Annotated in this window: 50 protein-coding genes, 2 tRNA genes and 4 rRNA genes (2 of these 56 cut by a window edge); 34 read left to right on the top strand and 22 right to left on the bottom strand. The window is 58.1% G+C overall.

Annotated elements, in window-relative coordinates:
• The 3 genes in view from ACZZ0G_RS12445 to ACZZ0G_RS12435 are tightly spaced (at most 22 nt apart) and all read left to right on the top strand, a layout consistent with a single transcriptional unit that may run on beyond the window.
• On the top strand, window positions 1-247 hold the 3' end of the coding sequence (locus ACZZ0G_RS12445) for a diiron oxygenase (protein WP_463556318.1). Its footprint begins 683 nt before the window's first position; only the last 247 of its 930 coding nucleotides appear in the window; its start codon lies off the left edge, out of view; it ends in the stop codon at window positions 245-247.
• A gap of 13 nt (window positions 248-260) precedes the next feature.
• Window positions 261-3,653, top strand: coding sequence for an amino acid adenylation domain-containing protein (locus ACZZ0G_RS12440; RefSeq protein ID WP_463556317.1), 3,393 nt, complete (start codon window positions 261-263; stop codon window positions 3,651-3,653).
• A 22-nt stretch (window positions 3,654-3,675) separates the two neighbouring features.
• On the top strand, window positions 3,676-4,143 hold the full coding sequence (locus tag ACZZ0G_RS12435; RefSeq protein ID WP_463556316.1) for an SRPBCC family protein: 468 nt from the start codon (window positions 3,676-3,678) through the stop codon (window positions 4,141-4,143).
• A gap of 111 nt (window positions 4,144-4,254) precedes the next feature.
• Here the strand turns inward: ACZZ0G_RS12435 and ACZZ0G_RS12430 are convergent, their stop codons facing one another.
• On the bottom strand, window positions 4,255-6,135 hold the full coding sequence (locus ACZZ0G_RS12430) for a methyl-accepting chemotaxis protein (RefSeq protein ID WP_463398157.1): 1,881 nt from the start codon (window positions 6,133-6,135) through the stop codon (window positions 4,255-4,257).
• A 304-nt stretch (window positions 6,136-6,439) separates the two neighbouring features.
• On the opposite strand from ACZZ0G_RS12430, the gene ACZZ0G_RS12425 reads away from it, so the two are divergent.
• From ACZZ0G_RS12425 to ACZZ0G_RS12410, 4 genes are all read left to right on the top strand, one after another.
• Entirely contained in the window at window positions 6,440-6,940 is a 501-nt protein-coding gene (locus ACZZ0G_RS12425) for a sigma-70 family RNA polymerase sigma factor (protein WP_463556315.1), read from the top strand.
• On the top strand, window positions 6,940-7,941 hold the full coding sequence (locus ACZZ0G_RS12420; RefSeq protein ID WP_463556314.1) for a FecR domain-containing protein: 1,002 nt from the start codon (window positions 6,940-6,942) through the stop codon (window positions 7,939-7,941). The genes ACZZ0G_RS12425 and ACZZ0G_RS12420 overlap by 1 nt, the downstream gene beginning before the upstream one ends.
• An 87-nt stretch (window positions 7,942-8,028) precedes the next feature.
• Window positions 8,029-10,533: a TonB-dependent siderophore receptor gene (locus ACZZ0G_RS12415; RefSeq protein WP_463556313.1), complete on the top strand. Its 2,505-nt coding sequence runs from the start codon at window positions 8,029-8,031 to the stop codon at window positions 10,531-10,533.
• A gap of 79 nt (window positions 10,534-10,612) precedes the next feature.
• Window positions 10,613-11,791: a PepSY-associated TM helix domain-containing protein gene (locus tag ACZZ0G_RS12410; protein WP_463558849.1), complete on the top strand. Its 1,179-nt coding sequence runs from the start codon at window positions 10,613-10,615 to the stop codon at window positions 11,789-11,791.
• 71 nt (window positions 11,792-11,862) lie between these two features.
• Here ACZZ0G_RS12410 and rrf (ACZZ0G_RS12405) read toward each other — a convergent pair.
• The 8 genes from rrf (ACZZ0G_RS12405) to ACZZ0G_RS12370 all read right to left on the bottom strand — a co-directional run bounded on the left by rrf (ACZZ0G_RS12405) (window position 11,863) and on the right by ACZZ0G_RS12370 (window position 20,287).
• Window positions 11,863-11,978, bottom strand: a 5S ribosomal RNA gene (rrf, locus tag ACZZ0G_RS12405).
• Window positions 11,979-12,085: 107 nt separating this feature from the next.
• Window positions 12,086-12,201 (bottom strand): 5S ribosomal RNA (gene rrf / locus ACZZ0G_RS12400).
• A 152-nt stretch (window positions 12,202-12,353) separates the two neighbouring features.
• A 23S ribosomal RNA gene (locus tag ACZZ0G_RS12395) occupies window positions 12,354-15,247 on the bottom strand.
• A gap of 246 nt (window positions 15,248-15,493) precedes the next feature.
• Window positions 15,494-15,569, bottom strand: a tRNA-Ala gene (locus ACZZ0G_RS12390).
• A gap of 30 nt (window positions 15,570-15,599) precedes the next feature.
• A tRNA-Ile gene (locus ACZZ0G_RS12385) sits at window positions 15,600-15,676 on the bottom strand.
• An 81-nt stretch (window positions 15,677-15,757) separates the two neighbouring features.
• Window positions 15,758-17,294, bottom strand: a 16S ribosomal RNA gene (locus tag ACZZ0G_RS12380).
• Together the 16S, 23S and 5S rRNA genes with 2 tRNA genes alongside form the textbook arrangement of a ribosomal RNA operon.
• A gap of 577 nt (window positions 17,295-17,871) precedes the next feature.
• On the bottom strand, window positions 17,872-19,092 hold the full coding sequence (locus ACZZ0G_RS12375; protein WP_463556312.1) for a CaiB/BaiF CoA transferase family protein: 1,221 nt from the start codon (window positions 19,090-19,092) through the stop codon (window positions 17,872-17,874).
• 13 nt (window positions 19,093-19,105) lie between these two features.
• Window positions 19,106-20,287 (bottom strand): acyl-CoA dehydrogenase, encoded by a 1,182-nt coding sequence (locus tag ACZZ0G_RS12370; protein WP_463556311.1) that lies wholly within the window; start codon window positions 20,285-20,287, stop codon window positions 19,106-19,108.
• A 158-nt stretch (window positions 20,288-20,445) separates the two neighbouring features.
• Here ACZZ0G_RS12370 and ACZZ0G_RS12365 point away from each other — a divergent pair, with 158 nt between their 5' ends.
• The 11 genes from ACZZ0G_RS12365 to ACZZ0G_RS12315 all read left to right on the top strand — a co-directional run bounded on the left by ACZZ0G_RS12365 (window position 20,446) and on the right by ACZZ0G_RS12315 (window position 30,581).
• On the top strand, window positions 20,446-21,345 hold the full coding sequence (locus ACZZ0G_RS12365; protein ID WP_463556310.1) for a LysR family transcriptional regulator: 900 nt from the start codon (window positions 20,446-20,448) through the stop codon (window positions 21,343-21,345).
• Between the two features lie 434 nt (window positions 21,346-21,779).
• On the top strand, window positions 21,780-22,901 hold the full coding sequence (locus tag ACZZ0G_RS12360; protein ID WP_463556309.1) for a Re/Si-specific NAD(P)(+) transhydrogenase subunit alpha: 1,122 nt from the start codon (window positions 21,780-21,782) through the stop codon (window positions 22,899-22,901).
• 15 nt (window positions 22,902-22,916) lie between these two features.
• On the top strand, window positions 22,917-23,237 hold the full coding sequence (locus tag ACZZ0G_RS12355) for an NAD(P) transhydrogenase subunit alpha part 2 (RefSeq protein ID WP_285678283.1): 321 nt from the start codon (window positions 22,917-22,919) through the stop codon (window positions 23,235-23,237).
• Window positions 23,237-24,670 carry an NAD(P)(+) transhydrogenase (Re/Si-specific) subunit beta gene (locus ACZZ0G_RS12350; RefSeq protein WP_008081130.1) on the top strand — a complete coding sequence of 478 codons (1,434 nt, stop codon included), beginning with the start codon at window positions 23,237-23,239 and terminating at the stop codon, window positions 24,668-24,670. The genes ACZZ0G_RS12355 and ACZZ0G_RS12350 overlap by 1 nt, the downstream gene beginning before the upstream one ends.
• A gap of 214 nt (window positions 24,671-24,884) precedes the next feature.
• Window positions 24,885-26,378, top strand: coding sequence for an acetyl-CoA hydrolase/transferase family protein (locus ACZZ0G_RS12345; RefSeq protein ID WP_008081132.1), 1,494 nt, complete (start codon window positions 24,885-24,887; stop codon window positions 26,376-26,378).
• A gap of 321 nt (window positions 26,379-26,699) precedes the next feature.
• Entirely contained in the window at window positions 26,700-26,915 is a 216-nt protein-coding gene (locus tag ACZZ0G_RS12340; RefSeq protein WP_007911656.1) for a DUF1127 domain-containing protein, read from the top strand.
• Window positions 26,916-27,171: 256 nt separating this feature from the next.
• Window positions 27,172-27,381, top strand: a complete 210-nt coding sequence (locus tag ACZZ0G_RS12335; protein WP_463556308.1) for a DUF1127 domain-containing protein — start codon at window positions 27,172-27,174, stop codon at window positions 27,379-27,381.
• Window positions 27,382-27,516: 135 nt separating this feature from the next.
• On the top strand, window positions 27,517-27,834 hold the full coding sequence (locus ACZZ0G_RS12330; RefSeq protein ID WP_007911658.1) for a DUF2388 domain-containing protein: 318 nt from the start codon (window positions 27,517-27,519) through the stop codon (window positions 27,832-27,834).
• 107 nt (window positions 27,835-27,941) lie between these two features.
• Entirely contained in the window at window positions 27,942-28,259 is a 318-nt protein-coding gene (locus tag ACZZ0G_RS12325) for a DUF2388 domain-containing protein (RefSeq protein WP_463556307.1), read from the top strand.
• A 43-nt stretch (window positions 28,260-28,302) separates the two neighbouring features.
• On the top strand, window positions 28,303-28,623 hold the full coding sequence (locus tag ACZZ0G_RS12320; RefSeq protein ID WP_007911662.1) for a DUF2388 domain-containing protein: 321 nt from the start codon (window positions 28,303-28,305) through the stop codon (window positions 28,621-28,623).
• The gene (locus ACZZ0G_RS12315; RefSeq protein WP_463556306.1) at window positions 28,620-30,581 is read left to right on the top strand and encodes a DUF7844 domain-containing protein; all 1,962 of its coding nucleotides are present in this window, start codon (window positions 28,620-28,622) and stop codon (window positions 30,579-30,581) included. The genes ACZZ0G_RS12320 and ACZZ0G_RS12315 overlap by 4 nt, the downstream gene beginning before the upstream one ends.
• A gap of 46 nt (window positions 30,582-30,627) precedes the next feature.
• Here the strand turns inward: ACZZ0G_RS12315 and ACZZ0G_RS12310 are convergent, their stop codons facing one another.
• From ACZZ0G_RS12310 to trpB, 3 genes are all read right to left on the bottom strand, one after another.
• Window positions 30,628-31,083, bottom strand: a complete 456-nt coding sequence (locus ACZZ0G_RS12310) for an anti-virulence regulator CigR family protein (protein WP_463556305.1) — start codon at window positions 31,081-31,083, stop codon at window positions 30,628-30,630.
• Window positions 31,084-31,205: 122 nt separating this feature from the next.
• Complete coding sequence (gene trpA, locus ACZZ0G_RS12305; RefSeq protein WP_463556304.1) at window positions 31,206-32,018, bottom strand: tryptophan synthase subunit alpha; 813 nt, start codon at window positions 32,016-32,018, stop codon at window positions 31,206-31,208.
• Window positions 32,018-33,250 carry a tryptophan synthase subunit beta gene (gene trpB / locus ACZZ0G_RS12300; RefSeq protein ID WP_038365117.1) on the bottom strand — a complete coding sequence of 411 codons (1,233 nt, stop codon included), beginning with the start codon at window positions 33,248-33,250 and terminating at the stop codon, window positions 32,018-32,020. The genes trpA and trpB overlap by 1 nt, the downstream gene beginning before the upstream one ends.
• A 114-nt stretch (window positions 33,251-33,364) precedes the next feature.
• On the opposite strand from trpB, the gene ACZZ0G_RS12295 reads away from it, so the two are divergent.
• Complete coding sequence (locus ACZZ0G_RS12295; protein WP_463556303.1) at window positions 33,365-34,282, top strand: LysR family transcriptional regulator; 918 nt, start codon at window positions 33,365-33,367, stop codon at window positions 34,280-34,282.
• On the opposite strand, the gene ACZZ0G_RS12290 is transcribed toward ACZZ0G_RS12295, so the two are convergent.
• On the bottom strand, window positions 34,255-34,581 hold the full coding sequence (locus ACZZ0G_RS12290) for an ElaB/YgaM/YqjD family protein (RefSeq protein WP_095190284.1): 327 nt from the start codon (window positions 34,579-34,581) through the stop codon (window positions 34,255-34,257). The genes ACZZ0G_RS12295 and ACZZ0G_RS12290 overlap by 28 nt on opposite strands.
• Window positions 34,582-34,738: 157 nt before the next feature.
• Here ACZZ0G_RS12290 and ACZZ0G_RS12285 point away from each other — a divergent pair, with 157 nt between their 5' ends.
• Together ACZZ0G_RS12285 and ACZZ0G_RS12280 are read left to right on the top strand one after the other, a co-directional pair.
• On the top strand, window positions 34,739-34,954 hold the full coding sequence (locus tag ACZZ0G_RS12285; protein WP_016985551.1) for a dodecin: 216 nt from the start codon (window positions 34,739-34,741) through the stop codon (window positions 34,952-34,954).
• Window positions 34,955-35,081: 127 nt separating this feature from the next.
• Window positions 35,082-35,306: a DUF1161 domain-containing protein gene (locus ACZZ0G_RS12280; protein WP_463556302.1), complete on the top strand. Its 225-nt coding sequence runs from the start codon at window positions 35,082-35,084 to the stop codon at window positions 35,304-35,306.
• 248 nt (window positions 35,307-35,554) lie between these two features.
• Here the strand turns inward: ACZZ0G_RS12280 and ACZZ0G_RS12275 are convergent, their stop codons facing one another.
• On the bottom strand, window positions 35,555-36,556 hold the full coding sequence (locus tag ACZZ0G_RS12275) for an LLM class flavin-dependent oxidoreductase (protein WP_034152274.1): 1,002 nt from the start codon (window positions 36,554-36,556) through the stop codon (window positions 35,555-35,557).
• A 242-nt stretch (window positions 36,557-36,798) separates the two neighbouring features.
• On the opposite strand from ACZZ0G_RS12275, the gene ACZZ0G_RS12270 reads away from it, so the two are divergent.
• Both ACZZ0G_RS12270 and ACZZ0G_RS12265 read left to right on the top strand, forming a co-directional pair.
• Window positions 36,799-37,230 (top strand): OsmC family protein, encoded by a 432-nt coding sequence (locus ACZZ0G_RS12270; RefSeq protein WP_463556301.1) that lies wholly within the window; start codon window positions 36,799-36,801, stop codon window positions 37,228-37,230.
• Window positions 37,231-37,471: 241 nt separating this feature from the next.
• Window positions 37,472-37,720, top strand: coding sequence for a DUF1161 domain-containing protein (locus ACZZ0G_RS12265; RefSeq protein WP_463556300.1), 249 nt, complete (start codon window positions 37,472-37,474; stop codon window positions 37,718-37,720).
• A gap of 6 nt (window positions 37,721-37,726) precedes the next feature.
• Here ACZZ0G_RS12265 and ACZZ0G_RS12260 read toward each other — a convergent pair whose 3' ends face one another.
• Both ACZZ0G_RS12260 and ACZZ0G_RS12255 read right to left on the bottom strand, forming a co-directional pair.
• Entirely contained in the window at window positions 37,727-38,146 is a 420-nt protein-coding gene (locus ACZZ0G_RS12260) for a PA0061/PA0062 family lipoprotein (RefSeq protein ID WP_463556299.1), read from the bottom strand.
• Window positions 38,147-38,186: 40 nt separating this feature from the next.
• Window positions 38,187-38,609 carry a PA0061/PA0062 family lipoprotein gene (locus ACZZ0G_RS12255; RefSeq protein WP_463556298.1) on the bottom strand — a complete coding sequence of 141 codons (423 nt, stop codon included), beginning with the start codon at window positions 38,607-38,609 and terminating at the stop codon, window positions 38,187-38,189.
• Between the two features lie 59 nt (window positions 38,610-38,668).
• Between ACZZ0G_RS12255 and ACZZ0G_RS12250 the strand changes: the two genes are divergently transcribed.
• A complete protein-coding gene (locus tag ACZZ0G_RS12250; protein ID WP_463556297.1) occupies window positions 38,669-39,745 on the top strand; it encodes an aminopeptidase in 1,077 nt (358 codons plus the stop codon).
• A 99-nt stretch (window positions 39,746-39,844) separates the two neighbouring features.
• Here the strand turns inward: ACZZ0G_RS12250 and ACZZ0G_RS12245 are convergent, their stop codons facing one another.
• Together ACZZ0G_RS12245 and ACZZ0G_RS12240 are read right to left on the bottom strand one after the other, a co-directional pair.
• Window positions 39,845-40,495, bottom strand: a complete 651-nt coding sequence (locus tag ACZZ0G_RS12245) for an HAD family hydrolase (RefSeq protein ID WP_463556296.1) — start codon at window positions 40,493-40,495, stop codon at window positions 39,845-39,847.
• Between the two features lie 29 nt (window positions 40,496-40,524).
• Entirely contained in the window at window positions 40,525-41,070 is a 546-nt protein-coding gene (locus tag ACZZ0G_RS12240; protein WP_463398178.1) for a gamma carbonic anhydrase family protein, read from the bottom strand.
• 88 nt (window positions 41,071-41,158) lie between these two features.
• Between ACZZ0G_RS12240 and prlC the strand changes: the two genes are divergently transcribed.
• Window positions 41,159-43,210: an oligopeptidase A gene (gene prlC, locus ACZZ0G_RS12235; RefSeq protein ID WP_463556295.1), complete on the top strand. Its 2,052-nt coding sequence runs from the start codon at window positions 41,159-41,161 to the stop codon at window positions 43,208-43,210.
• On the top strand, window positions 43,207-43,494 hold the full coding sequence (locus tag ACZZ0G_RS12230; RefSeq protein ID WP_077575217.1) for a YheV family putative zinc ribbon protein: 288 nt from the start codon (window positions 43,207-43,209) through the stop codon (window positions 43,492-43,494). The genes prlC and ACZZ0G_RS12230 overlap by 4 nt, the downstream gene beginning before the upstream one ends.
• A gap of 47 nt (window positions 43,495-43,541) precedes the next feature.
• Here ACZZ0G_RS12230 and ACZZ0G_RS12225 read toward each other — a convergent pair whose 3' ends face one another.
• The gene (locus ACZZ0G_RS12225; protein ID WP_463556294.1) at window positions 43,542-44,186 is read right to left on the bottom strand and encodes a phosphatase domain-containing protein; all 645 of its coding nucleotides are present in this window, start codon (window positions 44,184-44,186) and stop codon (window positions 43,542-43,544) included.
• Window positions 44,187-44,489: 303 nt separating this feature from the next.
• On the opposite strand from ACZZ0G_RS12225, the gene ACZZ0G_RS12220 reads away from it, so the two are divergent.
• From ACZZ0G_RS12220 to ACZZ0G_RS12210, 3 genes are read left to right on the top strand one after another with little or no spacing between them, the layout of a single operon-like run.
• Window positions 44,490-45,236: a gluconate 2-dehydrogenase subunit 3 family protein gene (locus tag ACZZ0G_RS12220; RefSeq protein WP_463556293.1), complete on the top strand. Its 747-nt coding sequence runs from the start codon at window positions 44,490-44,492 to the stop codon at window positions 45,234-45,236.
• A 2-nt stretch (window positions 45,237-45,238) separates the two neighbouring features.
• Entirely contained in the window at window positions 45,239-47,023 is a 1,785-nt protein-coding gene (locus ACZZ0G_RS12215) for a GMC family oxidoreductase (protein WP_463556292.1), read from the top strand.
• Window positions 47,024-47,035: 12 nt separating this feature from the next.
• On the top strand, window positions 47,036-48,337 hold the full coding sequence (locus ACZZ0G_RS12210; protein ID WP_463556291.1) for a c-type cytochrome: 1,302 nt from the start codon (window positions 47,036-47,038) through the stop codon (window positions 48,335-48,337).
• 59 nt (window positions 48,338-48,396) lie between these two features.
• Here ACZZ0G_RS12210 and ACZZ0G_RS12205 read toward each other — a convergent pair whose 3' ends face one another.
• Complete coding sequence (locus tag ACZZ0G_RS12205) at window positions 48,397-48,672, bottom strand: hypothetical protein (RefSeq protein WP_463556290.1); 276 nt, start codon at window positions 48,670-48,672, stop codon at window positions 48,397-48,399.
• A gap of 207 nt (window positions 48,673-48,879) precedes the next feature.
• A complete protein-coding gene (locus ACZZ0G_RS12200) occupies window positions 48,880-49,182 on the bottom strand; it encodes a hypothetical protein (protein ID WP_463556289.1) in 303 nt (100 codons plus the stop codon).
• 225 nt (window positions 49,183-49,407) lie between these two features.
• On the opposite strand from ACZZ0G_RS12200, the gene ACZZ0G_RS12195 reads away from it, so the two are divergent.
• From ACZZ0G_RS12195 to ACZZ0G_RS12185, 3 genes are all read left to right on the top strand, one after another.
• Complete coding sequence (locus ACZZ0G_RS12195) at window positions 49,408-50,466, top strand: PA0069 family radical SAM protein (protein WP_463556288.1); 1,059 nt, start codon at window positions 49,408-49,410, stop codon at window positions 50,464-50,466.
• A gap of 239 nt (window positions 50,467-50,705) precedes the next feature.
• Window positions 50,706-51,434 (top strand): carbonic anhydrase, encoded by a 729-nt coding sequence (locus ACZZ0G_RS12190; protein WP_064116616.1) that lies wholly within the window; start codon window positions 50,706-50,708, stop codon window positions 51,432-51,434.
• Between the two features lie 90 nt (window positions 51,435-51,524).
• Window positions 51,525-53,051, top strand: a complete 1,527-nt coding sequence (locus ACZZ0G_RS12185; protein WP_463556287.1) for a SulP family inorganic anion transporter — start codon at window positions 51,525-51,527, stop codon at window positions 53,049-53,051.
• Window positions 53,052-53,181: 130 nt separating this feature from the next.
• On the opposite strand, the gene ACZZ0G_RS12180 is transcribed toward ACZZ0G_RS12185, so the two are convergent.
• Window positions 53,182-53,832, bottom strand: coding sequence for a hypothetical protein (locus ACZZ0G_RS12180; protein ID WP_463556286.1), 651 nt, complete (start codon window positions 53,830-53,832; stop codon window positions 53,182-53,184).
• A 369-nt stretch (window positions 53,833-54,201) separates the two neighbouring features.
• Here ACZZ0G_RS12180 and coxB point away from each other — a divergent pair, with 369 nt between their 5' ends.
• Window positions 54,202-55,329 carry a cytochrome c oxidase subunit II gene (coxB, locus tag ACZZ0G_RS12175; protein WP_463556285.1) on the top strand — a complete coding sequence of 376 codons (1,128 nt, stop codon included), beginning with the start codon at window positions 54,202-54,204 and terminating at the stop codon, window positions 55,327-55,329.
• Between the two features lie 82 nt (window positions 55,330-55,411).
• Window positions 55,412-56,636, top strand: the 5' portion of a protein-coding gene (ctaD, locus tag ACZZ0G_RS12170; RefSeq protein WP_463556284.1) for a cytochrome c oxidase subunit I. It continues 362 nt past the right edge of the window; only the first 1,225 of its 1,587 coding nucleotides appear in the window; its start codon is at window positions 55,412-55,414; its stop codon lies beyond the right edge, outside the window.

The following is a 56,636-nucleotide window of genomic DNA, read 5'->3' as shown; positions in this document are numbered from 1 at the left end:
GATTCTGCCGGTGTTCATCGGCCATTACCTGACCAACGACATCCAGAAATCCTTCGACCTGCGCCTGATCGACGCACTGCCTGTCAGCGAGGCTACACGGCGCTCGCTCAGGGACGAGATGGCAGGACTGGCGTTCCCGATCAATCGCCATCACCCGCTGGTGGGCAACATCGTCAAGTTCTTCCACAACAGCTCGCTGCTCGACACGCCCTGCGTGCAGCACGCCTTGCGTGACTACCTGGTTTGATGAGGAGGGCGACATGAAACGTCTCGACATTTTGCTGATTGGCGCCAGCCAGGCCATGACTGACCTGGCGCAGGAACTGGAACAACACGGGCACTCATTGCAGCGCAGCGCTGCGGGTGTATCGACGGTGGATCTGATCATCGACGATGGCTTCCTCGGCGCCGGTGATCGTTGCGCCATCCCGCACTTGCATTTGCGTCTGGGCGTCGGCGCGCAAAGCGCTGCGGGTTTGCCGACGCTCGATCTGTTGTGTTTCCTCGGCTCTTCACTGATCAGCCGCGTGCCGATTGCCGACGAGCCGTCCGGCAACGGTCAGGCCCTGCGGCAAAGGGTACTGATGCAAGTGGTAGACGAAGTGGCGTTGCTGGTCAGCCGCTTCTCTCGTGACCCTGAATATCTTCAGCAGGCCGGATCTGTGCGTGCGCCGGATTTCGAGCGGATGGAAAACCTGCTGTTTCTCGACAGCCTGGCGTACGTCCATCAGCGCAACGACACCGCGAACGCGGCGCTGCTGAAACAGGCGCAAGTTCCGGTCATCGAGCGCTTGCAACAGAGCTTGATCCGCCACGCCGAACGACCGGCGCTGCACCTTGCCGAACAGTCGCTCAGCTATCGGCAGTTGCACGCCCACAGTCGCGCGATTCAACAGCGATTGCTGCCTTTGCTCAAGCAACATCCGCAACCGTGGGTGGTCGGTATCTGCCTGCCGAAATGCCCGGCGTTGTTTGCCTCGATTCTGGCCATTCTTGGCAGCGGCGCGGTGTACCTGCCGCTGGAGCCGAGCCATCCGTTACAGCGCCAGCAATACATTCTGCAAAACGCTGGTGGATTGCTGTTGCTGCACGACGGCGAGCATCCACTCAGCCAAACCATGGCAGGACTGAACGTCAGCGACATCGACAGCGCTGATGCCGATCTCGGTCAACCGCTGATGCATCGACGTCCCGAGCTGGAAGCGCCGTGCATGGCGCTCTACACCTCGGGCACCACCGGGCATCCGAAGGGCGTGTTGCTCAGCCAGGCCAACCTCGCGCATTTCACCGCGTGGTATGCCGATTACGTGCAGTTGCAGGCCGAGAGTCGGGTCTTGCAGTTCTCATCGTTGAGCTTCGATTCGTCGCTGATCGACATCTTTCCGACCCTGCTCGAAGGCGCGGAACTGGTGGTGCCCGACGACACGCAACGGCGTGATCCGCTGCAACTGGTCGCGTTGATCCGCCGCCGGCAACTGACCCATGCGTTCCTGCCGCCGGCGCTGTTGAGCATCTTGCCACTGGAACAACTGGAAGGCGTGCAAGTGATGACCGGCGGCGATGTCTGCGAACCGTTCGTCATCGAGCAACTGACCCGTCAGGGCACGCTGCACAACCTTTACGGCCCGACCGAAGCCACGGTGTTGATCACCGCGCGGCAACTCAAGCCCGGTGACAGCAATCGCAGCCTCGGGGCGCCGATTGCCAACAGTCAGGTGCTGATTCTCGATGACGATTTGCAACCGGTGCCGGAAAACACCGTTGGCGAATTGTTCATCGTCGGCCCCGGCGTCTGCCTCGGTTATCTGAATAACCCACAGCAGACTGCCGAGCGTTATCTGACCTTGAATCTGCCGGACGGGCAGACGTTGCGCGCCTACCGCAGCGGCGACATGGCCAAGTGGGGCGAACATGGCATCGAGCTGTGCGGACGGCGCGACAATCAGGTGAAGATCCGTGGCTTCCGGGTCGAACCGGAAGAGATCGAACGCTGCCTGCGCGAGAGCCAGTTGTACCGGCAAATCGCAGTGGTGATCGACAGTCAGCGACGGATTCTGGCGTTCCTCGCCCAAGCGCAATCGGACACCGCACGCGAAACGCTGAAGGCCCACGCCCGGCAGTTTTTGCCGGACTACATGCAACCCGTAGCGTGGACTGAGCTGCCGAGCATGCCGTTCGCCAGCAACGGCAAGGTCGACCGCAAAGCGCTGCTGGCACTGCCGGTGAGCGTGCAGGATAGCGGCCCGAAATGTTTGCCGGCGAATGCCGACGAAGCCCTGCTGCTGGAGATTTGGGCCGAGTTGCTGGAGCTGCCGAACAGCGATATTTCCACCGACGAAAGCTTCTTCAATCTCGGTGGCCACTCGATCCTGCTGTCGCGCATGTTGCTGCGTTTGCGTGAGGAGTTCGGCCGCAGCATTTCGATCAATCGCTTCATCGAACTGCCGACCATCATCAAACTGGCGACGCTGGTGCGCGGCACCGATGACAGCGCGGTACTCAGCGCCCAGGCCATGGCCGACGCCGAACGTGCGCTGGAAATCGACCCGCTGCCGATCAATCGCATGGGCGATGTGCATAAGGTCATCGTCACCGGCGCCAACAGTTTTGTCGGCGTACACATCGTCGAGGCGTTGCTTGGTTGGGGCGCCAGCGAAGTGGCGTGTCTGGTGCGTGATGGCGGCGGGAAAACGGCGGCGCAGCGCTTTGCCGAGTCGCTGCGGGAAAACCGTCTGGAACATCTGGATCTGCGTCGTGTGCGGGTTTACGCGGCAGACATTACGCGTCCGCAACTGGGCCTGAACGATGAAGATTATCAGCGCCTCGATCGCGAGTTCGGCGCGTTGGTACACAACGCCGCCAACGTCAATCACGTGCTCGATTACGAGTCGCTGGCGGCGGACAACGTTGAGCCGATTTTCGCGCTGCTGCGCTTATGCGAAGGGCAGAGCAAAAAGGTCTTCAATTTTGTCTCGACGCTGTCCGCTTCAAGCACGGTCGACGACGCGGGGCGAGTGTTGGAACTGCCCGCCGCGACGACGCCACCGATCTACATTCGCAACGGCTACAACCTGTCGAAATGGGTTGGCGAACGCATCCTCGAACGGGCGCGCGAACGCGGCGTTCGGGTCAATCTGTATCGCCCCGGCAACATCAGTTTCAACAGCTTGAGCGGCGTTTGTCAGCCACACAAAAACCGCTTGATGCTGATGCTCAAAGGCTCGATCCAGCTCGGTCAGGTGCCGGCCTTCGCGCTGAACTTCGACCTGATGCCGGTGGACTTTCTCGCCCGTTTCATCGCCTTCCACGCCAGCCGTTATTCACCCGAGCGGGCGGTGTTCAACCTGCACAACCCCGAGCCGCTGAGCTGGGACGCCTACGTCGCTTCGTTCCGCGAAACCGGCAGCGAATTCGCGCTGGTCAGCGTCGCAGACTGGCAGCAGCAACTGAGCCGGGTCGACGCCGACAACGCGCTGTTCGGCGTGCTCGGTTTCTACCTCAACGGCTTTGAAGAAGACATCGGCGACATCTCCTTGATCGGTCATGCCAACGCCGAGGCCGGCGTCCAGCAGATGGGCGCGCACTACCCGCAAAAATCCCCGGCGCTGCTGCGGCGCGGCTGCGACTACCTGAAAGAAATCAACTTCATCTGATCCAACAACAAGGAGCAACACCATGAGTAATCTGCAACCCGATACCCTGATCAAAAACCCGCATGGCTGCCACGTCATCTCTCCTGTGGAAGTGCCGGCGGACGCTGCACAGGTCTGGGCGGTGGTCGGCGACTTCAGCGGTTTCGACCGCTTTATTCCGGCGCTGTCGCACATCGAAATGACCGGTGAGGGCGTGTCCTCGCTGCGCAAGAAATTCTTCAAGGATGGCAACGTGGTGGTCGAGCAACTCAACTCCCGCGATGAGCACGCGCGAAGCATGACCTGGACGACGATTTACAACACGCTTGGGGTGGCGAATCTGTGGGCGGCGATGAATGTCGAATCGCTGGGCGCGGGTAAGTCTCGGGCGACGTGGACGATCATTGCCGAGCCGGCTTCGGGCGGTGAAGATACGTTGCCGGGGTTCAAGGAGTTTGTGCAGGGGTTTGCGGATGATGCGATGGGGAATGTGCTGAAGCTGTTTGTTTAAGGCTTCGGCTTCGCGGTGATTGTCTGACCGCTTTCGCGAGCAGGCTCGCTCCCACAGGGAAATGCATTCCAAATGTGGGAGCGAGCCTGCTCGCGAAGAACGATGACGCGGTCAGATCTTGAAGCTGTCGACCAATTGCTTCAGGCGATTGGCCTGCTGCGACAACGCATCACAATCCTTCAACGTTTCATTGAGGTTGGCCACGCTCTGCTGGTTCAGCAGGTTGATCTGGTTAACGTCAACGTTGAGGGTTTCCACCACGGCGGTCTGCTCTTCGGTCGCTGCGGCCACCGACTGGTTCATGCCGTCGATTTCACCGATGCGCTGGGTCACGCTGACCAGACGCAAACCGGCCTGGTTGGCCACTTCCACGCTCTGCTCGCTGGAGGCCTGACTTGCGTTCATCGTGGTCACCGCTTCACGCGAACCGACCTGCAGCGAGGTGATCATCTTGTGGATCTCTTCCGCCGACTCCTGGGTGCGATGGGCGAGGTTACGCACCTCGTCCGCCACCACGGCAAAACCACGTCCGGCTTCACCGGCACGCGCCGCTTCGATCGCGGCGTTGAGCGCCAGCAGGTTGGTCTGTTGCGAAATCCCTTTGATCACATCGAGGATGTGGCCGATGTTGTCGGTGCTGGCGTTAAGGGTTTCGATCTGCGTGCACGACAGGCTGATCTTCTGCGACAGCTCGGTCATCGCCAGAATGGTCTGTTCCACCACCTGACGCCCGTCATCGGCCTGCTCGCTCGCGCCGCTGGCGTGTTGCGAAGCATCGGCGGCGTTACGGGCGATTTCCTGAGTGGCGGCGCCCAACTCGTTGATCGCGGCAGCCACGCTGTTGGTGCGCGCACTTTGTTCGTCGGAACCGACGATCGAGGCGTTGGACGACGCCATCACCCGTTGCGACAGGTCATGCACGTGACGGGTCGCCGAAGACACTTCGGAAATCGACGCGTGGATCCGTTCAACGAACTGGTTGAAGGCGCTGCCCAATTCACCGAACTCGTCTTTGCTTTCCACTACCAGACGGCGAGTCAGGTCGCCTTCACCCTGCGCAATGTCCTGCATCGCACGACCCATGGTGGTCAGCGGACGCATCAATACGTTGATCAACAGGCTCAGCAGCAGCGCAATCGCAGCCACAGCAACAAACATCGCGATCAGCGCCGAGGTGCGGAATTGGCTGAGTGCGGCGTAGGCTTTATCGCGATCGATCGACAGACCGATGTACCACTGCGCATTCGGCAGATCGCTGACCGGGGTGAACGACAGAATACGTTCCTGGCCATTGAGCACGACGTTCTGGTTGCCCTTCTCGATGCGCACGCTGGTGTTCGGGTAGATGTCTTTCAGGTTTTTCATGACCTGATCTTTGTCCGGGCTGACGATCACCTGACCGTCGGCACTGACCAGAAACGCATGGCCGAGACCACCGAAGTCCACCGAGTTGATGATCTTCACCAGGGTTTCCAGGCTCAGGTCACCACCGACCACGCCCAACAGCTCGCCGTTCTTTTTCACCGGCATGGCGATGGTCACCACCAGCCCGCCGACAGCAGCCATGTACGGCGGCGTCAGCATGGTTTTGTCGGCAGCGACTGCTTGCTTGTACCAAGGGCGCTGACGTGGGTCGTAACCGTCCGGCATCTTCGCGTCAGGGCGCTGGGTGAACACACCATTGGCCTGGCCAACGTAGGTGAACTGGAAGTTCGAGGTGAATGCTGGTTGATCGACCAGACCCGGGAAATCCGCGTCCTTGCCCTGATGGGCGACGTTTTGCGCGAGATTTTCCAGCACCAGAATCCGCCCGCTCATCCAGTTCTGCACGCTGCTGGCGGTCAGATCACCGGCCTGCTGCACGGAAGACTGAAGGTTCTGGCGAATGGTGTTTCGCTGCAGATAGTCGTTGTAGAGGGTGAACAGCGCGAACGCCAGGACCACGACGCCCGAGGCGGCCAACAGGATTTTATGGCTGAACTTGAGATTCATTTCATGGGACTTCTTATGCAAAAAGTGGGGATGCGTTCCGGATGCAACATTCCATGTACAGCGCAGGCAGCGTTCTTCTGGCCGCTCTACTTTGGTGCACGCATGTCTCACCAGTCTGTCGGCACGTGTCGGAGAAATCTTAGGGTTGCGCGGGAAATGGATGGTATTTCTGACGGATTCCCGCCGAACGGCGTGCCAGAGCGGTTGCCGTGATGTTTTTCAGGCGCAATGTTCGAGCGGCAGTTGCAAATTCCGTAACCCTTACCGACAATGCGACTAATTATCATTTGTGACGTTCGCGTTCATGTCCTCACCTGAGTTTGCTGTACAGGCGCTTTACAGTAGTCATCACGGCTGGCTCAACGCTTGGCTGCGCGCGCGGCTGGGCAATGCGGCGGATGCAGCCGATCTGGCTCAGGACACCTTCGTCCGCCTGCTGCAACGCACCGAACGCCTGGAACTCAAAGCGCCTCGAGCCTTCCTGCGCACCATCGCTCGCGGGCTGGTGATCGACCATTGGCGCCGCGAAGAAATCGAACGCGCCTATCTCGAAACCATCGCTCATTTACCCGAAGCCGATACACCAGGTGCCGAAGCCCGGGCGCTGGTCATCGAGTTGCTGGAAAGCATCGCGCGCATGCTTGAAGGACTGAAGCCGAAAGTGCGTCAGGCGTTTCTGCTGGCGCAGTGCGAAGGGTTGACCCACAAGCAGATTGCCGAGCAGATGGGCCTGTCGTTACGTTCGGTTGAACGTTATGTCGCCGATGCGCTGTATCACTGCTATGTGTTGCGGTACGAAAGCTGATGCCTGTGGATAACACTTCACTCGGTCGTCGCGCCGAGCCTGGACAGCACGTAGTCAAACAAGCCATCCATTGGCTGCTGCGCTTGCGCAATAACCATGGCAACCCGCGGTTGAATCGACAGTGCGAACAGTGGCGCGCCGAACACCACGAGCACGAACTGGCCTGGCAACGGGTGCAGTCGCTGCAAGCCGAGTTGAGCAATAACCTGCGTGCGGTGCCCGGTGCGCAAGTGGCGTTCAACACCCTGGAAAACAGCGCGCAGGGATTGGGCCGGCGACAGGCTTTGAAGCTATTGTCTGGCGCATTGCTGATGGGCTCCGCCGCCTGGCTGGCCAGGGACACTGCCGCGTGGCAGCAATGGAGTGCCGATTACGCCACAGCGACGGGTGAGCGACGCGGCTTCCAGTTGCCGGACGGTACCCGGATCGAGTTGAACACTGCCAGCGCGGTGGACCTGGATTACACGGCGCAACAGCGCCTGATCAAGCTGACTCGCGGTGAAATCATTGTCACGTGTGGTGGCTCCGACGAGGGCGCGCCGTCTGATCGGCCGCTGCGTGTACAAAACCGTCATGGCACTTATGAGCCCGTCCATGCCCGATTCATCCTGCGTCAGGAACGTGATTGCACGCGGCTCAGCGTCACCCATGGCCAGGTTGCCATCCACTCCGGCAGCACTTCGCTGGAAGCACTCGCCGGGCAGAGTTATCTGATCGATCACCACCAGGTACGCCCGGCGCCGCCGCTGGATATGGACGCAGGCGCCTGGGTCGACGGCTTGATCGTCACGCGCAATATGCGCCTGGGTGACTTTCTCGACGAAGTGACGCGTTATCGTCAGGGGTTTCTGCATTGCGCGCCGGAGGTAGCAGACCTGCAACTGTCCGGCGTATTCCGTCTGGAAGACACCGACAAACTGCTGGCGATTCTGCCGCAGACGTTGCCGGTGCAATTGCGCTATCGCACCCGTTGGTGGGTGACCCTGGAACGTGCGGTCTGAAAATTTTTTGGCGGGTTTTTGCAGCAAGTCCGGCTTAGTCAGTAAGCACTTCAACTCAGCCTTCGCGACTGCCTACGGAAACCTACAATGACTGTCCCCGCCACCTGTAAGAACTCTCTGAATTTCACTGCCGAATCGGGACTGCTGCGCCATGCCATTCGCGCTGCGCTGTTGTCGACTGCGCTGGGCATCAGTGTGATGCCAGGTTTGAGCATGGCGGCTAATCCGACGGCCAGTGAAGTCAGCCATCGCTACAACATTGCTGCCGGGCCGCTGGGTGAGGCGTTGAATCAGTTTGCTCGTCAGGCTGGCATCACATTGTCGATGACCCCGCAGCAAACTCAGGGCCGGCAATCGCCGGGCGTTCAAGGCGAGTACTCGACTGATCAGGCGCTGAGCCATTTGCTTGGTGGCTCCGGTCTGCAAGCGATCAGTCAGGACGGCAGCAGTTACACCCTGCGCGCGCTTGCTGAGACCGAAGCACTGGCCCTGCCGACCACAGACATCAAAGGCTTTGCCCTCGGCAACGCCTTGGGCAGCATGGATGGCTACAACGCCACCCACAGCCAGATCGCCACCAAGACCAGTACCGCGTTGCTGGAAACCTCGCAGAGCGTGTCCGTGGTCACTCGCGAGCAAATGGACGACCAAGGGTCGCAGACGGTCTCACAAACCATGCGCTACACCCCCGGCGTGTTGACTAACCCCTACGGCGCGACTCACCGTTACGACTATGTGGCCATGCGCGGTTTCAACGACGGCTCGGTGGACAATATTTACCTCGACGGCCTCAAGTCGATGGGCGACAGCGGCACTTACAGCACCATGCAGGTTGATCCGTATTTCCTTGAGCGCGTGGACATTCTCAAGGGCCCCTCGTCGGTGCTGTACGGCCGCAGTTCGCCGGGCGGCCTGGTGGCACTGACCAGCAAGAAACCGTTATATGAGGCTTACCATCAGGTGCAAGCCACGGTCGGTACGCAGGGTCAGCGCGGTATTGGTTTTGACTTCAGCGGCCCGGTCGATGACGACAAGCGTATTGCCTATCGTCTGATCGGGTTAACGGATCAGTCCGACACGCAATTCGACCATAACAAGGAAAAGCGCTTCGCCCTCGCACCCACACTGAGCATCGATTTCAGTGAGGACACCTCGCTGACGCTGCAGGCTTACCTGCAACACGATCCGGATGGCGGCTACCACGGTGGTGTGCCGGCCGACGGCACGATTCATCAGCGCAATGGCAACCGTATCTCGCCGCACTTCTTCGAGGGCGAGCCGGGCGTGGATGGCTACTCGCGTGATCAGCAATCGTTCAGTTATCAATTCGAACATCGCTTCAACGATGTCTTTACCGCACGGCAGAATTTCCGCTACCTCGATTCCAAAGTGAACATGGATCAGGTCTACGCCTATGGCTGGACCTCGCCGACCAGCAATGAGCTGAACCGCTACTACACCGGCGGTGATGAGCGCCTGCACGCGTTTATCGTCGATAACATGCTCCAGGCAGAATTTTTCACTGGCGCGACCAAACACACGGTGCTGATGGGCGCTGACTATCAGCGGCGCAAAACCGTGGTCGACTGGACCAGTGGCGGTCTTGCACCGATCAATGCGTTCAACCCGGCGTACGGCAACTCGGCCATCGATATGTATGGCGAGACCAGCTACCTGCGCCGGCTGGAGCAGACCGGGGTTTACCTGCAAGACTTGATCGAGATGGACCAGTGGCGTTTCTCGCTGGGTCTGCGCCAGGACTGGGTCGAGACGTCGGATGAAAACCGTATCGCTGAGGCCGGGCGTCCGGTTGGCACAGAGATCAATGATCGCCGCACCAAACTCACCGGCCGTGCCGGGGTGCTGTACCTGTTCGATAACGGCCTCGCGCCGTACATCAGCTACTCCGAATCGTTTAACCCGAATTCCTATGCCGACAGCGCCGGCAACCCTTTGGCGCCTACTGACGGTACGCAGTGGGAAGTCGGTTTGAAGTATCAGCCGCCGGGTACTGACAACCTGTTCACTGCGTCTCTGTTTCACATTGATCAGGAGAACCTGGCAACCAAACTGCCGCAGGAAAACTTCTATCGCGCAGTAGGTGCTGTGCGCTCTCAGGGCCTGGAACTGGAAGCGCACATGCAATTGACCGACAACCTCAAAGTCCTCGGCAGCTACACCTTCACCGATATCGAATACTCGAAGTCGATGGTCAGTACCTTGAGCACACCGACCGACGTGATCGAGAACAAGGGCAACTCACCAACGCAGGCGCCACGTCATATGGCGTCGTTATGGGCGGACTACAAGTTCGACAGCGCGGCACTCGATGGCCTGCGACTGGGCGGCGGCGTGCGTTATGTCGGCTACAGCTGGGCCGATGCGGAAAACACCCTGAAGGTGCCTTCCTACACATTGTTCGATGCCTCGATTGGTTATGACTTGGGCAAGGTCGGCTTGAAGGGCGTCGATGTACGTCTCAATGCGAACAACCTGACCAACGAATCCTACGTGGCGTCCTGTGCCAGCCTGAATTTCTGCTACATGGGCGAAGAGCGCAACGTCGCGGCGACGGTCAGCTACCAGTTCTAAGCCTTTTGTCCTGTGCATGAAAAAGCCAGCCCCTGATGTTTCAGGGGCTGGCTTTGTCGTTTCTATGGGGGAAGTTCTCATGCGTGCGTTTTTGGTGTTGTTGCACCGCTATATCGGCCTGGCCACGGCGGTTTTTTTGCTGCTCGCGGGAATTACCGGGAGCATTCTGGCGTTCAATCATGAACTGGATGAATGGTTGAACCCGGAATTTTATGCGGCCTCTGCGCTGGGTTCGCGACTGCCACCGGGCGAGTTGGTTGATGCGGCGCAGTCTGCGCATCCGAAGTTGCAGGTCTGGTACATGGAATATCCGCATGAAGCTGGACACACAGCGTTGCTGGCAATGGTGCCGCGTAATGATCCTGCAACCGGGAAGCCTTTCGATGAACGTAATCAGGTGTTCTATCTGGATCCGGTAAGTGCTGAGCAAAAGGGCCAGCGGTATTGGGGTGAGTGTTGTTTCCAACGGGAGAACTTTGTCCCGTTCATTCTTGAGTTCCACTACAACCTGACGTTGCCGGGTAATTGGGGATTGTTGTTGATGGGCCTGGTTGCCATTGCCTGGGTAATCGATTGCTTCGTTGCGCTTTGGCTGACATTGCCGCGAGGAAAGCCATTCTGGAAGAAGTGGTCGACCGCCTGGAAAGTGAAGGGTGGTCATGCCTATCGACTTAACTTCGACCTTCATCGCGCCGGGGGATTGTGGCTATGGTTGTTGTTGCTGCCGATCGCCGTCAGTAGTGTGGCCATGAACCTGCCGAGTCAGGTATTCAAGCCTGCGGTTTCGTTGTTTTCACCGATTCAGCCAAGCGTCTACGAGGCGCGAGGGCGAATGCCTCCCGCAGAGTTGGGGGTAACGCAATTGAGTTATCAACAGGCGTACGAAAGAGCGTTACAGGAGGGGAAAAGGTTAGGACTGACAGCAGCGATCGGGGAGCTGTATTACAGCTTTGAGTACAACTTCTACGGCGCAGGGTCCGGACAACACGACACTGAAGCGCATGGCAAATCCTGGTTGTTCTTTCATGGTACGGATGGGCGATTGTTAGGGCAGGAAATTGCAGGGCAGGGAACGTTGGGAGAACAGTTTTATCGATTGCAGTTACCGATACATGGTGGACGTATCATTGGTGTTATCGGGCAAGTGATGATCGCGATGCTGGGTATTTTGATAGCAGGCTTGTCGGGGACTGGCGTCTACATCTGGTGGCGCAAATGGCAGGCTCGACGCATCAGCAAGGCACGTAAAGCTGTTTGATCATTGGTTTTGCAGGTCCTGAAATGACAAAACCCCTGTCTGCGTTAGCAGACAGGGGTTTCGGAATTCAATCTTGACGATGACCTACTCTCACATGGGGAAACCCCACACTACCATCGGCGATGCATCGTTTCACTGCTGAGTTCGGGATGGGATCAGGTGGTTCCAACGCTCTATGGTCGTCAAGAAATTCTGTATCTGGCCCGTCAACACGGTAACAAGCCAGCAAAAACGGATGTTTCTACTAAAACAAAACCCCTGACTGCGATAGCAGACAGGGGTTTTGGAATTTAATCTTGACGATGACCTACTCTCACATGGGGAAACCCCACACTACCATCGGCGATGCATCGTTTCACTGCTGAGTTCGGGATGGGATCAGGTGGTTCCAACGCTCTATGGTCGTCAAGAAATTCGGGTACTGAGTCGTGGCCTTGTGGCCTCGCTTCAGCAAATTGGGTATGTGACAGCTAGGTGTTTTGTGAGTCTTTCGAACTTTCGGTTCATTTCGTCTTCACACACCGCAATCTGGTCTCTTCGACGCAAATTGCTTGGGTGTTATATGGTCAAGCCTCACGGGCAATTAGTATTGGTTAGCTCAACGCCTCACAGCGCTTACACACCCAACCTATCAACGTCGTAGTCTTCGACGGCCCTTCAGGGAACTCAAGGTTCCAGTGAGATCTCATCTTGAGGCAAGTTTCCCGCTTAGATGCTTTCAGCGGTTATCTTTCCCGAACATAGCTACCCGGCAATGCCACTGGCGTGACAACCGGAACACCAGAGGTTCGTCCACTCCGGTCCTCTCGTACTAGGAGCAGCCCCTCTCAAATCTCAAACGTCCACGGCAGATAGGGACCGAACTGTCTCACGACGTTCTAAACCCAGCTCGCGTACCACTTTAAATGGCGAACAGCCATACCCTTGGGACCGGCTTCAGCCCCAGGATGTGATGAGCCGACATCGAGGTGCCAAACACCGCCGTCGATATGAACTCTTGGGCGGTATCAGCCTGTTATCCCCGGAGTACCTTTTATCCGTTGAGCGATGGCCCTTCCATACAGAACCACCGGATCACTAAGACCTACTTTCGTACCTGCTCGACGTGTCTGTCTCGCAGTCAAGCGCGCTTTTGCCTTTATACTCTACGACCGATTTCCGACCGGTCTGAGCGCACCTTCGTACTCCTCCGTTACTCTTTAGGAGGAGACCGCCCCAGTCAAACTACCCACCATACACTGTCCTCGATCCGGATAACGGACCTGAGTTAGAACCTCAAAGTTGCCAGGGTGGTATTTCAAGGATGGCTCCACGCGAACTGGCGTCCACGCTTCAAAGCCTCCCACCTATCCTACACAAGCAAATTCAAAGTCCAGTGCAAAGCTATAGTAAAGGTTCACGGGGTCTTTCCGTCTAGCCGCGGATACACTGCATCTTCACAGCGATTTCAATTTCACTGAGTCTCGGGTGGAGACAGCGCCGCCATCGTTACGCCATTCGTGCAGGTCGGAACTTACCCGACAAGGAATTTCGCTACCTTAGGACCGTTATAGTTACGGCCGCCGTTTACCGGGGCTTCGATCAAGAGCTTCGCGTTAGCTAACCCCATCAATTAACCTTCCGGCACCGGGCAGGCGTCACACCCTATACGTCCACTTTCGTGTTTGCAGAGTGCTGTGTTTTTAATAAACAGTCGCAGCGGCCTGGTATCTTCGACCGGCATGAGCTTACGGAGCAAGTCCTTCACCCTCACCGGCGCACCTTCTCCCGAAGTTACGGTGCCATTTTGCCTAGTTCCTTCACCCGAGTTCTCTCAAGCGCCTTGGTATTCTCTACCCAACCACCTGTGTCGGTTTGGGGTACGGTTCCTGGTTACCTGAAGCTTAGAAGCTTTTCTTGGAAGCATGGCATCAACCACTTCGTCACCCAAAGGGTAACTCGTCATCAGCTCTCGGCCTTAGAATCCCGGATTTACCTAAGATTCCAGCCTACCACCTTAAACTTGGACAACCAACGCCAAGCTGGCCTAGCCTTCTCCGTCCCTCCATCGCAATAACCAGAAGTACAGGAATATTAACCTGTTTTCCATCGACTACGCTTTTCAGCCTCGCCTTAGGGACCGACTAACCCTGCGTCGATTAACGTTGCGCAGGAAACCTTGGTCTTTCGGCGTGGGTGTTTTTCACACCCATTGTCGTTACTCATGTCAGCATTCGCACTTCTGATACCTCCAGCAAGCTTCTCAACTCACCTTCACAGGCTTACAGAACGCTCCTCTACCGCATCACCCGAAGGTGATACCCGTAGCTTCGGTGTATGGTTTGAGCCCCGTTACATCTTCCGCGCAGGCCGACTCGACTAGTGAGCTATTACGCTTTCTTTAAAGGGTGGCTGCTTCTAAGCCAACCTCCTAGCTGTCTAAGCCTTCCCACATCGTTTCCCACTTAACCATAACTTTGGGACCTTAGCTGACGGTCTGGGTTGTTTCCCTTTTCACGACGGACGTTAGCACCCGCCGTGTGTCTCCCATGCTCGGCACTTGTAGGTATTCGGAGTTTGCATCGGTTTGGTAAGTCGGGATGACCCCCTAGCCGAAACAGTGCTCTACCCCCTACAGTGATACATGAGGCGCTACCTAAATAGCTTTCGAGGAGAACCAGCTATCTCCGAGCTTGATTAGCCTTTCACTCCGATCCACAGGTCATCCGCTAACTTTTCAACGGTAGTCGGTTCGGTCCTCCAGTTAGTGTTACCCAACCTTCAACCTGCCCATGGATAGATCGCCCGGTTTCGGGTCTATTCCCAGCGACTAGACGCCCTATTAAGACTCGCTTTCGCTACGCCTCCCCTATTCGGTTAAGCTCGCCACTGAAAATAAGTCGCTGACCCATTATACAAAAGGTACGCAGTCACAGAACAAAGTCTGCTCCCACTGCTTGTACGCATACGGTTTCAGGATCTATTTCACTCCCCTCTCCGGGGTTCTTTTCGCCTTTCCCTCACGGTACTAGTTCACTATCGGTCAGTCAGTAGTATTTAGCCTTGGAGGATGGTCCCCCCATATTCAGACAAAGTTTCTCGTGCTCCGTCCTACTCGATTTCATGACCAAGAGATTTTCGCGTACAGGGCTATCACCCACTATGGCCGCACTTTCCAGAGCGTTCCGCTAATCTCAAAGCCACTTAAGGGCTAGTCCCCGTTCGCTCGCCACTACTAAGGGAATCTCGGTTGATTTCTTTTCCTCAGGGTACTTAGATGTTTCAGTTCCCCTGGTTCGCCTCTTGCACCTATGTATTCAGTACAAGATAACCATCTTATGATGGCTGGGTTCCCCCATTCAGACATCTCCGGATCAAAGTCTGTTTGCCGACTCCCCGAAGCTTTTCGCAGGCTACCACGTCTTTCATCGCCTCTGACTGCCAAGGCATCCACCGTATGCGCTTCTTCACTTGACCATATAACCCCAAGCAATCTGGTTATACTGTGAAGACGACATTCGCCGAAAATTCGAATTTCTCAACTAAGAGAACTCACAAATTTTACCTTAGCCTGATCCGCTACCAGTGAAAGTAACGTCCAGTCTATCTTTCTATCACATACCCAAATTTTTAAAGAACGAACTAGTCAAAGACTAGAAATCAACATTCACCATCACAACGATGGAATGCTCATTTCTAAGCTTTATACAAGAGAAGCAGTAGTGGTGGAGCCAAGCGGGATCGAACCGCTGACCTCCTGCGTGCAAGGCAGGCGCTCTCCCAGCTGAGCTATGGCCCCGTATTTCTACAGGCGTTTCCCACACAAAATTGGTGGGTCTGGGCAGATTCGAACTGCCGACCTCACCCTTATCAGGGGTGCGCTCTAACCAACTGAGCTACAGACCCAATTTCGGGCTGCTTCTTTCGTCTTCTTCAATGAATCAAGCAATTCGTGTGGGAACTTATGGAGCAGCTGATGTCGTCGATTAAGGAGGTGATCCAGCCGCAGGTTCCCCTACGGCTACCTTGTTACGACTTCACCCCAGTCATGAATCACACCGTGGTAACCGTCCTCCCGAAGGTTAGACTAGCTACTTCTGGTGCAACCCACTCCCATGGTGTGACGGGCGGTGTGTACAAGGCCCGGGAACGTATTCACCGTGACATTCTGATTCACGATTACTAGCGATTCCGACTTCACGCAGTCGAGTTGCAGACTGCGATCCGGACTACGATCGGTTTTATGGGATTAGCTCCACCTCGCGGCTTGGCAACCCTTTGTACCGACCATTGTAGCACGTGTGTAGCCCAGGCCGTAAGGGCCATGATGACTTGACGTCATCCCCACCTTCCTCCGGTTTGTCACCGGCAGTCTCCTTAGAGTGCCCACCATAACGTGCTGGTAACTAAGGACAAGGGTTGCGCTCGTTACGGGACTTAACCCAACATCTCACGACACGAGCTGACGACAGCCATGCAGCACCTGTCTCAATGTTCCCGAAGGCACCAATCCATCTCTGGAAAGTTCATTGGATGTCAAGGCCTGGTAAGGTTCTTCGCGTTGCTTCGAATTAAACCACATGCTCCACCGCTTGTGCGGGCCCCCGTCAATTCATTTGAGTTTTAACCTTGCGGCCGTACTCCCCAGGCGGTCAACTTAATGCGTTAGCTGCGCCACTAAGAGCTCAAGGCTCCCAACGGCTAGTTGACATCGTTTACGGCGTGGACTACCAGGGTATCTAATCCTGTTTGCTCCCCACGCTTTCGCACCTCAGTGTCAGTATCAGTCCAGGTGGTCGCCTTCGCCACTGGTGTTCCTTCCTATATCTACGCATTTCACCGCTACACAGGAAATTCCACCACCCTCTACCATACTCTAGCTCGACAGTTTTGAATGCAGTTCCCAGGTTGAGCCCGGGGATTTCACATCCAACTTAACGAACCACCTACGCGCGCTTTACGCCCAGTAATTCCGATTAACGCTTGCACCCTCTGTATTACCGCGGCTGCTGGCACAGAGTTAGCCGGTGCTTATTCTGTCGGTAACGTCAAAATTGCAGAGTATTAATCTACAACCCTTCCTCCCAACTTAAAGTGCTTTACAATCCGAAGACCTTCTTCACACACGCGGCATGGCTGGATCAGGCTTTCGCCCATTGTCCAATATTCCCCACTGCTGCCTCCCGTAGGAGTCTGGACCGTGTCTCAGTTCCAGTGTGACTGATCATCCTCTCAGACCAGTTACGGATCGTCGCCTTGGTGAGCCATTACCTCACCAACTAGCTAATCCGACCTAGGCTCATCTGATAGCGCAAGGCCCGAAGGTCCCCTGCTTTCTCCCGTAGGACGTATGCGGTATTAGCGTTCCTTTCGAAACGTTGTCCCCCACTACCAGGCAGATTCCTAGGCATTACTCACCCGTCCGCCGCTGAATTCAGGAGCAAGCTCCTGTCATCCGCTCGACTTGCATGTGTTAGGCCTGCCGCCAGCGTTCAATCTGAGCCATGATCAAACTCTTCAGTTCAAACATCTTTGGGTTTTTAAGAAACCCTAAACTTGGCTCAGCAATCGTTGGTTACATCTTTGATTTCTCGCGGAGTAACTTGTGATGCTGATAATCTTGTTGACTATCAGTCTGACTCCACAAGCACCCACACGAATTGCTTGATTCAGTTGTTAAAGAGCGGTTGGTTAAGATCTTTCGTCTCAACCGAGGCGCGCATTCTACAGCAGCCTCATTTGCTGTCAAGTGATTATTTTCAGAAGTTTTCGAAGAATTCTTCAACAACTTCAACCACTTGCGCTTCCGATCTCTCGTCAGCGGGAGGCGAATTCTACAGCGTTACACGCTGCTGTCAACACCTCTTTTTCAACTTCCTTCTGGCTTCGATGAACTGAAGCAACCTGCTGCCGAAACCTACATAACCCGTTGAATCTCAAGGAGTTTTCCGTTTCGACTGCGCCGGAAGTGGGGCGAATTATAGACACCTGAGATCTGCCGTCAACCGTTAATTTCGCTTTTCTTTCAATCACTTGCAGATTGGCTAAAAAACAACCAAAAACTTCACCTTATAGCGATCCCTTCTATATAGAAGGGATTGTCAGAGAACCCCGGCCGCTTTCAACTCAGCCACCGCTCCCGCACCCAAGCCCAGCACACCCTGCAAAACCTCCAGCGTATGCTCACCCAATAAAGGAGGCGCTCGGCGATATTCAACCGGTGTCTGCGACAGGCGAATCGGGCTAGCCACTTGAGGCACCATCCCCGCCAACGCATGCGGCAACTCTATCGCCAGGCCACGCGCTTTTACCTGCGGATCCTCAAACACCTGCGAAAGATCGTTGATGGGCCCACATGGAACCCCCGCCTGCTCCAGCTCCGCAACCCACTCGGCAGTCGTCTTGAACACCGTCGCCTGGCGAATCAGCGGAATCAACACCGCCCGGTTCGCCACCCGCAGCTTATTAGTAGCGAAACGCGGATCGTCAGCCCACTGCGGCTGCCCCGCCACTTCGGCAAACTTGCGGAACTGCCCGTCGTTGCCCACGGTAAGAATGAAGTCGCCGTCGGCCGTAGGAAAATCCTGATAAGGCACGATGTTCGGATGCGCATTACCAAGACGCTTAGGCGCATTGCCCGTGGTCAGATAATTCATCGCCTGGTTCGCCAGACACGCAACCTGCACATCCAGCAACGCCATATCGATGTGTTGGCCGCCCCCGTCGTGATCGCGATGAGCCAACGCTGCAAGGATCGCCACCGTCGAATACAGACCGGTAAGAATATCCGTCAACGCCACACCGACCTTCACCGGCCCGGCACCCTCATCACCCTCTGGACGACCGGTCAGGCTCATCAGCCCGCCCAGCCCCTGAATCATAAAGTCATAGCCGGCGCGCTTGGCATACGGTCCGGTCTGCCCGAATCCGGTAATCGAGCAATAGATCAGGTTCGGATTGATCGCCTTCAGCGACTCATAGTCCAGCCCGTAAGCCGCCAGGCCACCGACCTTGAAGTTCTCGATGAGGATGTCCGACTTCGCCGCCAGCTCGCGCACCAGCTTCTGCCCCTCGGGGCGAGTGAAATCGATGGTCACCGATTGCTTGTTGCGGTTGGCCGAGAGGTAATAGGCCGCTTCTGACGTATTCTCGCCATAAGCATCTTTAAGGAAGGGCGGCCCCCAGGCGCGAGTGTCATCGCCATTACCAGGGCGCTCGACCTTGATCACTTCGGCGCCAAGGTCGGCGAGGATCTGCCCGGCCCATGGCCCGGCTAACACTCGCGATAAATCCAGTACCCGCAGATGCGACAGCGCGCCCATGGTCGCTCTCCTATTAATAGAACGCCTGCAGACCGGTTTGCGCACGCCCAAGGATCAGCGCGTGGACGTCGTGAGTGCCTTCATAGGTATTCACCACTTCCAGGTTGACCAGGTGACGGGCCACGCCGAATTCGTCGGAGATACCATTGCCGCCAAGCATGTCGCGCGCCATACGGGCGATGTCCAGCGACTTGCCGCAGGAGTTGCGCTTCATGATCGAAGTGATTTCGACCGCCGCTGTACCCTCATCCTTCATACGACCCAGGCGCAGGCAACCTTGCAGGGCCAGAGTGATTTCAGTCTGCATGTCCGCCAGCTTCTTCTGGACCAACTGAGTCGCGGCCAATGGGCGACCGAACTGTTGGCGATCCAGCGTGTACTGGCGGGCGGTGTGCCAACAGAACTCGGCAGCGCCCAGTGCGCCCCAGGAAATGCCGTAGCGCGCTGAGTTAAGGCAGGTGAACGGGCCTTTCAGACCGCGCACGTCCGGGAAGATGTTCTCTTCCGGCACGAACACGTTGTCCATGACGATCTCACCGGTGATCGACGCGCGCAGGCCAACCTTGCCGTGAATCGCCGGAGCGCTCAGGCCTTTCCAGCCCTTCTCCAAGACGAAGCCACGGATGTCGCCGGCATCGTCCTTACCCCAGACCACGAACACGTCGGCGATCGGGCTGTTGGTGATCCACATCTTCGCGCCGGTCAGGCTGTAGCCGCCTTCAACTTTGCGGGCTCGGGTAATCATCGCGCCCGGATCGGAACCGTGGTTTGGCTCGGTCAGGCCGAAGCAGCCGATCCATTCACCGGAAGCCAGTTTCGGCAGGTATTTTTGTTTCTGTGCTTCGGTGCCGAATTCGTTGATCGGCACCATCACCAGCGAGGACTGCACGCTCATCATCGAGCGATAGCCAGAGTCGACACGCTCCACTTCACGAGCAATCAGACCGTAGCTGACATAGTTGAGGCCGCTGCCACCGTACTGCTCTGGGATGGTCGCGCCCAACAGGCCGACTTCGCCCATTTCGCGGAAGATCGCCGGGTCAGTCTTCTCATGACGGAAAGCTTCGAGAACACGCGGCGCGAGCTTCTGTTGAGCGAATTGCTCGGCGGTGTCGCGGATCATGCGCTCTTCTTCGGTGAGCTGTTGATCCAGCAGCAGGGGATCGATCCAGTTGAAGCTAGCTTTACCGCCCATGAGTGTGTCCTCGCAAATCGGGTGAATTAACGTGGCATTGATCCTAGGCGCGGTTCGCCATCGCGACAAACGAGGATTTCGCATTCTGTTGTGCTAATTTCTCACTCCGAAACGTCGCGAAATGCCTTTTATGCGGCGCATTAGTGAGGTTGACGTACATGCGCAGGAAGATTCCCAGCACCACCGCCCTGATCAGCTTCGAAGCCGCCGCACGCCACGAGAGCTTTACCCGCGCTGCCGAAGAACTTTCCCTCACCCAAGGCGCCATTTGCCGACAGATCGCCAGCCTGGAAGAGTTCCTCAGCGTGGAACTGTTCCGACGCTCGCGACGTGGCGTGAAACTGACGGAAGCGGGTCTTTCCTACAGCCGCCGAGTCGCGACTCAACTCGATGCGGTCGAACGCGACACGTTGTCAGTGATGGGCCAGCAAGGTACCAACGTGATCGAACTGGCGGTGGTGCCAACCTTCGGCACCCAATGGCTGCTGCCACGGCTCAAGGATTTCCAGCTCAAGCACCCGGAAGTCACGGTCAACCTGACTAACCGCACCCGCCCGTTCCTGTTCGCGGATACCGAATTCGATGCCGCGATCTACTTCGGCGATGCCGATTGGTCCGGTACCGAATCCCACAGGCTGATGGGCGAGAATCCGATGCCGGTGTGCAGTCCCGCCCTACTTGGCAACGAGACGCTTCTAACAGCCGATGAAATTGCCGAACTGCCGCTGCTGCAGCAAACCACGCGCCCCTATGCTTGGCGCCAATGGTTCAACTCGCAGCACCTGAATATCCCCCGCGACATGACAGGTCCGCGCTACGAGCTATTCTCCATGCTGGCCCAGGCCGCCATGCACGACATGGGCATTGCGTTGATTCCACCGTTCCTGATCCAGCGTGAATTGGCCGAGAAACGCTTGGTGATTGCCAACCCGCAGGCGCTGTCGAGCATCAAGGCCTATTACCTGATGATTCCCGAACGAAAAGTCGAATCAGCGTCGTTAAAGGCATTTCGTGACTGGCTGGTAACCCAGGCACAAAGCTACAGCCTAGAAGGATAGAGGCTTACAGCAATAACTAACCCCGTAGTCAGGAAAATAAAAGCCCTACAGATATAAGTAATTGTCGCAATTCGACAGACTGTATCCGAAAGTCGTACAGACGTCCCACAAGCGCCTGACGACGTGGCTTTGAGCCTCCATTGGCGACTCATTACTGCCTATTCACGCCACCGATGAGAAAATTTTCCATATTCAGCCAGAATCCTTACAAGGCACGGCCTGCAAGGGATTCAGCTGGCCATCTGCGACATTCGGTCACGGCATGACTTGTAGTTAATTTTCCGTCACCCGTCATAATCCCTTGAAGGGCATAAAGTTCGCCTGCAAAATGCCGCGCCCCGCCCTGATTTGGCGGGATCGTGCTGATCGGCCGCCCCAGTCGCACCATCCGTAGTGCATGGGTTTACTCAATAAGATCACGCAGGAGATTTGACGTGCACATTGGTGTTCCTCTCGAAACCCAGACCGGTGAAACACGGGTTGCTGCAACCCCGGAAACCATTAAAAAGCTGATCAGCCAAGGTCATAAGGTCACTGTGCAAACCGGCGCCGGCGTTAAAGCCAGTGTGGTCGACAGTGCCTATGAAGCGGCAGGCGCAACCATTGGCAGTGCCAATGACGCGTTTGGCGCCGAGCTGATTCTCAAAGTGGCCGCGCCAAGCGATGCCGAACTGACGCTGATCAAGCGCGGTACGGTGCTGGTGGGCATGCTCAACCCGTTCAACAACGAAACCATCGCGAAGATGGCCGAGTGCGGCATTACCGCGTTCGCCCTCGAAGCCGCGCCGCGCACCTCGCGCGCGCAGAGTCTCGATGTGTTGTCGTCGCAGGCGAACATTGCCGGCTATAAGGCTGTGTTACTGGCCGCACACCACTATCCGCGCTTCATGCCGATGTTGATGACTGCTGCGGGCACCGTGAAAGCGGCGCGCGTGCTGATTCTTGGCGCCGGTGTGGCCGGGTTGCAGGCGATTGCCACGGCGAAACGTCTGGGTGCGGTGATCGAAGCGTCTGACGTACGTCCGGCGGTGAAAGAGCAGATCGAATCCCTCGGCGCCAAGTTCGTCGACGTGCCTTACGAGACCGATGAAGAGCGCGAATGCGCGGTCGGTGTCGGCGGTTACGCGCGCCCAATGCCGGCGAGCTGGATGCAACGTCAGGCCCAGGCCGTGCACGAACGCGCCAAGCAGGCTGATATCGTCATCACCACTGCGCTGATTCCGGGCCGCAAGGCACCGACGCTGTTGAGCGCGGACACCGTGGCGCAGATGAAACCGGGTTCGGTGGTCATCGACCTCGCGGCGGCTCAGGGTGGCAACTGCCCGCTGACCGTGGCTGATCAGGTCGTGGTCGAAAATGGCGTGACCATTTGTGGCCCGACCAATCTGGCCGGCGAAGTCGCTGCAGACGCTTCGGCGCTGTACGCACGCAACCTGCTGGACTTCCTCAAGCTGGTGTTCACCAAAGAAGGCCAGTTCGACGTCAACCTCGAAGACGACATCGTCGCCGCGTGCCTCATGTGCCGCGACGGCCAAGTCATCCGCAAAAACGCCTAAGCAGGGATTCAGACGATGGAAGAGCTTATCTCCCCCGGTATCTACAACCTGATCATCTTCGTGCTGGCGATTTATGTCGGTTACCACGTGGTCTGGAACGTTACACCTGCGCTGCACACGCCTTTGATGGCGGTAACCAACGCCATCTCGGCGATCGTGATTGTCGGCGCCATGCTCGCCGCGGCATTGACCGTCACGCCGCTGGGCAAAACCATGGGCACCCTTGCCGTGGCACTGGCGGCGGTCAACGTGTTCGGTGGCTTCCTGGTCACCCGCCGCATGCTTGAGATGTTCAAGAAGAAAGCCCCGAAATTAAAAGAAGAGGCGCCGAAGTAATGAGCATGAATCTCGTCACGACGCTCTACCTGATCGCGTCGATCTGCTTTATCCAGGCCCTCAAAGGCCTGTCGCACCCGACCACCTCGCGGCGCGGCAACCTGTTCGGCATGCTCGGCATGGCGTTAGCCATTCTGACTACCGTTGGCCTCATCTATAAGCTTGGTGCTGAGCTGGCTACGGCCGGTATCGGTTACGTGATCGTTGGCCTGCTGGTCGGCGGCACCGCCGGTTCGATCATGGCCAAACGCGTTGAAATGACCAAGATGCCGGAACTGGTCGCGTTCATGCACAGCATGATCGGTCTCGCGGCAGTGTTCATCGCGATCGCTGCGGTGGTTGAGCCGCAATCGCTGGGTATCGTTAAACAGCTGGGCGACTCGATCCCGGCGGGCAACCGTCTGGAACTGTTCCTCGGTGCAGCCATCGGTGCGATTACCTTCTCCGGTTCGGTGATTGCGTTCGGCAAGCTCTCGGGCAAGTACAAGTTCCGCCTGTTCCAGGGCGCACCGGTACAGTTTACCGGTCAGCACAAGCTGAATGCCGTGCTGGGTCTGGCAACGCTGGCACTCGGCCTGACCTTCATGTTCACCGGCAACCTCACCGCGTTCGCGCTGATGCTGGCGCTGGCGTTTGTGATGGGCGTGCTGATCATCATCCCGATCGGCGGTGCCGACATGCCGGTCGTGGTGTCGATGCTCAACAGCTATTCGGGCTGGGCGGCGGCAGGTATTGGCTTCTCGCTGAACAACTCGATGCTGATCATTGCCGGCTCGCTGGTGGGTTCGAGCGGTGCGATTCTCTCGTACATCATGTGCAAGGCAATGAACCGTTCCTTCTTTAATGTACTGCTCGGCGGTTTCGGCAATACAGCCGACGCTGGTCCTGCCGGTGCGAAAGAAGCACGTCCGGTGAAATCCGGTTCGGCCGACGACGCAACCTTCTTGCTGACCAACGCCGACACCGTGATCATCGTGCCGGGTTATGGCTTGGCAGTAGCGCGTGCACAACATGCGCTGAAAGAGCTGACCGAGAAGCTGACCCACCGTGGCGTGACCGTGAAGTACGCGATCCACCCGGTGGCGGGTCGGATGCCGGGGCACATGAACGTTCTGCTCGCCGAGGCCGAAGTGCCTTACGATCAGGTGTTCGAGATGGAAGACATCAACTCCGAGTTCGGCCAGGCTGACGTGGTGCTGGTGCTCGGCGCAAACGACGTGGTCAACCCGGCGGCGAAGAACGATCCAAAATCGCCGATTGCCGGCATGCCGATTCTCGAAGCATTCAAGGCCAAGACCATCATCGTCAACAAGCGCTCGATGGCCAGCGGCTATGCCGGTCTGGACAACGAGCTGTTCTATCTGGACAAGACCATGATGGTGTTCGGCGACGCGAAGAAAGTCATCGAAGACATGGTTAAAGCGGTCGAATAATTCCCCGCTGCAACACCGAACGCCCCGACTTGTCGGGGCGTTTTTGTTTGCGCAAACAGTCGGACAATTTGCCGCGTTGTTGCAGATCCAGTAACGGTGTTTTACTTGAAACCCGCTGAATAGACGCCTCGTTTGCGACCTTGGTAGCGGGACAGGCGCCCGTCAAATTCACTAGACTGCGCATCCTGCTACTCGCTTCCCGAGATAATAATCCATGTACCGTGACCGTATTCGCCTGCCTTCGTTGTTGGACAAAGTGATGAGCGCCGCCGACGCAGCCGCTCTGATTGAGGACGGCATGACCGTCGGCATGAGCGGTTTCACCCGTGCCGGCGAAGCCAAAGCCGTCCCTCACGCACTGGCCGAGCGCGCCAAGGTCACACCGCTGAAGATCAGCCTGATGACCGGCGCCAGCCTGGGCAACGACCTCGACAAGCAATTGACCGAAGCCGGCGTACTGTCGCGACGCATGCCATTCCAGGTCGACAGCACCTTGCGCAAGGCAATCAACGCCGGCCAGGTGATGTTCATCGACCAGCATCTGTCGGAAACCGTTGAGCAACTGCGCAATCAGCAACTGAAGCTGCCGGACATCGCGGTCATCGAAGCCGTGGCTATCACCGAGCAAGGCCACATCGTGCCAACCACCTCGGTGGGCAACTCGGCGAGCTTCGCGATTTTTGCCAAGCAGGTAATCGTCGAGATCAACCTGGCGCACAACGCCAATCTCGAAGGCCTGCATGACATCTATATCCCGACGTATCGCCCGACGCGCACGCCGATCCCGCTGGTAAAAGTCGACGACCGCATCGGTAGCACCGCAATTCCGATTCCGCCGGAGAAGATTGTCGCCATCGTCATCACCCAACAGTCGGATTCGCCGTCCACCGTGTCGACGCCGGACGTCGATACCAATGCCATCGCCGAGCACCTGATCACTTTCTTCAAGCAGGAAGTCGACGCCGGGCGCATGACCAACAAGCTTGGCCCGCTGCAGGCGGGGATCGGCAACATTGCCAACGCGGTGATGTGCGGCCTGATCGATTCGCCGTTCGAAGACCTGACCATGTACTCCGAAGTGCTGCAGGATTCGACCTTCGACCTGATCGACGCCGGCAAGCTGAGTTTTGCGTCGGGCAGCTCGATCACCTTGTCGGAACGCCGTAACAGCGATGTATTCGGCAATCTGGAGAAGTACAAAGACAAGTTGGTGCTGCGTCCGCAGGAGATTTCCAACCACCCGGAAGTAGTACGCCGCCTAGGCATCATCGGCATCAACACGGCGCTGGAGTTCGATATTTACGGCAACGTCAACTCGACCCACGTTTGCGGCACGCGGATGATGAATGGCATCGGCGGTTCCGGCGACTTCGCGCGCAATGCGCATCTTGCGGTGTTCGTGACCAAGTCGATTGCCAAGGGCGGCGCGATTTCCAGCGTGGTGCCGATGGTCAGCCACGTTGACCACACCGAGCATGACGTCGACATTCTGGTGACCGAAGTGGGTCTGGCCGACTTGCGAGGCCTGGCGCCACGGGAGCGCGCGCGGGTGATCATCGATAACTGTGTGCACCCGGACTTCCGTCAGGCGCTTAACGATTACTTCACGGCGGCCTGTGCAATCGGTGGCCACACCCCGCACATCCTGCGAGAAGCGCTGAGCTGGCATATGAACCTGGAAGAAACCGGTCGCATGCTCGCTGTGTAATTCACACAGATAAACCGCTGATGCAAACACAGTTTGCGTCAGCGGACTTTCGCAAGCCTGCCACCTTACAAAAACTGTACTGCTGTACTGGTCTTTTCCTACAGCATTTACCTACCCTTCCGACTCAAACAGGCGAAAACGCACCACTTAAGTGCGGACAGGTACAGTTTGCTCAATTTTGACCCATACACCGCCTATAAACAGTTAACTGGTCACTCACAATACAGTTGAACTGTATCTAGAGAGACTAGGCAAACGAGAGGATCATGGGCACCAGTCAAACCACTACCTGATCCCGCCACAAGCGGAAGGATGTCAACCATGGAACGTACACTCAGTTCCGAACTGTTCTTCGAAGACAAAGCTGTAAACACCCAGGCTTCTCTGCCTCTGCGCGTTATCGCCAACCTGATGTTGTGGCAGCGCCGCATCTCCAGCCGCCATCAACTGGCTCGTCTGGATTCGCGTCTGCTGGCTGACGCCGGTATCAGCGAAGCACAACGCTACGAAGAGCTGAGCAAGCCGTTCTGGCGCTAAGTAGCGTCGCTGGCTCTGGTCGTTAGACCCACCGCCAGCAACCCGAATTGAACAAGCAAAACCCGTCGTGGGAAACCACGACGGGTTTTGTCGTTTTAAGCCAGAAAAAACTCCAATACAGCGACTGATCGTTCAGATAGGTACAGTTTCAAATAAAATCAATCTGAACCAGTACAATTTTACCCCGGTGTATCTGACTCTCTGTCTGTCACAGGTTCAACATGACTTTCCGCCTTCATCGGTAAAGGAATACGTCATGAATGACTTACAGGATGTTTCAGAAATCTTCAGCCATCGAACCGATCGCCCAAATGCTTTGCGCCGCCTGTGCAGGGGCCTCTGGGACAGCCTGGAGCGCGCCAGAACGCGACGCTTGCTGTCTCAACTCAATGGTCGTGATCTCGCCGATCTTGGCCTCAGCCATGCCGATCGCGTGAATGAACTGGATAAACCCTTCTGGCGCTAGCATTCTGCCCACTGTGCGAACGCCGCGAGCCGGCCTAATATCCCATGCAGAACGTGGCGAATGCTGTGTCACTGGCGTCTGACTCCTCAGATACCGAGCCACCTCTCAATACGGTTTATCCATAGGAGTTACACCATGTCCCGTCTTCGTCTGCTCAGCGCTGCCGCCCTGCTGGCCGTGGCTGCCAACGCCAGCGCCACCAGCTTCATCGTCACCACCGACGCCGTTGTCGGTGCACTGAAGTCCTCGTCCGACGCGACTTCCGACGTCACCTCGTCCTTCCGTGACGACAAGATCGTACTTGCCGCTCGCGACGATGCTGCCAGCTTCGTGGCCAGTGAAGGCGAAATCCGTGGCGTGAAACTGGAAAGCGCACTGGATCACATCCGTCATCAGGCGCCACAGTTACAAGCTACTGACGCACAACTGGCTCAGGCCATCCTGACGATCTAAGCAGCACGTACCAGTCGGGACACGCCGGTCGTGTCCCGATGTTTCGGCGCTGGCTCTGGTCCGGGCATTGCGCTAGCCTTTGGGCTCGCTAACCATTACCGAGTCTCATGCGTTTTCTTTCAAATCTGCTCGTCCCTTCTGTTCTGTTGACTGCCTGCTGGGCGACGTCGGCCGATGCCTTTGATGCTTTCAATCTGTCGACGCAAGGCACCGTCGTCAGCGGCTATGCCACCAGCATGGTGTCTTCCGCACCTTTCGACCGTAAACTGCTGCTCGCCGCTCACGATGACGCGGCCGCATTTGTTGCCAGTGACGGTGAATGGCGAGGTGCTCGTCTGGAGTCCGCGCTGCATTACCTGCGCAAAACCCGGCCGAAACTTCATGTCAGCGACCTTGAACTGGCAGAGGCAATTCTCGTCCAATAGTTATCCTGTACCCCTGTTATCCTTGCCCCTTCGGAGTCGTTCCATGCGTAGCCCGCTGATTGCTGCCGCCCTTGGCCTGTTTTTGTTGGCCGACGTGGCCCAGGCGCACACCCTGGTAGCCACCAGTAACATCATCGTTCGTGCCTCCCAGCGCACCATCGATTTCACTTCCGACACCACCACGTCGATTCGCGATTCGAAAATCATCCGCGAAGCGCACGACGACGCGGCCAGTTTCGTCGCCACTAACGGTGATATCCGGGGCGCGCACCTGGAAGCCGCGCTCAACACCTTGCGCACTCGCGTGCCGGAAGCGCGCGACGCCAGTGATCAGGTTCTAGCCGAAGCCATCCTCGCACTGTGAAGTCACTCAGCACCTGGCTGCTGGCCGGGGCGTTGTTGCTGCTTGGCAACAGCGCCCACGCCGGCCTGCAACTGCGGCTCAAGACCGACGGTCTGAGCCCCGCCCAACAACAGGCCAGCCAGGCGCTGATCGATGAGGCGATGCAAAAGCTGCCACCGAGTTTTATCGAGCGGCTGGATCGGCGCATCGATGTCGGCTGGACCGACGACATGCCCGCCAATGCCTACGGCCAAGCCACGCTGGTCGCCGAACTCGATCTGAACCGCAAACTGCTCGCCGGCCTTACCGATGGCAGCGCGGCCAAAGAAAAAACCAATCGCCCCCATGGCACTGTGCGTCAGGAACTGCTCGCCACGGTGCTGCACGAAATTACCCATATTTATGACCGCGCCCGCTTATGGCCGGATGCCGAGCGCACGCTGATTCAGCGCTGCACGCGCCGTTTCAACAGCGCCGGGCTGATCGGCATTCCCGACGAGTGTCGCGGTCAGAACAGTCGCCGCTTCACCCTCAGCGATGACCCGCGTCTGCTCGACCTCGCTGGCTGGCAGCAATACGTCGGTCGTCGTGGTGAGCGCGAACAACACAATCGGCAGATCGCCCGCAGTCCGGACCTGTACGAAATCTCCAGCCCCAAGGAGTTCGTCGCGGTCAACATGGAGTATTTCCTCCTCGACCCGAGCTACGCCTGTCGCCGTCCGGCGCTTTATCGCTATTACCAGCAACACTTCGGCTGGGCGCCGCCGGCCAAGGACGTTTGCAGCAAGACCTTCTCCTTCCTCAATGCTGGCAATGACTTCGCCAAACAGCCATTGGGGCAAGTTGATCCGGAACGGGTCTATGCCGTCGATTATCTGCTGGCCGAAGCCAATCAGAACTGGGTCAGCCGCTGGGGACACAGCATGTTGCGCCTGGTGATCTGCGCACCGGGCCGACCACGTGGGCCGGATTGCCGGCTCGATCTCGATCAGCATCTGGTGTTGTCCTACCGCGCGTTCGTTGGTGATGTGCAGTTGTCGAGCTGGGACGGACTGGTCGGCAAATACCCTTCGCGACTTTTTGTGCTTCCGCTCGCGCAGGTGATCGACGAATACACCAAAACCGAATTGCGCAGCCTCGCTTCCGTGCCGATCAACTTGTCACGCGAAGAGATCGAAGGCGTGGTCGAACACGCCGCCGAAATGCACTGGAGCTACGACGGCAACTACTTCTTCCTCTCCAACAACTGCGCTGTGGAAGGCTTGAAACTGTTACGCAGCGGCAGCAACAACAATCAGTTCGTCGGCCTGGACAGCATCATGCCCAACGGCTTGCTGGAAGTAATGAAGGGCCGGGGTCTGGCGGACACCAGCGTGCTGGATGATCCGAAAGAAGCGTTGCGTCTCGGTTATCGCTTCGACTCGTTTCGCGATCGCTATCAAGCGATGTTCGATGTGTTGAAGAAGCAGTTGCCGATCAAGCAGACCACCGTCGAGGATTGGCTTTCGCTGACCGCCGAAGAACGCCGTGGGTGGTTCGAACGCGCCGACTTGCGTACCAGCGCCGCACTGCTGCTGTTGGAGCAGGCCAGTTATCGACGTCAGTTGCTACTGGCTCAGGATGAGGTCAAGCAACGCTACTTGGGGGCCCGGGAGCTGGAAAACGGCGGCATGGACAAGGCCAACGCCACCTTGCAGGAAATCCTCGCCAACAGCGGATTCCTCAGTCGTCCGGCGGAATTGCTAGATTCCAAGGGTTACGGATTGCCGCAGCCGACCGAGTTCAGTCGACTCGAAGCAGAGAGCAGTCAGCGGCAGAAGAAGCTGCTGGCACTGTCCGGTGATCTGGACGCGGAAGTGCGCAAGTTGCTGGAGCCGAAGCGGGCCGCAGAGATCGCGGCCAGCGAGGAGAATGTGAAGCAGATCGGCGCGCATCTGCGCAAACTGCACAAGGCCTCCGGCGGACTGGAGCTACCCTGAAAAAAGAACGCAGCCATTGGCTGCGTTGTTTTTTATTGCCTGCAGATCAATACAACACGCCATCGAGAATTTCGTAGACGATCCCGGTGCCCACCGCGATCAGCACAATGTCACCACCCGCCCTGCGCCATTCGTACCCCGGATACACTGGCAAACGACCCAACGCGCGACCGTCCAGACGTTCACCGTAATACCCATGCGGCAATGGTCGACCACGCTCCAGATGAATCCCCGGAGGCGGCGGCGCACCGCGCACGAAATAGCCATGATTATCACGAATGGTCTGGCGCACCGGGCCGAAGTCGCGCGGCGGCGGGCCACCCCGGTGATCGTTCTGCGGGCCACGATGATCGTCGCGATGATCATCACCATGGTTGTCGTAATGGCCCTGCTGCGGGCCGCCGTGGTCGTGATCGTCGCGCGGATCGGCGCTGGCCAGCAGCGGTGTCGCGCTGATCATCAGCACGCCCAGTCCGGCCATCAGACGTTTCGGCATTTTCATCGGGTCTTTCCTCACGGCACAAACAGCAAAAAGGACCTCAGAACGTAGTTCTGAAGCCCTCGGTCTTGCTCATTTAGTCTGTGCTTTGAGGCGCTAATTCCTCTGTATCAGGAACTTTACCTTCAACTGACGCGGGCCTTACGCACGCCTTCAGACAGTGCCGAGCACAGGCCCAGCACGCCGTCGATGGCTTGCGCTGGTGTGGTCGCGTTGGCGATGTGATCGATCAACGCCGAGCCCACCACAACACCGTCGGCCAGACGCGCGATAGCAGCAGCTTGCTCCGGGGTTCGGATACCGAAACCGATGCTGATCGGCAGATCGGTATGACGGCGCAGACGGGTCACCGCCTCTTCAACATGTTCAAGCGTTGCAGCGCCGGCACCGGTCACACCGGCCACCGACACGTAATAAACGAAACCGGAGCTGCCATTGAGCACTTTCGGCAGACGCGCATCGTCGGTGGTCGGCGTGGTCAGTCGGATGAAGTCCAGACCCGCAGCCTGCGCCGGATCGCACAGCTCGGCGTTATGCTCAGGCGGCATGTCAACCACGATCAGACCGTCGACGCCCGCCTCTTTCGCGTCAGCGATGAAGCGCTCAACGCCATACATGTGAATCGGGTTGAAGTAGCCCATCAACACCAGCGGCGTGTCGCTGTTGCCTTCGCGGAACTCGCGAACCATCTGCAGGGTTTTCGCCAGGTTCTGTTTGGCGCCCAAGGCACGGATGTTCGCCAACTGGATCGCCGGGCCGTCGGCCATTGGATCGGTGAACGGCATGCCCAACTCGATCACGTCGGCGCCGGCACCCGGCAAACCTTTGAGGATCGCCAGCGAAGTGTCGTAGTCCGGATCACCGGCGGTGACGAAGGTCACCAGCGCGGCGCGGTTCTGCTCTTTGAGGTCGGCAAAACGGGTTTGCAGGCGGTTCATCAGTGTTTCTCCTGCTTTGACTGTTCCATATGGTGCATGACGGTCTGCATGTCTTTGTCGCCACGGCCGGAAAGGTTGACCACCATCAGGTGATCCTTCGGCAGTTTCGGTGCGCGTTTGAACACTTCAGCCAGGGCGTGGGCGCTTTCCAGGGCAGGAATGATCCCTTCCAGACGGCAGCATTTGTGGAACGCGTCGAGGGCTTCGTCGTCGGTCACCGAGGTGTACTGAACGCGACCGATGTCATGCAACCAGGCGTGTTCCGGGCCGATGCCTGGGTAATCGAGGCCGGCGGAAATCGAGTGGGCGTCGATGATCTGGCCGTCGTCGTCCTGCAGCAGGAAGGTACGGTTGCCGTGCAACACACCCGGGACGCCGCCATTGAGGCTCGCCGCGTGCTTGCCGGTTTCAATGCCGTAACCGGCGGCTTCAACACCGATGATTTCGACGCTTTTGTCGTCAAGGAACGGGTGAAACAGGCCCATCGCATTGGAACCACCACCGATGCACGCCACCAGGCTATCCGGCAGGCGACCTTCCTGAGCCTGCAACTGATCGCGGGTTTCCTTGCCGATGACGGCCTGGAAGTCGCGAACCATTGCTGGGTAAGGGTGAGGGCCGGCCACGGTGCCGATCAGGTAGAAGGTGTTGTCGACGTTGGTTACCCAGTCACGCAGGGCTTCGTTCATCGCGTCTTTCAGGGTACCGGTGCCGGCAACCACTGGAATCACTTCAGCGCCCAGCAGTTTCATGCGGAACACGTTGGCCTGCTGACGTTCGATGTCAGTGGTGCCCATGTAGATCACGCAATCCAGACCGAAACGCGCAGCAACGGTGGCGGTGGCCACGCCGTGCATGCCGGCGCCGGTCTCGGCGATGATGCGTTTCTTGCCCATGCGCCGCGCCAGCAGGATCTGGCCGATGCAGTTGTTGATCTTGTGCGCGCCGGTGTGGTTCAGCTCTTCGCGCTTCAGATAAATCTTCGCGCCGCCGCAGAACTCAGTCAGGCGTTCAGCGAAATACAGCGGGCTTGGACGTCCGACGTAGTCGCGCTGGAAGTAGGCCAATTCTTCTTTGAACGCCGGATCTTCCTTGGCCGCTTCGTATTCGCGGGCCAGGTCGAGGATCAACGGCATCAGGGTTTCCGCCACGTAGCGGCCACCGAACGAGCCAAACAGGCCGTTATCGTCCGGGCCGTTGCGCAGATCAGAGGTGTTCGAAGTCTGGGTCATGAGTCGCTCCAGGTGAATTCGGGTGATAAGACAATGACGACCACTCTACCCCTGACCTACTACGCTGAAAACCGATAAGATCGCCACAACCTGTCAGGAAAACTCACAGATACCATGAGCCACGACCTTCCCCCGTTGAACGCCTTGCGTGCGTTCGAAGCGACCGCCCGGCTGAATAGCGTCAGTCAGGCTGCCGAGCAACTGCACGTTACCCATGGTGCAGTCAGTCGGCAGCTCAAGGTGCTGGAAGAGCATTTGGGTGTCAGTCTTTTCGTCAAGGACGGACGCGGCTTGAAACTCACAGATGCCGGTGTACGCTTGCGCGATGCCAGCGGTGAGGCGTTTGACCGGTTGCGCAGTGTTTGTGCCGAATTAACCCAGAACACCGCCGATGCTCCGTTCGTACTGGGTTGCTCGGGAAGCCTGCTGGCTCGTTGGTTTATTCCACGCTTGGGGCGGTTGAATGCCGATCTTCCGGACTTGCGTTTGCACCTCTCAGCCGGTGAAGGCGATCTCGATCCACGCCGTCCGGGGCTGGACGCTTTGCTGTTGTTCGCCGAGCCACCATGGCCTGCGGACATGCAGGTCTACGAGTTGGCCGCAGAACGCATCGGCCCGGTGATGAGTCCGTTGTTCCGCGGCTATCAACGCCTGAAAACGGCGCCAGCCTCAGCATTGCTCGACGAACCGTTGCTGCACACCACCTCGCGCCCACAAGCCTGGCCGAGCTGGGCGCAGCAGAACGCCCTCGACGCCAAGGCGTTGAGGTCGGGACAAGGTTTCGAGCATTTGTATTATTTGCTGGAAGCAGCAGTGGCGGGTCTCGGAGTGGCCATCGCGCCGGAGCCGCTGGTGACGGAAGATTTGAAGGCCGGTCGCCTGGTTGCGCCATGGGGCTTCTGTGAAACCCCGGCGCAACTGGCGTTGTGGCTACCCAAGCGCGCCGCAGACGGGCGCGCTCGGCAACTGGCGCAATGGCTCAAGAACGAGCTGCGCCAGACGGATCACTCGCCGCGCTTGAACAACAGATAAGCCGCGAGCAAACCGAGGGCACCGACTGCGACACCGGCAGTCGTCCACGGATGTTCCTGCGCGTAATCACGGGTGGCGATCCCGGTTTCGCGGGTTTTCACTTTGACTTCTTCGTAGGCATCACTAAGCAGGTGGCGCGAATGTTTCAGCGCACTTTCGGCATTGCTTTTCAGCGCCTTGAGGGTCTTGCGCGACTCGTCCGAAGCGTCGTCCTTCAAGCTTTCCAACGATTTGAGCAGACTCTCGATCTCGGCTTCCATGCTTTGCAACGAGGCTTTACGTAAAGAGGTGTTGGCCATGGTGGCTCTCCTGCATTGGTGATGAGTGGCGTGTGTTGGTTGGGACTTCAGCGGTTTGAGAAAGTGCAGAAAATCTGAACTTCGCTTGCGCGCAGCCACCGAAATCAACAGTGCAGATTCACTGCTAGTCTCAATTCCACACGCCAAGGAGATCGTTATGAGTGACCATCACACGTACAAGAAAGTCGAGCTGGTCGGTTCGTCCACCAGCAGCATCGAAGACGCCATCAACAACGCCATTGCTGAAGCCAACAAGACCATTCGCAACCTGGAATGGTTTGAAGTCACCGAGACCCGTGGCCATATCAAGGACGGCAAGGCAGCGCACTTTCAGGTGACATTGAAAGTGGGCTTCAAGATTGCCAGCAGCTGAGTTTGGTCTAGTCTTCTGAACTTGCGCGCTGGCCGAGTGCCATAGGAATGGCAAAGCGCTACAGGGTGGCTGCATCGGGTCAACGCTCGATGCCCGCCTCTTTTAATCCGACCAGGGAGTGCGACCGATGAAGAAGTTCATGTTGGCAGTAGGTTTGTTGAGCCTTGCGGGTGGTGCGTTTGCTGCCGGTAAGTCTTGTGAAGAGCTGAAAAGCGAGATTGCGGCGAAAATTGATGCCAAAGGTGCGTCCAATTATTCGCTGGAAGTAGTCGATAAGGGCGCAGCGGCTGACGGTAAAGTGGTTGGCACCTGCGAAGGTGGCACCAAGGAAATCGTCTACAAGCGCGGTTGATTGCGCCTGAAATACAAAGCCGACGTGAATGCGTCGGCTTTTTTGTGTCCGGGGTTTGAGATTTTTGGTGAGTTTGAAATCTAACCCCCTCACCCCAGCCCTCTCCCCCAGGGGTAGAGGGGAAAGGGAGCAGATCGGGAGCCGTTCAGATCCTGAGTTCGACTCGATTTTTCAGGTCGATGTATTTCGAACATACAACTCGGTCAGTCCCCTCTCCCTCCGGGAGAGGGCTAGGGTGAGGGTGCCTTTCAGCCCTTCATCACCTGCGCCAACAACTCGTACGAATGCACCCGATCAGCATGCTCATAAAGATCACTGGTAAAAATCAGCTCATCGGCCTGCGTCTGTTCGACCAACACCTCAAGCTTCGCGCGGATCTTCTGCGGGCTGCCAACCATCGCCAGCCCAAGGAAATCCCCCACCGCCTCACGCTCGTGCGGCAACCACAGGCCGTCCATGGTTTTCACCGGCGGACGCTGCACCAAACTTTGCCCACGCATCAACGCAAGAATGCGCTGATACACCGACGTCGCCAGGTAATCGGCTTGTTCATCGGTATCCGCCGCCACCAATGGCACACCGAGCATCACGTACGGTTTGTCGAGCACCGCCGAAGGCTTGAAGTGATTGCGATAAACGCGGATCGCCTCGTGCATGAAACGCGGGGCGAAATGCGAGGCGAAGGCGTAAGGCAAGCCGCGTTCACCGGCCAGTTGCGCGCTGAACAGACTGGAACCGAGCAGCCAGATCGGCACGTTGGTGCCGGTGCCCGGCATCGCGATCACGCGCTGATCCGGGGTACGCGGGCCGAGGTAGCGCACCAGTTCGGCGACGTCTTCGGGGAAATCATCGGCGCTACCGGAGCGTTCACGGCGCAGCGCCCGAGCGGTCATCTGATCGGAACCCGGCGCACGGCCCAGGCCTAGGTCGATCCGGCCCGGATACAGACTTTCGAGGGTGCCGAACTGCTCGGCGATCACCAGCGGCGCATGATTGGGCAGCATCACACCGCCGGAGCCGACACGAATGGTCGACGTACCGCCTGCCAGATAACCGAGTAATACAGACGTCGCGGAACTGGCAATGCCATCCATGTTGTGGTGTTCCGCTACCCAGAACCGCGTATAGCCGAATTTCTCGACATGCTGCGCCAGGTCCAACGAGTTGCGCAGCGATTGCGCCGGGCTGCCGTTCTCGCGCACCGGCACAAGATCGAGGGTGGAAAATTTTACGTCGGACAGTTGTTTCATAAACCTGCGTCTCCGAGTGAGGAGGCAGGCTTTTCTTGCAAACGAAAACCTGCCAAATCCATAAACGTGTTTTGTGCAATGAGGGCATATACCCGAGTTTCAATAGCAGCGATGAAATTTCCTACTAAAAAAGTCAACGATTCAGCCGGGCTGAACTTTGTTCCGGCGTCTATCCTCAGAAGCCTTGCAAGTAAAAACCACGACGACGCGGCGTTTCCGCGTCAGATCTTGAGGAGGCAGACATGGCTATCGTGAAGAAAGCATCCGCACATTGGGCAGGCGATCTGAAAACCGGCATCGGCTCGATCTCCACTGAAACCGGTGTCCTCAGAGAAGCACCGTACGGCTTCAAGGCCCGCTTCGAGGGCGGCAAGGGCACCAACCCGGAAGAGCTGATCGGCGCGGCGCATGCCGGTTGTTTTTCCATGGCGTTTTCGATGATTTTGGGCGATGCGGGCCTGAAGGCCGACAGTATTGATACTCAGGCGGAAGTGACCCTCGATCAGGTCGATGGCGGCTTCGCGATCACAGCGGTGAAGCTGATCCTGAAGGCGAAAATCCCGGGGGCGACTCAGGCGCAGTTCGAAGAGCTGAGCAACAAGGCCAAGGAAGGGTGCCCTGTGTCGAAAGTGCTGAATGCGAAGATTACCCTTGAAGCTGCGCTGGTCAGCTGATTCAGCACTGGCCGCTCTGACGCCTTCGCGAGCAGGCTCGCTCCCACATTGGAACTGTGTGCCACACAAATCCCTGTGGGAGCGAGCCTGCTCGCGAAGGCGATTTCAAAATCAACACAAGGTTTGCAACCGTAAACACAAGTTGTGAGCGAAGTCAGAACCCTCGCCGTCAAAATGTGGTCGAATAAATGACAGCAGCTTCAGCGCACGCCCGTGCGCGCTGCCTCAGGGAGCTTCACTAATGAAACGTATTGGCTTGGCGATTCTCTGCAGTGCACTGGCCACTTCGGTAATTGCGGCACCCAACGCCCCTAAAGATTGCGAAGAATTGAAGAACGAGATTGAGGTCAAGATCCAAGCCAACGCCGTGCCCTCTTACACACTGGAAATCGTCAGCAAGGAAGAGGCCGCAAAACATGACATCGCCATGGTGGTCGGTTCATGTGAGAACGGCACCAAAGCAATCATCTATCAAAAGAACGACAGCTAAGTCGCCTCAAATAATGCAGTCGTAGTCGTAATCCTCGGCGACGATTTCACGCTTGGCGTTGTACAGCCGGGCACTCGGGGTAAACGCCAGCGAGCGTCCCTCCAGCGTGTAACGCTGACCGGCCTCGAAATGGTCGTAGCGGATGTACAGGTAACACAACCGCTCTACCGGGCCATTCATCAAGCTGCCGCCACCGCCAAACACTTCGAAATCGAAGCGCACGCGCAATTCGTGACTGCCGGGAGTGACCTGAAAGTAGCGCCCGTCATTCAGTCGTTGTTTGTCGAGGCGCTCGGCCATCAGGACTTTGCCGCCCGGTGTCGGCGTCGAAAAATCGACCCAGGCCATGTGCGGATCGACCGGAGGAAGTGGCGTCTGGCATCCGGCCACAAGACTGGCAACGAGCAACAACAGCAAATGGCGCATGATGAATGTCCACAGATTTGAACACTCAGCATAGCGCCGTTCAGGTGCGCTGGCAGCCTGCCGGCGTGCCCTGGCCTACCACTTTGCGCTGCTCGTCATAGAGCTTCGCCCATGGCCGAAAACCAATGCTGCCAGCCTGCAACTGATAACGCTGGCCGGCATTGAAGTCCTTGAACTTCACGCTCAACTGGCAATCGCGCCACAGCGGCTCTGCATCGGGACCGATGTTGGTCGCCGCCACCGGAAACTGATAGCGCACCTTCAATTCATGGCTGCCGGGCTGCACTTCGAAGTAGCGTTTGTCGTCGGTCACGCTGCTGTCGACCTTCAGCGCTTGCAAGGTTGTGTCCTGTTGCCGGGCATCGAGGTCGATCCAGGCTTGCGAGGGATCAGGGTCGGGCATTCCGAAATTGGCACAACCGGCCAACGTCAGCAGGCCTCCTGACAGCATCAACATGCGCATAGCGGTGCTCCTTAAGGCGGGATAGTCTTGCGGGCAGACTCTCCGGGGGATTTCTTATTTTGATCAGGCCGTTTCCAAGCCTTGGGTTACTTGATCGCGTTTTTCGGGTTTTGTTTCCGGGTGTGTTGTTTTTGTTGCTCAACGGTTGCGCCAGCGTCAGCTATTACGCTCAGTTGGCCAGCGGTCAGTTGCAATTGCTGCGGGCGCGCGAGCCTGTGGAACAGGTGATCAACGACCCGAGACGTGACGCGACACTGCGCGCACATCTGGCGCAATCACAAAAGGCCCGCGCCTTCGCCAGCGAGCATCTGCACCTGCCGGATAACCAGAGCTATCGTCTTTACGCCGATATCCATCGCCCGTATGTGGTGTGGAATGTGTTCGCCACTCAGGAGTTCTCCCTGACGCCGCAGAACCATTGCTTCCCGATTGCCGGGTGTGTGGCCTATCGCGGCTACTACAGCCAGAGCGCGGCTCGTGGCGAGGCGGCAATTCAGCGCTTGCAGGGCATGGACGTTTCGATTGGCGGCGTTGAGGCCTATTCAACGCTGGGCTGGTTCAACGACCCGATCCTTAATTCGATGATGGGCTGGGGTGATGAGCGCCTGGCCACGCTGATCTTCCATGAACTGGCGCATCAGCGTTTCTATGTAAAGGATGACACCGAGTTCAACGAGTCTTTTGCCACGTTTGTCGAGCAGGAGGGTACGCGGCAGTGGCGGGCGTTTCGGCGGTTACCGGCGGATACAGATTCACGGTTGAAGCAGCGCGATCAGTTTATTGAGTTGGTGCTCGATACCCGCTCACGGCTGGAAAAGCTTTACGCGCAGTCAATGCCGGTTGAGCAAATGCGCGAACGCAAAGCGGCCGAGTTCGAGCAGTTTCGCCGGGATTATCGGGTGAAGAGGGACAGTCAGTGGGCTGGGGACAAGCGTTATGACGCCTGGGTAAATGCACCGCTGAACAATGCGCGGTTGTTGCCGTTTGGGCTGTATGACCAATGGGTGCCGGCGTTTGCGGCGTTGTTCAAAAAGGTCGGGGGGGATTGGGTGAGGTTTTATGCAGAGGTGGAGAAGTTGGGGGAGCTGCCGGTGGCTGAGCGTAAGTCGACGCTCAGAGCGTTGGCAGAATCCTGATTTCGCATTGGCTGTGCGGGCCCCTTCGCGAGCAAGCTCGCTCCCACAGGGGGAATGCATTCCAATGTGGGAGCGAGCTTGCTCGCGAAAGCAATCTGATCAGCGCCGCAGAAACGCCTGATGCAACGCGTCCAGTGTCTCGAAGTGATAAGCCGGCGCTTCGGCATTCAACTCTTCAAAACTGCCAAACCCATAACCAACTGCCGCCGCATCCAGCCCGTTGCTGCGCGCGCCGATCAGGTCATGCTTGCGATCGCCGATCATCAGCGTATTCGCCGGATCCAGCCCTTCTTCCTTGATCAGATGCGCAATCAGCTCAACCTTGTTGGTCCGCGTGCCGTCCAGTTCGCTGCCATAAATCACCTTGAAATGCCGGGCGAAATCAAAATGCCGGGCAATCTCGCGGGCAAATTCCCATGGCTTCGAGGTGGCGATATACAGCTGCCGTCCCTGCCCGCTCAGGGTTTCCAATAACGGCGTAACGCCGTCAAACACGCGGTTCTCATACAGGCCAGTGACCTTGAAGCGCTCACGGTAGAAATTCACCGCCTGCCAAGCCTTGGCCTCATCAAAGTCATAGAACTGCATAAACGCCTGCAACAGCGGCGGGCCGATGAAGTGTTCGAGCTTGGTCAGGTCCGGCTCATCAATGCCGAGCTTGGCCAAGGCAAACTGGATGGAGCGGGTGATGCCCTCACGCGGGTCAGTCAGGGTGCCATCGAGGTCGAACAGTACGGTTTGGTAATGCATGGGTATTCCTGAGCAGTCGCAAATTCGATTCAGAGTGTGTCGTAGCCTTCGGCCAGGTGCAGGTCCTTGAGCTTCACGTAGTTGGCGGCGCTGTAGGTGAAGAAGGCTTTTTCCTTGTCGGTCAGCGGACGAATCTGTTTCACCGGACTGCCGACATACAGGAAGCCACTTTCAAGGCGCTTGCCCGGTGGCACCAGGCTGCCGGCGCCAATGATCACATCGTCCTCGACCACCGCACCGTCCATGACGATGCTGCCCATGCCGATCAACACGCGGCTGCCGACGCTGCAGCCGTGCAGCATGACTTTGTGGGCGATGGTCACGTCGTCGCCGATCAGCAGCGGGAAGCCGTCGGGGTTGAACGGGCCGGCGTGGGTGATGTGCAACACGCAGCCGTCCTGCACGCTGGTGCGCGCACCGATGCGGATGCGGTGCATGTCGCCACGGATCACGGTCAGCGGCCAGACCGAGCTGTCTTCACCGATTTCGACGTCGCCGATTACCACTGCCGAGGCGTCGACAAACGCGCCTTTGCTCAAGCGCGGGGTGTGATTCTGGTACTTGCGAACGGACACGATAATTTCTCTCTCTGTCGCCGATAGCTGCGGTGAATGCCGATTGTAATTAAGATGGGGCAATGTTTCCCCAGCCAAGGTGCCAACCGTGAGCGTGAACAACCCTCTGCTGCAGTCCTACGACCTGCCACCGTTCTCCACGATCCGTGCCGAACACGTCCTGCCCGCCATCGAAACGATCCTGGCCGACAACCGCGCCGCCATCGCCGAAATTCTCAAGACCCAAGTCCAGAACCCGACCTGGGCCGGCCTGGTCTTGGCGATGGACGAACTCAATGACCGCCTCGGCGCTGCCTGGAGCCCGGTCAGCCACCTCAACGCCGTATGCAACAGCGCCGAACTTCGCGAAGCCTACGAGTCGTGCCTGCCAGCCTTGAGCGCCTACTCCACCGAGATGGGCCAGAACCGCGAGCTGTTCCAGGCTTATGAAGCACTGGCCAACAGCCCGGAAGCCGCCGGTTTCGACGTGGCGCAAAAGACTATTTTGGAACACGCCCTGCGTGACTTCCGTCTGTCGGGTATCGACCTGCCGGAAGCCGAGCAGAAACGCTACGCCGAAGTGCAAAGCAAACTGTCCGAGCTGGGCAGCCGCTTCTCCAATCAACTGCTCGACGCCACGCAGGCGTGGACCAAGCACATCACCGACGAAGCCGCCCTCGCCGGCCTGACCGATTCGGCCAAAGCGCAAATGGCCGCCGCCGCACAGGCCAAAGGCCTCGATGGCTGGCTGATCACCCTGGAATTCCCGAGCTACTACGCGGTGATGACCTACGCGCAAGACCGTGCGTTGCGTGAAGAAGTCTACGCCGCCTACTGCACCCGCGCCTCGGATCAAGGCCCGAACGCCGGTCAGAACGACAACGGCCCGGTGATGGAAGAGATCCTCGACCTGCGTCAGGAACTGGCCAAGTTGCTGGGTTTTGCCAGCTTCTCCGAGCTGAGCCTGGCGACGAAAATGGCTGAATCCAGCGATCAGGTGCTGAGCTTCCTGCGCGATCTGGCCAAGCGCAGCAAGCCATTCGCTGCACAGGATCTGCAACAGCTGCGCGCCTACGCCGCGGAACAGGGCTGCGCCGATCTGCAAAGCTGGGACAGCGGTTTCTATGGCGAAAAGCTGCGCGAACAACGCTACAGCGTCGCTCAGGAAACCCTGCGCGCCTACTTCCCGATCGACAAGGTGCTTGGCGGCCTGTTCGCCATCGTTCAGCGTCTGTACGGCATCGAAATCGCCGAACAGAAAGGCTTCGACACCTGGCACCCGGACGTGCGCCTGTTCGAAATCAAGGAAAACGGCCAGCACGTCGGCCGCTTCTTCTTCGACCTCTACGCCCGCGCCAACAAGCGTGGCGGTGCGTGGATGGACGGCGCCCGCGACCGTCGTCGCACGATTGACGGCGTACTGCAAAGCCCGGTGGCCAATCTGGTGTGTAACTTCACCCCGGCCGACAGCGGCAAACCTGCGCTGCTGACCCATGATGAAGTGACCACGCTGTTCCACGAATTCGGTCATGGCCTGCATCACCTGCTGACCCGCGTTGATCATGCCGGCGTTTCGGGGATCAACGGCGTGGCCTGGGACGCGGTCGAGCTGCCGAGCCAGTTCATGGAAAACTGGTGCTGGGAACCGGAAGGCCTCGCGCTGATCTCCGGTCACTACGAAAGCGGCGAGCCACTGCCGCAGGACCTGCTGGAGAAAATGCTCGCGGCGAAAAACTTCCAGTCCGGCCTGATGATGGTCCGTCAGCTCGAATTCTCGCTGTTCGACTTCGAACTGCACGCGACCCACGGTGATGGCCGCAGTCCACTGCAAGTCCTCGAAGGCGTGCGTGACGAGGTGTCGGTGATGCGTCCGCCGGCCTACAACCGCTTCCCGAACAGTTTCGCGCACATTTTCGCCGGCGGTTACGCGGCGGGTTACTACAGCTACAAGTGGGCTGAAGTGCTCTCGGCCGATGCCTTCTCGAAGTTTGAAGAGGACGGCGTGCTCAACGCTGAAACCGGTCGCGCCTTCCGTGAAGCTATTCTCGCGCGCGGCGGTTCGCAGGCACCGATGGTGCTGTTCGTCGACTTCCGTGGCCGTGAGCCATCGATTGACGCACTGTTGCGCCACAGCGGCCTGAGTGAGGACGCAGCAGCATGAGTGAGGGGCCTGTGATTACCAAGAAGCGCTTTATCGCCGGGGCGGTTTGCCCGGCGTGCAGCGAACCGGACAAATTGATGATGTGGAACGAGGACAGCGTGCCGCACCGTGAATGCGTGGCTTGCGGTTACTCGGATACGCTCAACGAGCAAGGGCTGTCGGTGCCGAAAGAATTGGGCACGCGGGTCAACACCAGCGCGCTGAACAAACCTGCGCCGGACAAGACCGTGCAGGCGGTGCAGTTCTTCCCGAATCCGAAGCTGAAGAAAAAGTCCGAAGACTGAGTCGCTGCTGAAAACCTTCCACGACGCAATGTCGTGGAAGGTCGCGACTACTTCAGATTGACCGACTGAAACCAGCTTTTCATCGAGCAGGTAGCGAACGCGCTGGTGCTGCAATCACCATTGGCCAGCGCCGTGCGCAGCTTGTCGACATCGGCCTGCATCACGTAGCGCACGCTGTCGCGAAAGTGCCCACTCTCACCAAATCCGCCCTGGGTCATCTCGCTCAAGGCATCTTCCTTGCTCCAGCCCTGCACCACCACCCGATACATCGCGGCCATCAGGCCCGTGCGGTCGGAGCCGTGTTTGCAATGCATCAGCACTGGACCGTTGGCTTCGGCAGACTGAATAGCCCGCAGGGTCTTGAGCACATCGGCGTCGTCAACGTGGTTGGTGCGATACGGCAGTTGCACTTGATTGATACCCGGCTCAGCTAGCCAGTCGCTGTCCGCTTCCGGCAGAAAGTTGATCACCGTGGCGACTTTCAGATTTTTCAGCAACGGCACCGCGCCGCCATCGGGCAAGGCGCTGCGATAGAGCGTCGGTGACATCTGGAACAGGTTGTATTGCACTTCGACCGGTTGCGCCCAATCAGCGGGCCGGGCCGTCGCTGCCGTCGCAGCCTGGGCCGGCAGCCAGTAAAACAGCGCTAAGAACGATACACACAAAGCAGGGAAAAAACGCACTCGGAACATGCTGGGGTAACCGTGTCGGGATTCATCGATGAGGGAAACGCAGCTTCGGCGTTACACGGTCAAAGCCCTGTGAGGCGCCTGTCAAAGAAACGTGAATCCGCACGCTTTCGACCATTGCAGTTAGAAAAACCGGTCTTTTTTCCGCTGAATCGGTTCATCCGGAAGCTTAGCCTGCTACCATTTGTCACATCATGTTGCAGACGCGTCCCCTTTTTCTGGGTCAGACCGCTGTCGTTGCGACGAAAAATCCTCAAGCCGCTCGCAGAAGCGGCTGCCCCCTAATGCCTGATGAGGTGCACCCCCATGTCTGATGAAAATCGAGACAACCCGCGGCGTGAGTTTTTGCGCAAATCCCTGACCTTGATTCCAGTGGTCACCCTGGCCGGCAGCGGTCTGGGTAGCAGCGTCCTGCAAGCAGCGCCTGAAGCGACACCGGCTGCGCCCGCGCCGCAATCACTTCGCGCGGATGCCGGCGTGTATCAGCCGAGCTATTTCACTGCCGAAGAATGGGCATTCATCAATGCTGCCGTTGCGCAACTGATCCCCAGCGATGCTCAAGGCCCGGGCGCGCTCGAAGCCGGTGTGCCGGAATACATCGACCGCCAGATGAACACGCCCTACGCGGCCGGTGCCCTGTGGTACATGCAAGGCCCGTTCAATGCCGACGCCGCGCCGGAGATGGGCTGGCAGAGCAAACTGGTGCCCAAAGAAATCTATCGCCTCGGCATCGCCGCCACGGATCAGTGGGCAAAATCCCTCAACGGTAAAGTATTTGCTGAGCAAGACAGCGCTACCCGAGACGATTTGCTCAAGCAACTCGAAGCCGGCAAACCGCAGTTCGACGCGGTTCCAGCGAAGATTTTCTTCAATCTGCTGCTGCAAAACACCAAGGAAGGGTTCTTCTGCGACCCGATCCACGGCGGCAACAAAGGCATGGTCGGCTGGACCATGATCGGCTTCCCCGGCGCCCGCGCCGATTTCATGGATTGGGTGGAACGCAACGAGCAATACCCCTTCCCGGCAGTTTCGATTCGCGGCGAGAGGGCGTAAGCATGGCAACGGTAATGAAGAAGGTAGATGCGGTCATCGTCGGTTTCGGCTGGACCGGCGCGATCATGGCCAAGGAACTCACCGAAGCAGGCCTCAACGTGCTGGCGCTGGAGCGCGGGCCGATGCAGGACACCTACCCCGACGGCAACTATCCCCAGGTGATCGACGAACTCACCTACAGCGTGCGGAAAAAACTCTTTCAGGACATCTCGAAAGAAACCGTCACCATCCGTCATAGCGTCAACGACATTGCTCTTCCGAACCGCCAGTTGGGTGCGTTCTTGCCGGGTAATGGTGTGGGCGGCGCCGGTCTGCACTGGTCAGGCGTGCACTTCCGGGTCGATCCGATCGAGTTGCGCATGCGCAGCCACTACGAAGAGCGCTACGGCAAAAGCTTCATCCCCAAGGACATGACCATCCAGGACTTCGGCGTCAGCTATGAAGAGCTGGAGCCGTTCTTCGATTTCGCCGAAAAAGTCTTCGGCACCTCGGGCCAGGCGTGGACGGTGAAAGGCCAACTGGTCGGTCAGGGCAAGGGCGGTAACCCTTATGCGCCGGATCGCTCCAACCCGTTCCCGCTGGAAGCACAGAAGAACACGGTGTCCGCACAGCTGTTCGGCAAAGCGGCTACAGAAGTCGGGTACAAACCCTACAACCTGCCGTCCGCAAATACGTCGGGGCCGTACACCAACCCTTACGGCGCGCAGATGGGCCCGTGCAACTTCTGCGGTTTCTGCAGCGGTTACGTCTGCTACATGTATTCCAAGGCCTCGCCGAACGTGAACATTCTGCCGGCGCTGAAACCGCTGCCGAATTTCGAGCTGCGCGCCAACGCCCACGTGTTGCGCATCAACCTCGACAGCACCAAGAGCAAAGCCACCGGCGTCACCTACGTCGATGCTCAGGGTCGCGAGATCGAGCAACCGGCGGATCTGGTGATTCTCGGCGCGTTCCAGTTGCACAACGTGCGTCTGATGCTGCTGTCCGGCATCGGTAAGCCGTACGACCCGATCAGCGGCGAAGGCGTGGTCGGGCGTAACTTCGCCTACCAGAACATGGCGACCATCAAGGCATTCTTCGACAAGGACACCCACACCAACAACTTCATCGGCGCCGGCGGCAACGGCGTGGCGCTGGACGATTTCAACGCCGACAACTTCGACCATGGCCCGCACGGCTTCGTCGGCGGCTCGCCGATGTGGGTCAACCAGGCTGGCAGCCGACCGATTGCCGGCACCTCGAACCCGCCGGGCACACCCGCGTGGGGCAGTGCCTGGAAACGTGCAACCGCCGATTACTACACCCACCAGGTGTCGATGGACGCCCACGGCGCGCATCAGTCCTACCGTGGCAACTACCTCGACCTCGATCCGGTGTACCGCGATGCCTACGGTTTGCCACTGCTGCGGATGACCTTCGACTGGCAGGAAAACGACATCAAGATGAACCGCTTCATGGTCGAGAAAATGGGCAAGGTCGCCGAAGCGATGGGGCCGAAAGCCATTGCCGTGATCGGCAAGAAAGTCGGTGACCACTTCAACACGGCGTCCTACCAGACCACTCACCTCAACGGCGGCGCGATCATGGGCACCGATCCGAAGAAGAGCGCGCTGAACCGCTACCTGCAGAGCTGGGACGTGCATAACGTCTTCGTTCCCGGCGCCTCGGCATTCCCGCAAGGCCTGGGTTACAACCCGACGGGCCTGGTTGCCGCACTGACCTACTGGTCGGCGAAGGCGATCCGCGAGCAATACCTGAAAAACCCCGGCCCGCTGGTTCAGGCATAAGGAGCGATGACCATGAAAAATCTCGTTATCGCGACCCTGGCCCTGCTCGGCAGTGCCGCCATTCATGCAGCTGAAGTTGATCAAAGTCTGATCAAACAGGGCGAATACCTCGCCCGCGCCGGTGACTGCGTAGCCTGCCACACCGCAAAGGGCGGCAAACCATTCGCCGGTGGCCTGCCGATGGAAACCCCAATCGGCACGATCTACTCGACCAACATCACCCCGGACAAAACCGGGGTCGGTGAATACAGTTTCGAGGATTTCGATCAGGCTGTGCGGCATGGCGTCGCCAAAAACGGCAGTACGTTGTACCCGGCAATGCCGTATCCGTCCTATGCGCGTGTCAGCGAAACCGACATGCAGGCGCTGTACGCGTACTTCATGCACGGCGTCGAACCGGTGGCGCAGGAGAACAAGGCCAGCGATATTCCGTGGCCGTTGAGCATGCGCTGGCCGTTGATGGGCTGGCGCTGGATGTTTGCGCCGAAGGTCGAGGACTACAAGGCAACCGGTGACGACGCCGTTACCAACCGTGGTGCCTATCTGGTCGAAGGCCTCGGCCATTGCGGCGCCTGCCATACGCCGCGCGCGCTGACCATGCAGGAAAAATCCCTCAGTGCCGCTGACGGCACAACCTTCCTCGCCGGCAGTGCGCCGCTGGAAGGCTGGATCGCCAAAAGCCTGCGCGGTGATCACAAGGACGGTCTGGGCAGCTGGAGCGAGGAGCAACTGGTGCAGTTCCTCAAGACCGGGCGCAGCGACCGCAGCGCGGTGTTCGGCGGCATGAGCGATGTGGTCACCCACAGCATGCAATACATGACCGACGCCGATCTGACCGCAATCGCCCGCTACCTCAAGTCACTGCCGGCCACTGATCCAAACGATCAACCGCATCAGTACGATGAGAAAGCGGCGAAAGCGCTGTGGAATGGCGATGACAGTCAGCGCGGCGCTGCGGTGTACATCGACAACTGCGCGGCGTGCCACCGCACCGATGGCCACGGCTACACTCGGGTGTTCCCGGCGCTGGCGGGTAACCCGGTGCTGCAATCGGAAGACCCGACTTCGCTCATTCACATTGTGCTCAAGGGCGGTACGTTGCCAGCCACGCACACGGCACCGTCGACCTTCACCATGCCCGGTTTCGCCTGGCGCCTGTCGGATCAGGAAGTGGCGGATGTGGTGAGTTTCATCCGGGGCAGTTGGGGCAACAAAGGCGCGCCGGTGAAGGCCGCCGATGTGGCCAGCCTGCGCAAGAACGATATGCAGACGACTTCCGCGGATGATTTGGGGCAAGTCACCAAGCATGACTGACGGATGTGATTGATACGCCGCTGGCACGGTTCGACATTTCGTGCGGTGCCAGCGGACGGTCAACGCTTGGACTGAAAGCCTTTGAACTGCGCAAATGCATCGGCAAGCTGCAGGTATAGCTTCTCGTCGTGTTTGTCGATGTCACCATCGCCGTCAGTATCGACGGCGTCTTCGGAGATCACGTCATAACGATCATTGGCCTGCGATGACGAAGCAAAAAGCGAATAGTCGTAATCCATCATTTCGGTCGCGTCTTCGCTGTAGTGATAAAACGCGATCTCCGGACTTCCAACTCGATCCATATCCGCAATTTCCAGCAGTATTCTGATAGCCATGGATGGAATCCTTCAGATTGATTACGTGCTTGAGATTAGGCTTGGCGAAAATTCCGGTCTACTGTCAGAGTTGACAGGGTGTATGCCCAGCCAGCCCTTGACTGATCACCTGCCATTCACAGTGTCTTCTTCTAAAACAATAAAGTCCTGCATGAATTTTCATACAGGACTTTATTGTTATTTGTTCTGCGACTCTTACACTTTCAACTACGGATTAACGATACTTACATAAGCCTTGGCCAGTACAATCAACTTCGCTTTGTCGTCGTTATCAATATCGCCATCACCGTCCACATCTTTCTTGTTGGTGCGAACAGTGAACGTTTTGCCACGGTCGCTGGACACCGCCACCACGTAGATCGAGTCGACGAGCGCCTCGGTAGGCAGTTCCTGTTCGGCGTTCCAGCCCAGTTCCTTGCGCGCCAGTTGCATCGAAACAATCGTATTGGGCTCCGATGCATTGGGCAGCATCAGTTGCATAAAGACGCCACGCTGATTGAGATAAGACATGAATTAAATCCTTTTAATCTGATTATCGGACAAGTGCCGATGGAAGTGGCCAAGACTATATTCGATAACTTGTCACGACAATGGAGCATATGTATCTCGGGTTGTATTCAGCCTTTGCACCTCTATATAAACTTTGGAATTCAAAAAGCCCCATCGCTGAACGGTACTGGATCACATCGGGTGCGCTCAGTTACTGTATGCATATACAGATCAGGAGCCCGCCCAATGATCAACCCTCTCCCGCCCCGGGGTCGCGGCACTGCGACCAACCCGCATAACCGCTTCGCGCCTAACCGCTCGGTGGCGGAGGATGACGGCTGGTATCAGGAAGTGCCCCTGACCCAAGGCACCGAGGTGATGATCGAAACCGCAAAAACCATCATCACCCGCAATACGTCTCCGGATCTGCCTTTCGACCGCTCGATCAATCCCTACCGAGGCTGCGAGCATGGCTGCATCTATTGCTACGCGCGGCCGAGCCACGCTTATTGGGACATGTCGCCGGGGCTGGATTTCGAAACGAAACTGATCGCCAAAACCAACGCCGCCCAAGTGCTGGAAGAACAGCTTGGGAAAAAAGGCTATCAATGTGCGCCGATCAACCTGGGTTCCAACACCGACCCGTATCAGCCAATCGAGCGCGAACACAAGATCACCCGGCAAACCCTCGAAGTGCTGCTGCGCTATAAGCACCCGGTGACCATCGTCACCAAGGGCTCGCTGATCCTGCGCGACCTCGACCTGCTCACCGAACTGGCACAGCAACGGCTGGTGGCGGTAATGATCAGCCTGACCACGCTGGATGACGAACTCAAACGCATCCTCGAACCGCGTGCCGCTGCGCCCAAGGCTCGATTGCGGGCGATCAGGGTCATGCGCGAAGCAGGCATCCCGGTCGGCGTGCTGTGTTCGCCGATGATTCCGATGATCAATGACAGCGAAATCGAAAACCTGCTCGACGAAGCCCACGCCGCCGGGGCGCAAAGCGCGGCCTACATGATGCTGCGCCTGCCACTGGAAGTAGCGCCGCTGTTCGAAGAATGGCTGCAGGCGCACTATCCGCAACGCGCCGCGCATGTGCTGAGCCTGATCCGCCAGAGCCGTGGCGGTGAGCTCTACGACAGCCGTTTTGGTGCACGCATGCGTGGTGAAGGGGTATTCGCCGACCTGCTCGCGCAGCGTTTTGCCAAAGCCATCAAGCGTCTTGGCATGAATCATCGCGAAGGCTATAACCTCGATTGCACGGCCTTCTGTCCGCCGGGTCGCCAGATGTCGTTGATTTAGCGACAATTGGCCTATGGTTGAGGGGTTGGAATCCTTCCGTCGAAATCACCCCAGTCACGTTTTTTGTGACCTGGAACACACGTGCTAGAGCGTTTGATTCAGTTTGAGTTAAGTTTCGGCGGCTACCTTGTTCATCGAGTGACTGACGGGTCGGGATGACCCGGATGTTTTAAACAGCCACTGGCTTCATACCGGAATACATGGGAACGACTCCCCTAATCCGCCAAAGAGGATGAATCATGAGTGACAAGGATAAACAGCCGTTGGCTGCGTCGGCGCAAACCCCTGAAGCGGAATCCGCCGATGCAGCGCTGCGACAGATCGTAGACGGCTTTTTGCATTTTCATCATGAGGTCTTCCCACAGCAGGAAGAACTCTTCAAGAAACTCGCCACGGCCCAGGCGCCGAAAGCGATGTTCATCACCTGCGCCGACTCGCGCATCGTTCCCGAGCTGATCACCCAGAGCTCCCCGGGCGACCTGTTCGTGACCCGTAACGTCGGCAACGTTGTCCCGCCTTACGGGCAGATGAACGGCGGCGTTTCCACCGCAATCGAATACGCGGTACTGGCCCTCGGCGTGCAGCACATCATCATCTGCGGCCACTCCGATTGCGGCGCCATGCGTGCGGTACTCAACCCGGACAGCCTGGAAAAAATGCCCACGGTCAAAGCCTGGCTGCGCCACGCTGAAGTCGCGAAAACCATGGTGCATGACAACTGTCACTGCGCCGACGAAAAAGAAAGCATGCCGATCCTCACCGAGGAAAACGTCATCGCCCAGTTGCAGCACTTGCGTACCCATCCTTCGGTAGCCTCGCGCATGGCGAACGGTCATCTGTTCATCCATGGCTGGGTCTACAACATCGAAACCAGCGAAATCAAAGCTTACGACGCGGATCAGGGACGCTTCCTGCCGCTCGACGGTAGCCATCCGATCCCGGTGGCGACGCCCAAAGCGCGCTTCTAAATCTTCCTAAAAATCTGTGTGGTTTGACGCCGGCCGCTGTTTCAGCGGTTCGGCGAAGCCATGCCTGAAGAAAACTTCGGGAGAATCGCCATGCGTGCGGCTCAATTGAAAGCGGTGTTGCCACGGGAGTTGCTCGCTTCAGTGGTTGTGTTTCTGGTCGCGTTGCCGCTGTGCATGGGTATCGCGATTGCGTCAGGGTTGCCACCGGCCAAAGGTCTGATCACCGGGATCATCGGTGGTCTGGTGGTCGGTTGGCTGGCCGGATCACCGTTGCAGGTCAGCGGGCCGGCGGCGGGTCTGGCGGTGTTGGTGTTCGAGTTGGTGCGCCAGCACGGCATCGAAATGCTCGGGCCGATTCTGCTGCTCGCCGGTTTCCTGCAACTGGTCGCCGGGCGCCTGAAGCTCGGTTGCTGGTTTCGGGTCACGGCGCCAGCGGTGGTGTACGGGATGCTGGCGGGGATTGGCGTGTTGATCGTGCTGTCGCAGGTGCATGTGATGCTTGATGCCAAGCCGCAACCTTCTGGCCTGGACAATCTCACGGCGTTCCCGGCGGCGGTGGCGCAGGCCTTGCCGTCATTCGGCTGGCAGGCCGGTTTGCTCGGGCTGTCGACGATTGCGGTGATGTGGCTGTGGGAAAAATTCCGCCCGCATTCGCTGCGCTTCGTGCCCGGCGCATTGCTCGGCGTTGGTCTGGCGACGGGTGCGAGCCTGTTACTGGCTCTGCAAGTCAAACGCGTCGAGGTGCCGGCGAATCTGGCGGAGGCAATCGATTGGCTCAAACCTGCTGATCTGCTCAGCCTGGCCGACCCGACGCTGCTGATTGCCGCGTTCGCCGTGGCGTTTATCGCCAGCGCCGAAACGTTGTTGTCCGCCGCAGCGGTGGATCGCATGCACAGCGGCGTACGTTCGGACTTCGACCGTGAACTGTCGGCGCAAGGGGTCGGCAACATGCTCTGCGGTCTGCTCGGCGCACTGCCGATGACCGGGGTGATCGTGCGCAGTTCGGCCAACGTCCAGGCTGGTGCGACCACGCGTTACTCGACGATCTTCCATGGCCTGTGGCTGCTGGCATTCGTGCTGTTGCTGTCGAGTGTGCTGCAGAGCATTCCGGTGGCGAGCCTGGCGGGCGTGCTGGTCTATACCGGGTTCAAACTGGTCGATCTCAAGGCGTTTCGAGGTTTGGGTCGTTATGGGCGCATGCCGATGTTCACCTATGCGGCGACGGCGCTGGCGATCATCTTCACTGACCTGCTGACGGGCGTGTTGATCGGTTTCGGTCTGACGATGTTGAAACTGGCGTTCAAGGCTTCGCGCCTGAAGATCAGCCTGATTGATCTGCCGCAGGACGGCGAGATGGAGTTGCGTCTGGTCGGCGCGGCGACATTCCTCAAGGTGCCGGCGCTGACCCAGGTGCTGGGCAGTATTCCGCAGGGGACGACGGTGCATGTGCCGCTCAATAACCTGAGCTACATCGACCATTCGTGTCTGGAGTTGCTGGAGGAGTGGGGCCGGGCGAATGCGGCGAAGGGCTCGAAGCTGTTGATCGAGTCGCGCGGGCTGAAGCGACGGCTTGAGGGGCGGGTTCGAACTAACACTGGCATCGGTGCGGCCGGATAGATAATCCATTGTGAACACAAACCCTGTGGGAGCGAGCCTGTTCGCGAAAGCGGTGTATCAGCCAACAGAGCTGTTGAATGATCGACCGCATTCGCGAGCAGGCTCGCTCCCACATTGGATTGTGTGTAACTCAGGCGGCAGGCTGGTCGAGTTCCAGACCCACATCCAGTCGCCGGCCCATGCACGGCCAGCGTTTCCACGCGGCGCCGGTGTCCGGGCTGCTGAGTTTGTCGCGGTAGATTTCTACCGATTCCAAGGCAAAACTCTCGTCGTTGAGCATCTCGTCGATCGCGTGATGAACCGCTTCGTCCAGTTGGTTGGCAAATTCCTCACCGATCAATTGGTGAGCAATCAAGTTGGCGACCGTCATGTCCAAAGGGATCAGTGGCTGGCCGAAATGCTTGATGTACAGGTCGTTGACCTCTTCGACAAAACGGTGCGCCAGATAGGCTTCGTCGAGCAGGCTGTCCAGGCCAACATGCCCGGCCATGATGGCTGGCGGCTGGAGGAAATACTGCTCGGCGATCTTCAGCACCGGTTTGATCTGCGATTCGATTCCCGCTTCCCTGGCGACTTCATTGGCTGCATCCAGCAGGTCTGGCACTTCATCGATGTAGGCGGCGACAAAACGCGTCAGCACGCCTTGGGCGTCGGCTTCCGGCAACTGGATCGCCGGGTGTAAATGCGGCAGCTTGCTTTCCAGCTGACGGGTCAGCAGGCCGGTGTCTTTTTCGTGTTGTTGGGCTTTTTGGATCTGCTCGCGCAATGCGGCGGTGTTCATGAAAACTCCAGGAAACAAGGCAATGAAATAGGGAAGACATAAGTTAGCTGGCTTACGAAAAATGCTAAGACGCATTTGTCATAATTATTTCATCCTTGATGCGCCTGCGTTATATCGGTTTGCCACCACTGGTCTGCATCCTTCTCCATTCGTGCCCTTGAACGCAAGTACCAGCTGTTTCAGATGATTTACGTCGGCACATTGCAATTTCCCGACGCTGTCTATACTCGCCAATGAATGGAGTTAGCTGATGACGCCCGACTGCACCCGCAGCAAGGCCCGGCGATTCAAGTTCGTAGTCTGATGCAGCCGCTCCCTTGCCGCAGGCGAAAGCCGGCGGGATAACAAGAACGATAAGGGGAACCCGCAATGATGCGACATCCACACGTCTGGATGGGCCTCCTGTTGTGGTCGATTTTCAGCCAGGCCAACGCCGCCTGGACTGTGAATATGGCGCCTGGAGCGACTGAAATCAGTCACGCAGTATTCGACCTGCACATGACCATTTTCTGGATCTGTGTGGTGATCGGGATCATCGTCTTCGGCGCCATGTTCTGGTCGATGATGGTGCACCGCCGTTCTACCGGGCAGGTCGCCGCAAAATTCCACGAAAGCACCGGCGTCGAAATCATGTGGACCGTCGTGCCGCTGCTGATTCTGGTGGCCATGGCCGTACCGGCGACCGCCACCCTGATCAAGATGTACGACACCAGTGAGCCGGACATCGATATCCAGGTCACCGGTTATCAGTGGAAGTGGCACTACAAATACCTGGGCCAGGACGTCGAGTTCTTCAGCAACCTGGCCACCCCCGCCGAGCAGATCCACAACAAGGAAGCCAAAGGCGAGCACTACTTGCTCGAGGTCGACAAGCCGTTGGTGCTGCCGACCGGTGCCAAGGTGCGCTTCCTCGTGACGTCTGCCGACGTTATCCACTCCTGGTGGGTGCCCGCCTTCGCGGTCAAGCGCGATGCGATTCCGGGGTTCGTCAATGAGGCGTGGACGCGCATCGACAAGCCCGGAATCTACCGTGGCCAGTGCGCCGAATTGTGCGGCAAGGATCACGGCTTCATGCCGATCGTGGTCGAAGTCAAAGAGAAAGCCGATTACGAGAAGTGGCTGGCCGAGCGCAAAGCCGAGGCCGCGCAACTCAAAGAGCTGACCAGCAAGGAATGGACCCTCGACGAACTCAAGGAGCGCGGCGACAAGATCTATCACACCACCTGCGTCGCCTGTCACCAGGCCGAAGGTCAGGGCCTGCCGCCGATGTTCCCGGCGCTCAAGGGCTCGAAAATTGCCACCGGACCGAAAGAAGGCCACTTGAGCATTGTCTTCCACGGCAAGCCCGGCACCGCCATGGCGGCGTTCGGCAAGCAGTTGTCGGAAGTCGATATCGCAGCGGTCGTGACCTACGAACGTAACGCCTGGGGCAACAACAAGGGCGACATGGTCACGCCAAAAGAAGTGCTGGAGCTGAAACAGGCGGAAAGCAAATGAGCCGGTCTATCGCGTACTTCGTGAACCGGCCGGGGCAGCACGCCCCGGCCCGCCCCGCCCACTCACGTAAAGGAGACCGGCCATGAGCGCTGTCATCGATGACCACGGTCATGCCGACCACGCCCACGGCCCCGCCAAAGGCCTGATGCGCTGGGTGCTGACCACCAACCACAAAGACATCGGCACGCTGTATCTGTGGTTTGCGTTCCTGATGTTCCTGCTCGGCGGCTCGTTCGCCATGGTGATCCGTGCCGAGCTGTTCCAGCCCGGTCTGCAGATCGTCGAACCGGCGTTCTTCAACCAGATGACCACCATGCACGGACTGGTGATGGTCTTCGGTGCAGTGATGCCGGCGTTCGTCGGCCTCGCCAACTGGATGATTCCGCTGATGGTCGGCGCGCCGGACATGGCCCTGCCCCGGATGAACAACTTCAGCTTCTGGCTGCTGCCGGCAGCGTTCCTGCTGCTGGTCTCGACCCTGTTCACCCCCGGTGGCGGGCCGAACTTCGGCTGGACCTTCTACGCACCGCTGTCGACGACCTATGCGCCGGAAAGCGTGACCTTCTTCATCTTTGCCATCCACCTGATGGGGATCAGTTCGATCATGGGCGCGATCAACGTGATCGCTACCATTCTCAACCTGCGCGCCCCCGGCATGACCCTGATGAAAATGCCGCTGTTCGTCTGGACCTGGCTGATCACCGCATTCCTGCTGATCGCGGTGATGCCGGTGCTGGCCGGGTGCGTGACGATGATGCTGATGGACATCCACTTCGGCACCAGTTTCTTCAGCGCTGCCGGTGGCGGTGACCCGGTGTTGTTCCAGCATGTGTTCTGGTTCTTCGGCCACCCCGAGGTGTACATCATGATCCTGCCGGCCTTCGGCGCGGTCAGCCAGATCATCCCGACCTTCGCCCGCAAACCGCTGTTCGGCTACACCTCGATGGTCTACGCAACGGCGAGCATCGCGTTCCTGTCGTTTATCGTCTGGGCGCACCACATGTTCGTGGTCGGCATTCCGTTGGTGGGCGAATTGTTCTTCATGTACGCGACCATGCTCATCGCCGTGCCGACCGGGGTGAAGGTGTTCAACTGGGCCAGCACCATGTGGCAAGGCTCGATGACCTTCGAGACACCGATGCTGTTTGCCGTGGCGTTCGTGATCCTGTTTTCCATTGGTGGCTTCTCCGGGCTGATGCTGGCCATCGCCCCGGCGGACTTCCAGTATCAGGACACCTACTTTGTGGTCGCGCACTTCCATTATGTGCTGGTGCCGGGGGCGATCTTCGGCATCTTCGCCTCGGCCT

This window comes from Pseudomonas sp. AC169 (assembly GCF_979258515.1).
The sequence above is the reverse complement of the archived record's forward strand: the minus strand, read 5'-3'. Positions and strand labels throughout refer to the sequence as shown.

Bases quoted from the DNA above. Each gene is read 5' to 3' on its own strand.
- ACZZ0G_RS12440 (WP_463556317.1), top strand. From the start codon at position 261: ATGAAACGTCTCGACATTTTGCTGATTGGCGCCAGCCAGGCCATGACT.
- ACZZ0G_RS12435 (WP_463556316.1), top strand. From the start codon at position 3,676: ATGAGTAATCTGCAACCCGATACCCTGATCAAAAACCCGCATGGCTGC.
- ACZZ0G_RS12430 (WP_463398157.1), bottom strand. From the start codon at position 6,135: ATGAATCTCAAGTTCAGCCATAAAATCCTGTTGGCCGCCTCGGGCGTC.
- ACZZ0G_RS12425 (WP_463556315.1), top strand. From the start codon at position 6,440: ATGTCCTCACCTGAGTTTGCTGTACAGGCGCTTTACAGTAGTCATCAC.
- ACZZ0G_RS12420 (WP_463556314.1), top strand. From the start codon at position 6,940: ATGCCTGTGGATAACACTTCACTCGGTCGTCGCGCCGAGCCTGGACAG.
- ACZZ0G_RS12415 (WP_463556313.1), top strand. From the start codon at position 8,029: ATGACTGTCCCCGCCACCTGTAAGAACTCTCTGAATTTCACTGCCGAA.
- ACZZ0G_RS12410 (WP_463558849.1), top strand. From the start codon at position 10,613: ATGCGTGCGTTTTTGGTGTTGTTGCACCGCTATATCGGCCTGGCCACG.
- ACZZ0G_RS12375 (WP_463556312.1), bottom strand. From the start codon at position 19,092: ATGGGCGCGCTGTCGCATCTGCGGGTACTGGATTTATCGCGAGTGTTA.
- ACZZ0G_RS12370 (WP_463556311.1), bottom strand. From the start codon at position 20,287: ATGGGCGGTAAAGCTAGCTTCAACTGGATCGATCCCCTGCTGCTGGAT.
- ACZZ0G_RS12365 (WP_463556310.1), top strand. From the start codon at position 20,446: ATGCGCAGGAAGATTCCCAGCACCACCGCCCTGATCAGCTTCGAAGCC.
- ACZZ0G_RS12355 (WP_285678283.1), top strand. From the start codon at position 22,917: ATGGAAGAGCTTATCTCCCCCGGTATCTACAACCTGATCATCTTCGTG.
- ACZZ0G_RS12350 (WP_008081130.1), top strand. From the start codon at position 23,237: ATGAGCATGAATCTCGTCACGACGCTCTACCTGATCGCGTCGATCTGC.
- ACZZ0G_RS12345 (WP_008081132.1), top strand. From the start codon at position 24,885: ATGTACCGTGACCGTATTCGCCTGCCTTCGTTGTTGGACAAAGTGATG.
- ACZZ0G_RS12340 (WP_007911656.1), top strand. From the start codon at position 26,700: ATGGAACGTACACTCAGTTCCGAACTGTTCTTCGAAGACAAAGCTGTA.
- ACZZ0G_RS12335 (WP_463556308.1), top strand. From the start codon at position 27,172: ATGAATGACTTACAGGATGTTTCAGAAATCTTCAGCCATCGAACCGAT.
- ACZZ0G_RS12330 (WP_007911658.1), top strand. From the start codon at position 27,517: ATGTCCCGTCTTCGTCTGCTCAGCGCTGCCGCCCTGCTGGCCGTGGCT.
- ACZZ0G_RS12325 (WP_463556307.1), top strand. From the start codon at position 27,942: ATGCGTTTTCTTTCAAATCTGCTCGTCCCTTCTGTTCTGTTGACTGCC.
- ACZZ0G_RS12320 (WP_007911662.1), top strand. From the start codon at position 28,303: ATGCGTAGCCCGCTGATTGCTGCCGCCCTTGGCCTGTTTTTGTTGGCC.
- ACZZ0G_RS12310 (WP_463556305.1), bottom strand. From the start codon at position 31,083: ATGAAAATGCCGAAACGTCTGATGGCCGGACTGGGCGTGCTGATGATC.
- trpA (WP_463556304.1), bottom strand. From the start codon at position 32,018: ATGAACCGCCTGCAAACCCGTTTTGCCGACCTCAAAGAGCAGAACCGC.
- trpB (WP_038365117.1), bottom strand. From the start codon at position 33,250: ATGACCCAGACTTCGAACACCTCTGATCTGCGCAACGGCCCGGACGAT.
- ACZZ0G_RS12295 (WP_463556303.1), top strand. From the start codon at position 33,365: ATGAGCCACGACCTTCCCCCGTTGAACGCCTTGCGTGCGTTCGAAGCG.
- ACZZ0G_RS12290 (WP_095190284.1), bottom strand. From the start codon at position 34,581: ATGGCCAACACCTCTTTACGTAAAGCCTCGTTGCAAAGCATGGAAGCC.
- ACZZ0G_RS12285 (WP_016985551.1), top strand. From the start codon at position 34,739: ATGAGTGACCATCACACGTACAAGAAAGTCGAGCTGGTCGGTTCGTCC.
- ACZZ0G_RS12280 (WP_463556302.1), top strand. From the start codon at position 35,082: ATGAAGAAGTTCATGTTGGCAGTAGGTTTGTTGAGCCTTGCGGGTGGT.
- ACZZ0G_RS12275 (WP_034152274.1), bottom strand. From the start codon at position 36,556: ATGAAACAACTGTCCGACGTAAAATTTTCCACCCTCGATCTTGTGCCG.
- ACZZ0G_RS12270 (WP_463556301.1), top strand. From the start codon at position 36,799: ATGGCTATCGTGAAGAAAGCATCCGCACATTGGGCAGGCGATCTGAAA.
- ACZZ0G_RS12265 (WP_463556300.1), top strand. From the start codon at position 37,472: ATGAAACGTATTGGCTTGGCGATTCTCTGCAGTGCACTGGCCACTTCG.
- ACZZ0G_RS12260 (WP_463556299.1), bottom strand. From the start codon at position 38,146: ATGCGCCATTTGCTGTTGTTGCTCGTTGCCAGTCTTGTGGCCGGATGC.
- ACZZ0G_RS12255 (WP_463556298.1), bottom strand. From the start codon at position 38,609: ATGCGCATGTTGATGCTGTCAGGAGGCCTGCTGACGTTGGCCGGTTGT.
- ACZZ0G_RS12245 (WP_463556296.1), bottom strand. From the start codon at position 40,495: ATGCATTACCAAACCGTACTGTTCGACCTCGATGGCACCCTGACTGAC.
- ACZZ0G_RS12230 (WP_077575217.1), top strand. From the start codon at position 43,207: ATGAGTGAGGGGCCTGTGATTACCAAGAAGCGCTTTATCGCCGGGGCG.
- ACZZ0G_RS12225 (WP_463556294.1), bottom strand. From the start codon at position 44,186: ATGTTCCGAGTGCGTTTTTTCCCTGCTTTGTGTGTATCGTTCTTAGCG.
- ACZZ0G_RS12220 (WP_463556293.1), top strand. From the start codon at position 44,490: ATGTCTGATGAAAATCGAGACAACCCGCGGCGTGAGTTTTTGCGCAAA.
- ACZZ0G_RS12215 (WP_463556292.1), top strand. From the start codon at position 45,239: ATGGCAACGGTAATGAAGAAGGTAGATGCGGTCATCGTCGGTTTCGGC.
- ACZZ0G_RS12210 (WP_463556291.1), top strand. From the start codon at position 47,036: ATGAAAAATCTCGTTATCGCGACCCTGGCCCTGCTCGGCAGTGCCGCC.
- ACZZ0G_RS12205 (WP_463556290.1), bottom strand. From the start codon at position 48,672: ATGGCTATCAGAATACTGCTGGAAATTGCGGATATGGATCGAGTTGGA.
- ACZZ0G_RS12200 (WP_463556289.1), bottom strand. From the start codon at position 49,182: ATGTCTTATCTCAATCAGCGTGGCGTCTTTATGCAACTGATGCTGCCC.
- ACZZ0G_RS12195 (WP_463556288.1), top strand. From the start codon at position 49,408: ATGATCAACCCTCTCCCGCCCCGGGGTCGCGGCACTGCGACCAACCCG.
- ACZZ0G_RS12190 (WP_064116616.1), top strand. From the start codon at position 50,706: ATGAGTGACAAGGATAAACAGCCGTTGGCTGCGTCGGCGCAAACCCCT.
- ACZZ0G_RS12185 (WP_463556287.1), top strand. From the start codon at position 51,525: ATGCGTGCGGCTCAATTGAAAGCGGTGTTGCCACGGGAGTTGCTCGCT.
- ACZZ0G_RS12180 (WP_463556286.1), bottom strand. From the start codon at position 53,832: ATGAACACCGCCGCATTGCGCGAGCAGATCCAAAAAGCCCAACAACAC.
- coxB (WP_463556285.1), top strand. From the start codon at position 54,202: ATGATGCGACATCCACACGTCTGGATGGGCCTCCTGTTGTGGTCGATT.